The sequence below is a fragment of the Okeania sp. genome, assembly GCF_035285525.1.
Lineage (GTDB): Bacteria > Cyanobacteriota > Cyanobacteriia > Cyanobacteriales > Microcoleaceae > Trichodesmium.
In genome coordinates, this window is record NZ_JAYKGW010000036.1 from 1 (window position 1) to 45,057 (window position 45,057).

The window sequence follows — 45,057 nt, forward strand, 5'->3', positions numbered from 1 at the left end:
TTAGGTATGAAAAAAGTACCTGTTTTTAAGTCTTGGAGGCACAGTTTCTGCAAAATAAAAAGTCGATAATTTTCAAATAATTATGACAGAAAAATTAGGGAGATAATTCTGACTATGACTTTCTGACTTATTAGCTGTTTCTCCTGACTCATCTCTCTTAATAAAAGACTTTTGAGCGCCAACTCTAATTAAGTATAGACTCAAATTCACCAGGAAAAATTTCTGTTTGTTCTTGCTGTTGAAAGATGTAATCAAAATCAAATCGTAAAGCTTTAATATGGCGAATAATAATGAAACCACATTTATTAACATTATCAGGAGTAAAAGTTGCTATGACTAATTCTACTAATTTTTTAGGAGATATTTCAGGTATTTGTACATAATAATCTCTTTTAGCAAAAAATATACCTTTATCTTTGGGCAGAATAATACCATTAATTTGATGGGCGTGCTGAATTGGCTTAATATATGTATTAATAAAATCTTCTTGATTTGTTTGCAACCGAGCTAGTCTTTCATGTTGTAACCAACTCATTGTGAACATAATTTTAATTAATTCAAATCCTAAGATATAGTTGAATACTTGATTTCTTTCTTCTGTATTAAGGACTAATTTGATAGCAGACTCTAAGTAATGTTGAGTGTGACGACTTGCATTTTGAGCAGTATGTATATAGTACAGTTTAATGTAGTTTCGGAGTACAGATTCATTAATTTTTGTCTTGGTACGAAAACGTCTTAGATATTCATTAATACGGTTAATTGTATTTATATATTGCAACATTTTTACAGCTAAACCATCAGCAATATAATCATCTAAAAATTCTGCTTGTTTCTCAGGAGAAGAAGCACACAAAATATAGGAAAATGATAAAACATAACGACGTTGATTCCAGGGTAAACTAGCTGCCCATTGTTTAACTTCTTGAGGCAGTTTTTCCAAGATACTATATTCCTTCTTGGATTCACAAAGTGTTTCTTGAAATTTATCTTTTTGATTCTTCATTTTTATCCTTTTTGATTAATTATAAATACTGGATACGACAGTCCTTTTTCAGTTGTAATAGATAGTTTCTAAGGGGTAAGCATTCAGCTCTTTGGTCTGTAATACTGGGTAAACAGCTTTTTAATAAATAATGTAAATGTAGCTTGATAGACTATTAAGATTAGCTGATGGACTTTTACCCGCGCTTTATAATTGTTAGAAGTCTCTAAATTGCTTTTTCCTCCTTTAAAGGTAATGAAGTTGTTAGGGTAGCTCCTATGTTTGCGAAACATTCTAAAGGAAAAGAGGTTGTCTGAGTGCTAAATACTTGCGTTAAGGGAACTATCTTATTGAAGATGTATAGGTAGGGAAATTCTCAGATTGATGATATACAGAATATCAAATATTTTGAATTAAAACTAACTGTTATAAAAAAATTTTCACAGCTAATTTATAATTGCTATATAATGTGTATTGTTCTGTCAGAGAAATTACATAGAAATAATTTTAATTTTACAAAAAAAATATAGTTGACTGTATATAATTACAGATAAGTTGATAGAAAATCATAGAAAACAGTTTTATGATTCCTATATTAATAATTATAACTCATTGAAAAAAGATTACAGAAAATAACTATAGCAACCCTAAATGGGTTGTAACAAATTAAAAAATCAATAAAAAAAACTGAAACTTCTGCCTATTCTTTGTTCCTTAAAAACAATGAAATTTGGGTGTATCTTGTAGAGGGAAAAAATACTTTTTTCTCCCATACCTATTTTTTCTATATCTGTTCCTTGCTACCTAACAGCAGTAAGTTTTTAGCTTTATTGTAAAATTGAGATGTACTCTGAAATTTTGTACGCGACTCAAATAAGATTGCTATATATTTATGTAATAATTCATCATCCTTGACGATAATTTTTTACTGTATGTACGTTCAAAGCTAGATATTTTTCAAATAAAATGCTATAATTAACAAGTCAAAATTATTCTATCTTTATTTTTATTTCAATTAGGTAAAAATTGTCAGGTTTTTGGGAATATATTAACTGCTAATTAACCAAGAATTAATATATTTTACTTATGTACAAAAAACTGATGTCTGTATGTAATTAAAATACAATTATCTACCTTAATATTTAGGACTTACTTATGGAACTATTTGAGTAAGAACGAGGACTCAGAAGTAATGAAAAATAGGAGTTGTAGAGTAGGTTTACATAAATAATAGCCTCTTAATTTTTCTAGTTCGTGTTACCCCAAAATAATCAATTTTATAGTTCTATTAACCGAAAAGCTGGTATTTTTTCACGATCTAAATAAAGACCAATACCTTTATCTGTAAAGACTTTTATATTTAATCAGCAAGCCCTATTTAAAGTAGGAACTTTTGGTCATTTACTTCCCCTTCTTTGATTAGGACTTGAGATGCAATTAATCAATGACTATAAATCTGGCAAAATAGAAATAGTAAAACTTCAAAAAAATTGATTACCTATTAATCAGAATAATTAAGTAATATATAAATATAACTTGATCGGGGTTAAGAGATGAATTTAGATAATTTGTCTATGATAGTGAATAAAAATACAGATAAGTATTAATTCAATAAAAAAGTAAATTAAGATTAGGAGACTGTAGATGTTTAACTCCACTGAACTTCTGATTGATGCTTTCATAAAACGGCTGACTGATGGCTATCGTCATACTTATGGTGGATATAAATCAGATTATGCTGATATTATCGCTTGGGCAGCTGGAATGGCATTAGAAAATATTGCCAATAGTGATGCTCTATATCACAATGTAGAACATACTATTTTGGTAACTTTAGTCGGACAAGAAATTATACGAGGAAAGCATATTCGTAAGGGTGGAGTATCATGTGAAGATTGGTTACACTACCATATTTCCCTACTTTGTCACGATATTGGGTATGTCAAAGGTGTATGTCGCCAAGATCGAGAAGATTTAAGATTGTATGCTACGGGGTTAGATAATACAAAAGTATCTATACCAAAAGGTGCTACAGATGCTAGTCTTACTCCTTATCATGTTGATCGAGGTAAGTTATTTATTGACGAACGCTTTGGAGGTCATAAGTTAATTGATGCAGAGATTATTAAGCGTAACATAGAATTGACTCGTTTCCCGGTTCCAGCAGATAAGGACCATCAGGATAAGGAATATTATCCTGGTTTAGTTAGGGCAGCAGATTTAATTGGCCAACTGAGTGACCCCCGCTATTTACAAAAAATTAGTGCCCTGTTCTATGAATTTGAGGAAACAGGCCAGAATAAAGTATTAGGATATAATAATCCGGGGGATTTACGTCAAGGTTATCCTAAGTTTTACTGGAATGTGGTTTATAGCTATATCCAGAATGCTGTTGCTTATTTGAATCTGACTCAACAGGGAAAACAAATTGTAGCTAATTTAAGTGCTAATGTGTTTAGGGTTGAACATGATGATGCTATACCGGAAGTAGCATTTGTTAGCTAGTTTATTAATGGATAATTGATAATGGATAATTAATGATTGATAATTACTGAATAATTAATGATTAATAGTTAATAGTCAATAATTATTCATTCAACAATTTACCCCTGGAAGCCTCTCCTTTTAAGGGAATAAATCAAAAATTTTTCTTGGAGTCAATCCCCTTCTTTGAAGAAGGGGTAATTATTGATTATTAATTATTAATTGTTCATTATTAATTGCTGAACTATTCCGAAAAGGGAGAGGATTGACTAACAAGAAAAAATTTATTTTTCTTGGTTGATTAGATATGGTTAGGTAATTTATCCATCTGGTTTTATGGTAAGTTCCGCTTTTGATGTTGTGTAGTAAAAAGACCGCTTTTTTTTTCTGAAAAATAAGAGGTTAATAAAACTGAATTATTTAATTATTAATTTTTCGGTAACATATCAAAAAAAATGAATTTTCGGCATATAAATCGGGTTTATATATTAGCTAAGGATAGAAAACCCGGTATTTTTTTCAAATTGTACAAGGGTTAGTTGAGCTGAAAAAACTTGTTTATTTATGTATTAATGGTTTGTTAGTGAAAAAGAATTTTAATAAAGAGGGAAGAAGGAAAAAGAAGTAATATTATGTCCGGTCAGTAGTTATATTTTGGTGGAAGCAAGGCAGCAGCTTTTCTGCCATTTTTACCTTGATTTTATACACAAAGGATGCTACTGGATATGATATAAATTTTGATAAAATGGCAGGTATAAAGCTGAGATTTTTCTCTTTCTACTTAGGGCTTGCATATGGAAATATGAAAAGATTAATATATAAATATTTTAGCCTTTTTATGCCTGAAAAAAGTACCTGTTTTTCATCTTTTCATAGTCAAAAAGTTGGTATTTTAGGCGAGATCAGCAAAGAAAATCAAGGGACGATTACATACTACTATCTCCTCTATAATTCCTACTTATTCTGGATGGCTGGATGGCTGGATTCTGACTTCTATCCTTAACAAAAAGACTTTTTCAGCAAACCCTACTTAGTTGATAAATCCCAAGCATTCAGCCATCAGCTATCAGCTATCAGAAGAGTGCTTTTAATCTTTAGATAAAAGCTTTATTAATTGATCAAAAAAAATATTACTAAAAAAGTCAGTCCACTTGATATTAGAGTCTATATTCGTTGAAATAATCTCCTTAAACACAGGATTTCTTTCCTGTTAACGAAGTTCCGACCCAGGAGGCTGGCTGAGGTGCTAATAGCTGAATGCTTACCTAATAGAAATGAGTAATTAGGACTATTTTAGGTATAATGAATATCGGTTTCTGATGAATAGCAATAGTATATAAAAACTAATAATCAATGTAATATGAGTGAATTATTTAATTTTAATGGTATTACCATTCAAGCTATATTTGGTATTACGATAGGAATCTTAGTATTAGCCAGTACACCAGGGCCTGGTATTTTAGCAGCTACTTCTTGTGCCTTAGCTTCAGGTTTTCGTTCATCTCTTTTAGTAATAGCAGGAATTGTTATCGGAGATATTATATTTCTTTTGATAGCAATTTTCGGACTAACATTAATGACTGAATTTATTGACGATGCTTTGATTATTATTAGAGTTTTAGGTAGTCTTTATTTAGTTTGGTTAGGTTGTAAACTTTGGACATCAGGAACTATGAATTTAGAAAATGATGATGAAGCATCAAAGAAAACTTATTTAAAAAATTTTACGGCAGGTTTAGCGATTACACTTAGTAATCCTAAAGTTATTATTTTTTATGGTGCTTTTCTTCCTCTTTTTGTCAACCTTAACGATTTACAAATAAATAGTATAGTTTTAATTGGTACTCTTATTACTGTTATTGTTTCTTTAGTAACTGGATTTTATGCTTATTTAGCATCTCGTGCTAGATTCTTGTTTAAAAGTGAAAAAGCTATGACTTATATTAATCGTATAGCTGGAGTTGTGATGTTTATTGTTGCTATTTTAGTAATTTCAATTGGTTAATAATTAAAAGTAAGGATTCAGCTCTTAGTAGTCAGATATCGGCTTTTTAGTGAATGGAGCAAGCATTCCCTTAACTTCTACTTTTTTAACTAGAGATAACTAGAGATAAGAGGATGGATGATGAAATGGGAAGATGGTACAATGCTTAAACAGGATTTTTAATAAAGTGCCTTTTAATAACTGGATTTTAGGTTAGTGAGTGAAATTAATTTACCTAAATATTTAAAGGAGTGAAAAAATAATGTCTAAGAATTCTATTACTGCCTTTTTTATACCAGCATCATTGGTTTTTAGTAGCTGTATTCCTGTATAAATAAAAACAAGCACTTTAGTCTTAAGTTTAATTTCAAGTAGTTCGTTTTTGCAGCAGTTCAAAAGCTTCAAGCTGCTACTTTAAATGTAGAAGCAAAAAGGTTGGTACTTCAAACTATTCAGGAAAATGGTGAGTCAGTTAAGGTAACTAAATACCTTAGTGAAAAACAGTTAGAAGAAATAATTAGAACAGGAGGAAAGTTAGAGATAAAATTGAGTAATGGAAAAGAAGTAGTAGTACAAGTTGCATATAAAATGTCTTCAAGTTTAAGTTCAAAGTTTGAAAATATAATTAAACACATAAACGAAGGAAAATATGTTACTTCTGCTGGTGAAAATGGGAAGCATTCTGAGAGAATTACTGAATCCTGAGTTCAACAGGAACAAAATAATTATAATAGTCGAGTAGCTGCTGGTATTTATTGGGATGATGGAGTTGTCTCCTCAATTTTATTTAAAGAAAATTCAAGAGTTAGAGTTTGGTTAGAAGGAATTGAGTATGATGGAAAATGGTCTGGGAATGAGACTGGTTATTTAAGTGTAAAAATGGATGGTAGTTCTAGATATCTTTTTTAATTTATGATTCAGATTCTGACTCTATCTCTTGAACATTAGTTTGTGCTAACTCCTGATACAAAAAGTTTTTGAACAGTTTTTTTATTGTTGTTTCTGCATCTAGAATACAAGCAAATTTTTTAGATTTTAATGTTCTGAGTTGTTGGTTTACTTCAGCTCTTTTTTTATGTTTTTTCTCTATAATTTTCAAATCCAATACAGATGCAGAATTGATTTTCAACTATTCACCATCTCTGTTAAATTCCACCGTTAGTTTTTTTCAGTTCTTGATAGCTATATTCTTTAATTTGACTGGTAGTAAAATTAATAAATTTTTAGCTTTATTCAAAACAAATATTCACCCGATATGACAATAATTTTGAGCTGCTTTTCAACCCGTTATATCAAAACTCCTAATAAGTAGGAACACAAAATTAATTACGCATTCTATTATAAATCTATAATTTTCAGGACTTACACACTGACCCTAGATATAGTTCTTAAAACCCCATAAGCAATAGTTTTTTAACTCTATATATAGTACCTTTGCGTAAGTCCTGATCTTAATCCATAAATTATTTATAGTCATTCTGGTTTAGACTGAGACAATAATTTCTTACTATCAAAGAGTTTCAACTAAAAAATGTTTCATTCTTATTCTGAATAACTATATCAATTAGAGTGCATCTCATATTTATTTGCCAAAATACTTTTTTCCTCTTCCCTATTCCTTGTTTCCTAAAAGCGGTAAATTTTTGGCTTTATTCAAAATTTAGATGCACCCATCAATTATTTCTCCTTAAGTGTGATAATGAATTAATAATTTATAGCTGAATGCTAATTTAACTAAAACATGACTAATACAAACTTTCTTATTTCTCCTCAGTGGTTGGCAAACCATCTTAATGACCCAAACCTAATTATTATTGACTGCCGTTTTTCCTTAGCAGAGCCAGAATTAGGCAAAAAACAATATCAAGAAAATCATATTCCTGGTGCATTCTATTTAGACCTCAACCAAGATCTTTCTAAACCTGTAGAAAAACATGGTGGTCGTCATCCATTACCAGACCTTAATGAACTTGCTAAAAAATTAGCAACTATAGGTGTTAAATATCAAGAAACTTTAGTAGTAGCTTATGATAATTCTCGGTTTGCTTTTGCTTCTCGTTTATGGTGGTTATTAACATATATGGGTCACGAAAAAGTTGCTCTTTTAGATGGCGGTTTTTCTCAGTGGCAAAAAGAATATCCAGTTACAACTTCAAATGAAACTTCTACTCCAAAATTAGGTTTTTTTGAACCTCAAATTCAATCAAAAATGGTAGTAGATATAGAAACAGTTAAAGCCAAAAAAGATTTGCCAGAAGTAGTATTAGTTGATTCACGAGATAGCGATCGCTACTTAGGAAAATATGAACCTATTGACCCTATTGCTGGTCATATTCCAGGGGCAGTTAATTATCCTTGGAAACAAGTTACTGATGAAAATAGTAATGCTAAAGTTGCCGAACAAAATTCTCGTTGGGAAGAGGTAAAAAATGCTGAGGAAGTTATTGTTTATTGTGGTTCTGGTGTGACTGCTTGTGTGAATTTATGGTCGTTAAAAATGGCGGGTATTAATACAGGAAAACTTTATGCAGGTAGTTGGAGTGATTGGTGTTCTTATCTTAATATAGGGAGTAGTGAGTAGGGACTAGGAAGTAGGAAAAATTGAAGTAGATGTAGGTTGGGTTGAAGAACGAAACCCAACAAAAATCCCTCTTCCCTGTTCCCTAGTTTCCTTTTAAAAATCAAAATAAATATAAGGTAAACCTTCTGGCGCTAATAACCAAACAGTAAACAAAAATACTGGCACTAACAAAACTTTTAAATGCCAATTTAACTGTAATTTCAAACCTCGATGAAACCAAAAATTAACAACCATTGCCACTACAACCACACAAATTAACCATACTAACTGTAACCTTTCTAAACCCATTACTTCCAGATAAACTTTATCCGCAAATTGAACATCCGCATCATAACCCCACCAATGCTCAATCACCCAAATAGAATCTCTTAAATTCGGCAATCTAAAAAATATCCAACCCCCAAAAACCATTCCTTGAGTTAACAACCAACTCAGCAAAATTCCTAACCAACTTTCCCAAACTTTTTTTAAATTAAATTGCTTAGAAAAACTATCGACTAGCCGATGAATTACTAAACCTAAACCATGCCAAATACCCCAAACAATAAACCCCCAAGCAGCACCATGCCAAATACCAGCAATTAACATCACAATTAATAAGTTCAAACAAGTACCAAATAAACCAACCCTTGAACCCCCTAAAGGAAAATATAAATAATTTCTCAACCAATCTCCCAAAGTCGTATGCCACCTCCGCCAAAATTCAGCAATACTCTTACTAAAATAAGGAAAATCAAAATTTTGTGGCAAATTTAAACCCATCAAAAAAGCACTACCACGAGCAATATCAACATAAGCACTAAAATCAAGATAAAGTTGTAATCCGTAAGCAACCGTTGCTAACCATAAATCACCACTTCCTGCTCTTTGTAAATTACTAAAACTTAGGTCTACAAAAATTCCTAAATTATCAGCTATTAAAGCTTTTTTTGCCGCCCCAGTGGCAATTAACCAAATTCCTTCTGTCACTTTCTCTAGATTAGGAAATTTTAAAGCTGGTATTTTAACTAAAACTTCACTATTTTTTTTGCCAGTCATTCCTAACTGATTTTGCAAATAATGATAACGAGTAATCGGACCAGAAATAAGTTTAGGAAAAAATAATTTGTAAGATGTAAATTCTAACCAAGAAGCAGCAGCAGGAGCGCCTCGATAAATATCTATTAAATAGGCAAGACATTCAAAACAAAAAAAACTTAATCCCAAAGGAGCAGTCACATTATCATCAACCCAATTAGCAGTTTCTAAAATCTTAGGTAAATTGTAAATAATGCCAATAATATTTAATAAAAAAGGAATATATTTGAAGCTTAATAAAAGTAAGACATTACAGATTATACCTAACCATAATAATAGTAAACGACGTCGGTTCCATTGTGTATTAGCAATGCGCCAATCTTCAGGTTCCCCAATAGCTTGAGCTAGGTAAAAATTAAATAGGGTAATTATTAATATTAGTGGAATATATTGGAGTTGAAAAGTACCGTAGAAAATTAAACTAGCAACTAGCAAAATAAAGACTCGCCCAGACTGGCGAGGTGTTAACCAATAGATTCCTAAAACTATTAATAAAAATAGAGTATAATTAAAAGATATAAAAGTCATTTCAGTTATTAGTTATCAGTTATTAGTACCTATGGTTTCATTCATAGGCTTAAAATACTGAAGTATATTCTTTTCTCCATTACAAGGGGAAGGTTGAAAACTTTTGTTTAGTCAAAATACGCAGTGTGCAACTTTTTAGGAAAATCAACAGTTTATCCCCACAAAGCATAAAAGGTTATTTTCAGAACTCCCATTATTTCCTAACTTAGGAAAAATTCCACATAGCGTCAAAGTTAATCTATCTTGACTAACTGAAATATTTATAGTATGTTTATCTATTGATGGTTTATTTTTTTGAGGGATTACGATTTGCCAAAGCAAGTTAAAAATTATATTTAGCAAGGATTACAGCTAATAATAAAAAAAAATTTGCTTAGGGGGTTGTCAAAATTATATTTAGTCTGCTACGATAGTAAGAGTGAAAAAAAAGCCGGGATAGCTCAGTCGGTAGAGCAGAGGACTGAAAATCCTCGTGTCGGCGGTTCAAGTCCGCCTCCTGGCATTTTAATTTTTATTATTCCATTATTTGTGGCCTGGAAAAAGTAGAAGATGAGATTTACTTTTTCTCACGCGGTGTGTAACTTTCTAGGAAAATACAATGGTTTATAGCCATAAGTCTGAAAAGGTGATTTTCAGAACTTCCTAAATTTCTTAAGTTAGGAAAAGTTGGACATGGCGTTTTTCTACAAAAGTTGCTCCCTTGCTTTGGTAATATTACGGCGCTTTTCACTCTTGATGAACTACATCATCATAATCAAAATCTTATAGGGACATTGTATGCAACGTCCCTACTGTGGTCTACTGAAATGAAAACCGCTGTAAACTCAATTAGAGGGCGTTCTGTTATTATGAGGTACACATATCGCTGGCTTTCCGGTCTGCATAAAAAATTTTTACCATTGACCCTTTACCTCATTTACCTGAAATCTGCTGTGAGATTTCAGTTGATAAAAGCTTTATTATTCTGAATTCAATACTATATCAAATCTGGTATTATTGGTATAATTCGCTATCTTTAGCGGTTTGGAGACAGAACTTTCTATACTAGACTTTTTGCTCTTTTCTGATGGTATAATTTTATTCTCCAAAGCCAGCAGATTTGATATGACTACAAAAGCCAGTTTTCAATTCTATATTCATTTAAACCTCAACCTTAATAAGGAGATTTTATTACTGAAGAAATGCTTACTTAATTAGACAGTTTGCTTGATTTATTCTGTAAATTTTTCAGTGGAGTCAAAGATGCTGTGGTTAGTGATTGAAGTAAATATAATTATATCAATTTTGGGATTTTACCTAGCTTGGAAAATCTGGAGATTTAGACAAATATTGTTAACTGTAGAACATAATCTTAACTTAATAAACAATTACACTATTATACTCACTCAAACACCTGAATTTTTAGAAAATAAACAGCAAAAAGTAAATCAACTAAGACAACAATATCAACAACTAAATTTACAAGTTCAACAATTACAGCAACTTGTTTCCATGTTTTGGTTACTCAGAAACGTTTGGTATCGTTTCCGCAGAATTTGGCATTAATAGACCTCTGTTCAGTAATTAATAATTAATAATTAATTATTACCTATTTTTATCAAAGAAGTAGTGTAAGCATTTCCTGGGTCATGCTGCGCAAACAGCTATTAGCTGTTTGCTAACAATAATACCTTATCTTTAATAAATACAAAGCCGACTTTTAGACTTTTGTAATAAGATTGAGTTCTAGCTTAATAATATAGTTTTTATCACCAATCAAAATCATAGCTGATAGCTGATGGGTAACAGCTAAATGATTACGAAGTAATTAATAGTTGTGGGATTTATAGGAAACTACTGTATAATATGTAGACTAAAATAAGTCTTTAATAAATTCAAAAATAATGCCAACTCAAAAATCTGGATTATTCATCAGTGGTCTATTGCTAGGTTCAGCCATAGGTACAGTAACCGGTTTATTAATAGCTCCTAGAACAGGCAAAAAAACTAGAAAATTGGTGCAAAAATCTGCATCAGCTATTCCCCAAGTTGTAACAGACTTGTCCACAAGTGTCAAATATCAAACAGAGCGCTTTTCAGACTCTGCTACTCATTCTTGGGAAAAAATCTTAGAAAGACTAAAAGAAGCGATCGCTGCTGGATTAGAAGCTAGTCAAAAAGAGAGAGAAACATTATCTCAAACAGAGACCAAAAACTCTGAAGTTTCACAGAAAATAGAGAGTAAGAATTCAATAATCAATAATTAATAGTTAACAATTAATAATTAACTTCTGCTTCTAAAGTATACAATTAGCTAAAAGGAACTTTTTTTCTTTTTTATCCATGAATCAATAGACTTTATACCTTAATTTTTTGGTAATTAGAAATAATTGATAATTTCTCTAGAGTAATTGATTGAATTTTTTTTATTCTTTGAAGATATCTAGTAGTTATAGATAAGGAAAGTTGAGGCTATTAGCTTTTTCTTACTTAGTTTAAAGATATCAAAAATAGTTTCCCGCTTTTAAATGTAAAATAATTTTCTTAAATTACTGTATAATTAAAACTTTGATATTCTAAAATCTTATTTTTCAATGGCGAAGTACTTGTGAATGACCCTCTGTTTTGGCTATTATTATCCCTATTATTAGTTGTATTTAGCCTGACTACTGTACTAATTGTCACCTTACCTGCAATGTTGGCATTAGCAAGAGCTGCTCGTAGTATAGAAAAATTAGCTGATACTCTCTCTCGTGAACTACCTCCAACTTTAGAAGCGATTCGTCTCACTGGTATAGAAATTAGTGAATTAACCGATGATGTAAATGATGGAGTTCAAAGTGCAGGAGAAATTGTTAAGCAAGTGGATCAAAGTCTCAGTAATGTTCGCCAGCAAACTAGACAAGTTAAAACTACTACTAAAAGTATTTTTACTGGTATTAAAGTAGCATGGAATACCTTTAACTATAAACAAAAAACTAAAGAAAACAAAAGAAAACCATCAAAATCTAGTTCTCTATCTAAACCAAAAGAATAAACATTTCCATAAAAGAGGGAACAGGGGAAAATAATTGATGATTTATAGATAATAATTGATGATCTTTTTAAGTTTTGGAGATGGTATAATACAGTAATATAGCACTTTCCCTTCTTATGATATACACTTGCGCGGGTTTTCCGGCCTGCACTACAATACTTTCACTATTTAGCCTGTATATCATTTGCCCAAACAAAATCATCTCTAAGACTCATTTACCGAATAATTAATAATTAATAATTAAGAGTTTATAGTCAATAATTATTCATTCAACAATTCACGCCTGGAAGCCTCCCCCTTTTGAGGGGATAAATCAAAAATTTTCATAATTAGTAAATCCCCTTCTTTAAAGAAGGAGTAATTATTAATTATTAATTTTTCATTATTAATTACTGAAGCTACAGAAATTTTCCTTCTAATATTACTGAAAATCTCATCTAAATTAAAATTCCTATCAAAAATTAAAAATCCATCCTCAATAAATTAACTCTGAAACTTGACTATGAAATCAATCCTAAATTACTTACTATCATAGAACCAACTCCAGTATCTGTAAAAATTTCCTGCAAAAGTACATGAGGAACTCGGCCATCAAGAATATGAGCAGCTCGAACTCCCTGAGCTAAACTCCGCACACAACAATTTACTTTAGGAATCATCCCACCAGATACAACTCCTTTTTCAATTAATTTTCTAGCTTCTTGAATATCCAATTTAACAATTAAACTATCTGGATTATGATAATCTTCTAAAATCCCTGCTGTATCTGTTAAAAGAATTAACTTTTCTGCATCCATAGCTGCAGCAATTTCACCAGCCACTGTATCAGCATTAATATTATAAGCCTGTCCTTGCTCATCTGTCGCTACAGTAGAAACAACTGGAATATAGCCATTATCAACTAGAGATTCTAAAATGTCCGTCCTGACATTACTAACTTCCCCAACAAAACCAATTCCTTCACTGCCTTCGGGACGTGCTGTAATTAAATTAGCATCCTTACCACATAAACCTATGGCACATCCACCCGCTTGATTAATTAGAGAAACAATTTCTTTATTTACCTTTCCCACTAATACCATTTCTACTACTTCCATTGTCGGCGCATCAGTAACCCGCAGACCGTCCTTAAACTGAGGTTCAATTCCTAGTTTACTCAACCAAGAGTTAATTTCTGGACCGCCACCATGAACAACAATGGGACGTATACCTACACAAGATAGTAATACAATGTCCCTAACTACTTTATCTTTAAGGTTACTATCTTTCATGGCCGCACCGCCATACTTCACAACTATCTTACGACCAGCAAATTTTTGAATGTAAGGTAGTGCTTCACTTAGCACTTCAACTCGGCTAATTTCTGGCTGATTTTTAAAGTCTGTACTTTTGAGCATAGGCAGGTATTTTTTTTAGTTAGTAGTTTTAATAATAATACACTAATCCTGCGCTATTTCTTGTCCAAAATTTTATGGCTTTAATTTCGGTTGGGTTGTAGCTTACTGACCCATAGCAGTACGGAGTGAAACCCAACACAACCTTACTACAGCGGTTTTTATTTTAGTTAACCAAAGTAGGTATATAGCTTAAGGGCGTCCCTACAAGATTTTGGTTATGGCTCCGGTGGTTGATCAAGAGTGAAAAGCTCTGTAATGTTGGGTTTCGTTCCTCAACCCAACCTACCGGACTGTTTCATCTGAAATGGTTGATTAGTAGAGGCGGGTTTGAGCTAGAATTTTAATACTTCTCTAAGATTTATATAAACCCCCCCTCATCCACAAAATTATTTGTATCAGTCCAATAGGTTATCACAAATCAAAAAGTAAATACAGCAGACTTCAAGTATATGAAATACAGATATTAATCATGACTTACGCAGCAACCATAGATATAGTGCTTAAAACCCCATATGCAATAGTTTTTTGACTCTATATTATTATAGTACAGTACCTTTGGGTAAGTCCTGTTAATAATTGAATATTCCCAGTGCGAGCAGAAAAGCTCGCTTAGGTGTACCTCACGCTAGAATCCGCTGTCAAAAAATTGAAACTCTTACCTGTCCCCTGTTCCCTAAAAAATTAGTTATTCCTGAATCTCAAAAACTGACTAAGTGGGAAATAGACAACAGGTGCCCAAAGACTACTAATAACAGCAGAACCCAAAGCAACTTGCCTATGGTGAATCCAAATTTCTGCAAAGCTTTGATTACCAAATAACCCAAACTGTATTGCCATGAAAGTTTCTGCAAAAATAGCCATAATAAATGTTACTAAAGCTACAGAGATAAAGTCTTCCTGGATGTAACGTTTTTTCTGTAAAAAAGCTGTAACAAATCCTACAAAAGCTAAAGAAATAATATGGGTAGGATAAGGAGCTGTCATGGCATCTTGAATTAATCCTAAAACCAAGCCAGCCATCAAACTTCCGGCAATAGAACTATGGCTACTCCAAGTAACTAACCAAATTAATAACCAGTTAGGTCTGATTCCCAAAATCTCCATTCCCGGAATACGAGTTAGTAATAGTAATGTACAAAACACTACGGAGATAATTATAATGAATATTTTGAAAATTATTTGCTGAGATAGATTAGACATCTAATGAAAAATTACCTTTAATAATTAAATAATTTCAAATAGCTTTTCAATAAGCTTGATAAAAGATTACTGATGAAATCTAAAAGTCTTGAGAATATGATGTATTCTACGAGCAAAACATAAGGTCTCAACCCTCTCCTTTTAAGCTATCCCTTACCCATAACTCCTGAAAAGCTTGAAATCCCTAGATCCTCCCAGGAGGGGAAGGGGGAGAAGGGAGCAGGGGAGAAAGGAGCAAAAATCATAGTAGCTAAGTAAAACAATTTTAAGCGATCGCCCAAAAATGTGTTTTTTTCATATATTTTTCTCCCGATTTATCGGGAACCGTAAAAGCCGAACACAGACTTACCAAACAATTAATAATTAATAGTTAATAATTAATAATCAAGAGTTTATAGTCAATAATTATTCATTCAAAAATTCAGGTTTAAAGGCTTTCATTGCCAGGGGATAAATAAAAATTTTTCTTTTAGTCAATCCTCTTCTTTTAAGAAGAAGTAATTATTAATTCTTAATTTTTGATTGTTAATTGCTGAAACATAAATTGTCAATAATGCGCAAGTTTTATGTTAATTAAAGATGTTGATCAAGCATAGCCTTTTTAAGGGGATGAAAAAAAATTCGATTCAGTATTTCAAGCCTCTGGGTTTCCTCCGGAATGCTACGCAAAGAGCCATAGATACTCATAACTAATAACTGAAATTACTGACTTTTAAATTGCTAATTGCTATATCATTAACTTTCTATTTGATTCGGTGTATTTGGATAAACATTTACCCATTCCAAAATATTAAGTGGTGCTGATAACTTAATAATAGCTTCCGGAGCAGGACTATTAGACAAATTAATTGATTCGACTGTTCCTACAGGTAAACCCGCAGGAAATAATTGACTATAAGCAGAAGTAGATACAACATCACCCACTTTAATATTAGGTTCATCATCAAAAAATTCCATAACAGCCTGATCATCACCTCGACCTTTCATAAAACCCATTTGACGACTACGAACAACTCCGACTCCAGCTTTACTGGTTGGATCGCTAACTAATAATACCTGGCTAGTATTGGCTGTAACGCTAGTTATTCTGCCAACTAAACCACCAGTTGCCATGACAATAAAACCTTCTTGAATACCATCATTACTACCTCTTCCTAAAGTTATTTTGTTCCACCAATAATCTGCACTTCTACCTATTACAGGAGCTATTACTCCTTTCAAATTTTTAGTTTTTGTATAATTTAAAAGTTCATTCAGACTATTATTTTTTTGCTCTAATTCTTGTAGTTGAATTTCTAGTTCTTTAATCCGAGCATTCACAAATATTTCTTGTTTAACAACGCTAGGTTGAAATGGTAAAGTGAGCCAATTATAAATTTCAAAAAATAAAGAACCTTGAGTGTGTCTCACCCAAAAAGCTGCACTCACTGCTAAAATTAACAATGCAGCTTTTCGCATCATTTTTAAGCTTCGACGACGCAATGTTTGCATTAGTAAAACCTTTGAAAATTACTCTTTAAATTTGTAATAATTAAGCAATCAGCTATTAGCTATAAATTTCATTTTAGGGAACAGGGAATATCTGACAGCTAATAATTGAATGCTTACTTAATTTTTTTACTTCTAGTTGAAGTTAAAAGCAGGAACTTTTGTAATAGAATATTTTTTATTAATAAAAAATATTTGCTAATATAGCAATATGGAATAATTTGTGAAAATAAACTGTAGAAATTTAGTTTCCAAATTCCTGAATGTTTCGCTTTGGAGACCAAAAAACTATGATAAAATCTTGCAACCTATTTAAGATTGCTTATAGCAAACCATATCAATAATTATCAAAAATATAATTACATAAGGTTTGCTGAAAAAGTTTTTTACTGGGGTAGATAATTGCACTTTTTCAGGATATAAATAAAGATCAAATTTTTGTCGATCCATACTTTTATATTTAATCAACAAGCCCTAAGTATTAGCTATTAGTAATTCCCATACTGGTAGTAATATTTTCCTGTAAAATTCAGCTATCAGCTATTGCTTTTAGTCCCAGATCAAAGCTTTATTAATTGACCAAAAAAAATCTAACCATAAAAGCCAGTTCACTTGACATTAGAGTTAATTTCATATTCATTAAAATTATATCCTTAAGTACAGGTTCTCTTTGCTAATAGCTAACCGCTAATAACTGAATGCTTATTATGGGTACTCAAATAATATAACCAGACTTTAGCGAACTGTCCTAGTGAAAAACGGTTCAAACTGTTTAAAATTCTCCAAAGCACGGCCAGTTCCCAACGCTACACAACAAAGGGGGTCTGCTGCAATATGAGTAATAATACCAGTTTCGTGACTAATTAAAGTATCTACCCCCTTTAATAAAGCACCACCACCAGCCAACATAATACCCCGATCTATAATATCTGCTGCTAGTTCAGGAGGAGTACGTTCCAAAGTTCGTTTAATTGCTTCTATAATGATAGATAAAGGTTCAGTCATACTTTCTCGAATCTCTGCTGCTTTAACTGTGACAGTTCTGGGCAAACCAGACAATAGATGCATACCTCTAACTTCCATAGTTCCGTCATTATCATTCTGAGCAGGATAAGCTGAACCTAATTGAATCTTTATATCTTCAGCGCTTCGTTCACCTATAACCAAATTATGGACTTTTTTCATATACTGAATCACAGCATCATTCAGTTCATCCCCAGCTACACGGACAGACTCACTAAGAACCGTACCTTGTAAACTAAGAACAGCAACTTCTGTAGTTCCGCCACCAATATCCACAATCATATTACCAGTAGGTTCAGCTACAGGCAACCCTGCACCAATAGCTGCGGCCACAGGTTCATCAATTAATCGGACATCCCTAGCACCAGCTTGGAATGCAGTGTCCATTAAAGCTCGTCTTTCGACAACAGTTACTCCACTAGGAATACCAATAACAATTCTAGGAGATACTAATGTTCTTCCTTCGTGAACTCGCCTAATAAAATGTTTCAGCATTAATTCTGCTGTATCAATATCAGCGATTACCCCATCTCGTAGGGGTCTCATGGCAATTACATTAGCAGGAGTACGTCCTAGCATTTTTTTGGCTTCTTCTCCTACTGCGATGGAAGTTTTTTGCTCCTGGTCAATAGCTACCACAGATGGTTCTTGAAGAACAATACCTTTGCCAGATAGATATACAAGTGTATTGGCAGTACCTAAGTCTATTCCCATGTCCCTAGACAAGGAAAACCAATTAGACGAATTTAGAAAACCCACTGGATTTTAACCCCCAAAATAAATTCTTAACTTTGTGTAATAATTTATAAATAAATATAGCTGAGGTGAATTCTATAATCTTTTTTATTCCTCAGTCTAGTAGGACTGTATCAGTAATGATACGAGCAAGTTTAACTGTCCTTGGTTTCTTTGTGCGACACAATAAGGACAAAATCCGGAGGAAGTGTTTGATTTGGAGCTACTTGAGTAATTAGTCCTCTTAGTATATCTTTTTTTTAGTAAAATGCTAAACTAAAAATTTAGTCTTGCTAAATACATTTATGGTATTACAGAAGGTAGGGAGTTAAAAAAGAAGCTCTTTTTTTTAATTAAACTATAAGATGGGAAATTATGTATGGTTTAGTTTTATCTTTTTTTTGGCTCTTAACTGATTAATATTTAGGGTCTTGCATGAAATAGAGGACTATTTTAAAAGTTTGGTATGATGTGATGGACATCTTCCTGATGACTGATATTTTTCCGTGGGTGTAATTTTGCATCTATATTATATTTATTCCTATAATCTGCAATGCCCAAATTAGCAAGTCTTAAAATTTAATTCACAGATAACTATAGATATTTGAAAATATATGAGTTTAAATGTGGTAACTTTGGTCGGTAGGGCAGGTAGAGACCCTGAGATTAAATATTTTGAATCAGGTAGTGTAGTTTGTAATGTTACTTTGGCTGTAAATCGTCCTTCTAAAAAAACTGACCAACCAGACTGGTTCGATTTAGAAATGTGGGGCAAAACTGCAGAAGTTGCTGCTGATTATGTTCGTAAAGGTAGTTTGATCGGAGTAAAAGGTTATTTGAAGTTTGATTATTGGCAAGACCGCAATACAGGAGTAAGTCGTTCTAAACCTGTAATTAGAGTAGATAGATTGGAATTATTAGGTTCTAAACGTGATGATGAACAAGCTGCTCAACAAAGTTATGATGAATTTTAATTTTAAAATTATCTAAAAATTAGACTTCTGGCACAAATGTAAGCATTCAGCTATTAGCTTTCAGACGTCAGCAATAATACTCTACTTTTGGAGTAATATTTAACTTAGGCTTCTCTAAGAGGCTACCTAAATTGAGAATAGTTTAAATAAGGCTTTTAGGGCAGCTAAAAACAATAGCTAAATGCTTACGCATAAATTGAGAATAAGGAGTAGGAAATAGAGTATTAACAAAGAGATTGTTGAGAAAAATGTACGAAAAAATTTTTGACTTTTACATTGCCAAAAGGTCTCAGCAATCCTTAGTAGAATGTAATAATTAAAAAACTAGAAATATACTCTGAAATTATTGCCTATTACCTATTTTTAATTGAGTTAATATTGGTGTTTTTTTTAGAGTTAGTTAGTCGAGGTTAATATGTACTATTTATCTTATTTGGAAAAATTAGGTTTAGCAACAAGGCAGGCTTAAAATATGAAAGTGCTGAAAGTTATTATTATTAGTTTTTTAGCAGTTTTTATACTTAATGGATGTGTTCAATATGAAGTAGGAATAAATTTTCAGAGTCAAACTCATGGTGAAATTGTACAACATATTAAATTAGCCAAGAAGTTACGCAATTTTAGTCGGGAGATTGTTTCTGATTGGATCAAAAGTATAGAATCTAGAACTTATCAGTTGGAAGGGAAAACCAAAAGGATATCTAGACAGGAAATTCTAGTTACAATTCCTTTTAACAATGGTTCTGATTTAGCAGAAAAATTCAATAGTTTTTTTGCATATAATAATTCTGGAGAATCTCAAAATTATACTCCAGAAACAGGAGTAGATTTACCACAATTAGCATCTCATATTGATGTTAACCAGAAGAATTTTTTGGTGGCATTGCGGAATAAGTTAAGTATGGATTTAGATTTACGATTATCTACAGATAATAGTAAGGTTGTTGTGAATCCTGCTGATTTATTAGATGTGGAATTTCAGTTAATTACACCTTGGGGTTTTAAGAGTATCCAATCAAGTGAAAATAGTACAATATACTATCAAAATGACCAGGAAATTACTTGGAAACTTAAGCCTGGAGAAATCAATTCATTAGATGTAGTATTTTGGGTTCCAAGTCCCATAGGAATAGGTGCAATTTTAATCAGTTTATTTGTTTACTTAGGTATAGCTTTAAAATATCAAATATTACCTACTCTAGAAACTAAGTAAAAACTAAATTTTTAAGCATTCAGCCGTCAGCTAAAAGAGGAATTAGTATTCAAACAGAATTAAAATCCGATATGAAAAAGATGATCAGCTAAATTTAAATATTACTTTCATCTATTTTGGGATGCAGGATAATCCAGGAAAAGCTGTTGGCGCAGCATTCCGCAGGAAATGCTTACCTAAATTTTTAGTCCGGAAATAATAAAATAACAATGATATAATAATATTATTTGAAATGTAAACTGGAGTTAAGTGTTTGATCAGGTTAAGCTTAAGGTATAAACTAAAAAAATTTTATAAATCATTTCATATTGGTATATTTAAGATATCTTAACTATTTTTAATGTCACAATATTCTTTGAATTTTGTATAATTGTAAGATATTAAGTTGATCAGCAAAATTAATTACACATCCTATTGACTATTTATTCTCTTTTCCCTATCTGAAAAATAGGAAAAATAGGAAATTTATTTTCCATGACTACTTAACAGTTTAGACATAAGTTCAAACAAAAACAATGAAACCAATAAACTTTTTGCTAATTTTCTTAGTTTGTCTAGCTTTAGTTATATTTGCTTTAGAAAATACTCAAACAACTACTATTAAGCTGATTGAAGGTATTGAGTTAGAAGCTCCATTATCTGTAGAACTTGTGGTTGCTACAGGATTAGGAGCAGTTCTAGCATGGCTATTTAGTTTATGGTCAAGAATGCAACATACCATAGGAAATTTTAGACAAATGCGAGAAATTCATAGCAGAAATAAACGTATTCAAGAATTACAAGAAGATGTAGAACGCTATGAAGAGGAACTTAAACAAAGAGATAGTTTGCCAGTAGCAAAACCAGTAGAATCTACTGAAGCCAATGCTTCTTAATATAAAGTATAATTAGTTCGTTACAACTTTTAAAACTTGCCTCTACTTTTGCAACTTTTAAGGTGTATAAGGTAAACATTTCCAGCGGAATGCTAAGTAAATAGCTATTAGATGTATGAATGTAATAACTTAACTAAGGTTAGGTTATTGCCAATTTCATTTCCTATAAAATAGTATGCCAAAATACAGCAGATTCCAAGTATATGAAGTACAGATATTAATAATAAAATATTTTTAGTGCAGGCCGGAAAGTCCGCGTAGGTGTACCTCATGAAGGTGGAATCTGCTGTAACTATCAGCGGATCATACTCCTCTATTGTAATAATGAGTGAATAACAAATAACTGATCAAAGACATCTTGTAGATATTTGTTCAGAATAGTCTATATTTTTAAGCTTGATCAAGTCACAGTAAAATAGAGAAAAAAACTACTACTATGACAATAGGAGTTCCCCAAGTTTCAGAAACCCTTTCGGAAGGAATAGCCTTATTAACAAATTTGGCAGAAAAGGGAGAAATTAATCCTTGGGATGTCCAAGTAATTGAAGTAATTGATCGCTATTTAAGTAAACTTACTCCTAAATCAAATATTTCTGCAAGGGACGATTTTACCAATTTATATCAGTCAGGTCAAGCTTTTTTGTACGCATCTATATTAGTCTGGCTAAAAGCAGATCATCTGGCTAATTCAGAATCATCTGAAAATAATTCGGAAATATCTGAAATAGTACAAGTTCCAGAAGCAGAAAATTTTGATACACCAAAGATACCACTGAAACTAGAACAACAATTACGTCGTCGTGCTGTAGCTCCTTCACCTCGAAAACGTAGAGTTACTCTTCAAGAATTAATTGAGCAGTTACAACTAATTGGAACTGCTATAGAAAATAGAAAAGCTCGGACTCGTATTCGCAAAACTAGCTCCAAAGCAAGAGCGCAAGCGGCAAAAGTTATTGCCGAATTAGCTCACCAGGAAAATTTAGTAGAAACAGCTATTGATCTAGAAAAGTTTCTTCTAGAAAAATTGCCAGATACTAATGAAGGTTGGTTAGAATTTGAGAATCTTTTAGAATTATGGTCTTCAGCGTTACAGTCTAAAACTGACATAGAAAAGGAAAATCAAAATCCTAATGTGCCAATAACTTCTGATCGAGTAGGTGCATTTTGGGCATTACTTCTACTTTCTGCTCAGTCTAAAGTTGAGTTGTCCCAAGAACAATTTTACCAAGAAATTAAAATTCGTACTATTTCATCTAATTCCGAAGAGGAGAAAATTTAACCCTTTAACTAAGCTAGACTTCATCGCACAAGGCATTGCATAAAATAAGGAGTCAACAGTTAGGGGAAAACTATACTGGTGAGTAGGAGAAAAAATTAAGTAAATATCTATGCTTAATTTTTTTCTGATAATTTGACTCTAGAGATAAAGTTAATCAAAATAATTTATCTATCCATAATATATGGTATATATACTTACCAGGTAAAATTTTCAGGTTACTTGTAATGTTACAGGTTGACCTGTGGAATGTGGGTTCTAGTTCATTAAACTTAAGACCGCCAAACTTAGAATTTGGAAACTATTCCCTTTCCGATAGAAGTTTACCTAGCCAAGTTTGGCTGTAAATTATATGCTGCAATGATCTACTGATTATAATCTTTTCTCAGGAAAGGAATATTTGAGAAAAATTATATTACCTAAATGTATATCGAAGATAAACTAGAAACATATGTCCGGCAATAATCCTATTTATATAGAGTATCAACAAACATTGGTAGATAAAAATAGGATTTACACAAAAAAACCAAGTTTTTAGGATAAATTCTTGTTTTTGAGAATAAACATTTAGGGAAGAACTGGGTTTCTGGGTTTTCCTGTGTAATGTGAAAATTCAGGGACTTACCTTTCTATCAGGGAAATGAAAATTACCACGCAGTTTTTCCGCCTGTTGAAATGAGGTTTTGACAGAGTTGGTAATGTAACTTGAGCATATAGATAATGAACATTTTAGTATTTTTGGCATTTTTAAGGTAGAGGAGACTAAAAATGAAAGCCATGATTCTGGCCGCTGGAAAAGGAACTCGTGTTCGTCCAATCACTTATAGCATTCCTAAACCAATGATTCCTATTCTCCAAAAACCGGTAATGGAATTTTTGGTGGAGTTGCTTCGTCAACACGGTTTTGACCAAATTATGGTCAATGTTAGTCATTTAGCAAAAGAAATAGAGGACTATTTTCGTGATGGTCAAAAGTTTGGGGTAGATATTGCTTATTCTTTTGAAGGACGAATTGAGGATGGAAATTTGATTGGGGAAGCATTGGGTTCTGCTGGTGGTATGAGGCGAATTCAAGATTTTTATCCTTATTTTGACGATACATTTGTGGTTCTTTGTGGTGATGCTTTGATAGATTTAGACTTGACCGCAGCAATCAAATGGCATAAAGAAAAAGGCTCGATGGCGACTATAATTATGAAGTCTATTCCTCGTGAGGAAGTTTCTAGTTATGGTGTGGTAGTGACAGATGAAACAGGGCGAATTCAATCTTTTCAGGAGAAGCCAAAAGTTGACGAGGCTTTGAGTACCGATATTAATACTGGTATTTATATTTTTGAGCCAGAAGTGCTTGATTATATTCCTTCTGGAGTGGAATTTGATATTGGTGGTCAGTTGTTTCCTAAACTGGTAGAAATAGATGCTCCGTTCTATGGTGTGGCAATGGATTTTGAATGGGTGGATATTGGTAAGGTACCAGATTATTGGCGAGCAATTAGGGATGTATTAATGGGGGAAGTGAAAAATGTTTCTATTCCTGGTAGGGAGGTATCTCCAGGAATTTATACTGGTTTAAATGTGGCAGTTAATTGGGATAAGGTGGATATTGAGGGGCCTGTTTATATTGGTGGTATGACCAAGATTGAGGATGGGGCGAAAATTATTGGGCCGACTATGATTGGTCCTAATTGCTGGATTTGTCGTGGGACTACTGTTGATAGTAGTGTTATTTTTGAGTATTCTCGTTTGGGTCCAGGGGTGCGTTTGGTTGATAAGTTGGTATTTGGTCGTTATTGTGTCGATAAGACTGGAGCTTCTATTGATGTTCAAGCTGCTTCTCTTGATTGGTTGATTACTGATACTCGTCATCCTTTTCCTTCTTCTCCTCCTGTGGAGCATGAAACAATTAAGGAAATTAAGGATATTCTGGAGCAAAATGGAGGTTGATTCAGTTATCAGTTATAAGTTTTAGAATTATCTAGGAGTCAGGGTAGGTATTTTTGGGGGTCTGATTTTTCGGGAACCGTAACCCTTGCTCTGTCGTGGTTCAAAAACGTAGCTCCCCACCGCTGATTTTAATAGGGATTAGTTGGGAACTAGAAACCCGGTTGCTTGAATAAATCGGGTTTCTTTGCGCTCCACCCCAAAGAGCGATCGATTATTGTAATGCTAATAACTGATAACTGAAAAGTTAGAAACTCCGTTAAACTTCAGGTGCTTAATAAAATGAAATTACTGTTGTGAAAGGGAAATACTGAGAAAATTTCTCGCCACATTTTCATTTTTAGTGCTTAAGGAAATGAAAAAAAGCGATCGCCTGAGTGGAAATAGTTAGGAACTTTTTTCCCACACTCAGAGTCGCGGGTGCTTTAACAAATGATAATAATTTGGCGGAATTAATTAATACTTGCCAGAATTAGGAAAATTGTTATCACATTCTGTGAAGCACTCGAAAATGGAAATAGTTAGGAACTTTTTCCCCACACTCAGAATCGCGGGTGCTTTAACAAATGATAATAATTTGGCGGAATTAATTAATACTTGCCAGAATCAGGAAAATTTTTATCACATTCTGTGAAGCACCCGAAAATGGAAATAGTTAGGAACTTTTTCCCCACACTCAGAGCCGAGAGTGCTTTCGGAAATAAAATTACTATTGCTATACAGAAATAGTCCAGTAGGGTGTGTGAGGCGCTAGCCGTAACGCACCATTATTAATTCAAAATCATAAAGGAATTAATCATCTGCTCGTTAAACTTTCCTCAAAGATGGTGCGTTAGCAAAGCGTAACACACCCTACTGGCTTTAATTAATTATTCAAATAAGTGTAACTACTCAAACTACTTTCATAATTTTGTAACAGCATTCGCGACTCTTTAATAGTAATTTTTTCCTCTTGTAAAGCCTGCTCAGTTTGACAACGAATACTTTCAACTAAACCATCAGAATTATACTTAACATAATTCAAAACTTCTGTCATAGTGTCACCCTTAACGACGTGTTCAATTTTGTATCCTGAAGGAGTTAATTTAATATGCACAACATTAACATCACCAAACAAATTATGGAGATTACCCATAATTTCTTGGTAAGCACCTCCCAGAAACATTGCCAGATAATAAGGTTCAAAAATAGAAGAATTTTCTGATGTTTTGCTATCAAAATCTTCAGCATATTTATCACTAATTTTCAGAGTATGTAATTCTAATAATAATTTGACATCTCGTAAATCAATAAACTTCTCAATTTTCCCATCACTATCACAAGTAAGGTCAGCTAATATAGCTCTTTCTTTAGGCTCTTCATCTAAGCGATGAATAGGCATAATTGGAAATAATTGATTAATCGCCCAACTATCAGGAGCAGATTGAAAAACAGAAAGGTTAATGTAATAGATAGATGCCATAATTTTTTCCATTTCCGCTAAATCATCTGGCACATATTCAGAGTCTTTTAATATGGCTTGAATTTTCCGAAAACATCCCCAGTATAGTTGTTCTACTTTTGCTCTTTCACTAATACTAAGATATCCAAAATTAAATAGACTAATAGATTCTTCTTTAAATTGAATAGCGTCGTGATATGCTTCCTGATAATTGTTTTGGTTAATAGATTGATAGGTTTCGTAGAGGTTTTGCAAAATTAAATGTTCGTCTTTATTAATAATTACTGATTCTTCTTTCGGAGCTTGACTAACTCCTAATACATCAAAAACTAAAACTGATTGATGAGATGCTATTGCTCTCCCACTTTCGCTAATTAATATTGGAGGTAATATTTTTTTCTCTTCACAAGCTTCCTTAACTTCTGCCACAATATCATTAGCATAATTCTGCATATCATAATTTCTAGAAGCATAAAAGTTGGTTTTAGAACCATCATAATCAACTGCTAAACCACCTCCTACATCTAAGTATTTCATATTTGCCCCTAGTTCAGCTAATTCTACATAAATTTGACTGGCTTCTCTAATAGCATCCTTAATCACACTAATTGAAGAAATTTGTGAACCAACATGAAAATGTAAGAGCTGTAAAGAATCTAAAATACCCCCATTTTTTAACTTATTAACAACTTGAATTATTTCCAAAATATTGAGACCAAATTTAGCGCGATCGCCTGTAGTTCCTGCCCAACGACCGATACCTTTAGTGCTGAGTTTTGCCCGAACTCCTACTACTGGTTTAATATTTAATTTTTTACTAGCTTCTATAACTAATTGTACTTCTTCTACCTGTTCAATAACTATTATTAATGTTTTTCCTAACCGTTGAGCTAGCATGGCAGTCTCAATATATTCTCGGTCTTTATAACCATTACAAATTATTAGTGAATCACTGGTATTTAAAGTAGCAATAGCTATTAATAATTCTGGTTTTGAACCAGCCTCTAAACCAAATTTATGAGGCTTCCCAAATTTAACTATTTCTTCTACTAACTGACTATTTTGATTACATTTAACAGGAAATACACCTCGATAAATATTCTTATATTTATAACGAGCGATCGCTTTAGAAAAACAAGCATTTAATCGTTCAATTCTATCTTCAAGAATATCGGAAAATCGCAGAATTAAAGGTAGTCCTATATTTCTTTGTTTAATAGATTCAACAAGTTCGTATAAATCTAAAGAACCTCCTAAATCGCCTTTAGGAGAAACTGTAACATGACCAGCAGAATTAATTGCAAAATAGGGATGACCCCAGCCAAGTATTCTATATAATTTCTCACTATCTTCTATTACCCAAGATTTTTTTTCTTCAGACTTGATAGGATTAATATCTGTTTTATCTGTTTGAGAATTATTAGTTAATGATGTAGAATTTGCAGTCTCAGAAAAGTTTTGATTTGTAGTTGATTGTAAATCCATTTTATTTTTCAATTCCAAAGGGTTAAACTTGAGATTATTTTAACTTTTTAAGATACTAAAATTTTAGATATTTTTGATTCCATCATTATTAGTCAAGGTATCAGCTCAAAACTATTGTGGAATAGTTTTAGTTAAATTTACTCTTGATTGGCAAGTATGATGATTAACTTAAATTTTTAACATAATCAAATGTTAGATATTTTTGATTCCATCATTATTAGTCAAGGTATCAGCTCAAAACTATTGTGCAATAGTGATAAAATCAATTCGGACTTAGAAACAATCAATTATTCCCCCCCATATTTCCTGTTCCTTCTTTTCTTGAGATGTATAGTACAAGTAAAAAGATTAGCTCAAAAACTATTACCCTAGAATTTGAGCAAAAAATCCCCTGTCCTGTAAAGTATTACTGTTAATTGAGCAAATTTTTAAGGAGTATTAGTTTGGAACGTACCTTTATTGCAATTAAACCCGATGGTGTCCAAAGAGGACTTGTAGGCCAGATTATCAGTCGTTTTGAAACCAAAGGTTTTACTCTAGTTGGTCTAAAAAGTATGAGTGTAAGTAAGGAACTGGCTGAAAAACACTACGATGTTCATAAAGAAAGACCATTTTTTCCAAGCTTAATACAATTTATTACATCTGGACCTGTAGTAGCAATGGTTTGGGAAGGAGAAGGAGTTGTGGCATCTGCGAGAAAAATTATTGGGGCAACTAATCCTTTGAGTGCTGAACCTGGTACAATTCGTGGTGATTATGGAATTAGTGTTGGCCGTAATTTAATACATGGTTCTGATGCCATTGAGACTGCTAAAACTGAAATTAGTCTTTGGTTTAAAGAGGAAGAGTTAGTATCATGGCAGCCTACTTTAACTCCCTGGATTGTAGAATAAAACAAATAGAAAAAATTTTTTCCTGTCTGAAATATTTATCAGTTAGCTCCGTAGTTTGGCTAAATACAAAAGAAGAATAATTTTGAAGAAGGAAAAAATTTAATATTTATTTCAATTTGTAACAATAACAGTCTAGCAACTTCCAATTGTAGGTAAAATACGGAAAATTAACTGGAAAGTAAACTACAAAAATAAGGAGTTTTAAACCATGTCTTTATCTGATACCCAAGTATTGGTTGCTTTAGTAATTGCTCTAATCCCTGGAATCTTAGCATTCCGACTCTCAACTGAACTGTACAAATAAAATCTTGGCAATTAATTAAAATTTAATTTCTAAATCTGTCCTCACAGTTACTCCTTAACAGGATAAAATTTTGGCTTGTTATCGAAGTCAGATATTATCATAAAGTTACTAGGAGAAAAGCTGCAAGGGCAGATTTTTTTATGGAATAGTTAAAAGAGCAAACATCTTACTATAAATCTTAAATTTTATCCATAAATTATCAATTCTTTTTCCTTCTATCAACATATAGCAATTCTAAAAACGAAACTTCTACCTGTTCCCTCCATACCTATTCCCTTTAAAAAGTAAATAAAAAAATGAAACTTCTACCTGTTCCCTGTTCCCTCTTCCCTGTTCCCTCTTCCCTAAAAAAAGATTGAGTTGACATCCTGAATGAGAATACTTAAGCATAGATTAATATATTAGAAGTAAGCTCTCGCCCATTCAAACTGCTTATTTTATAAGTTGTAATCTTTGATAAACTTAGAAAAAATATCTGATAGATGTTTAACAGCTTATAGTAATTAATTAACTTATCCAGACAAATATATGCAAGCCACTCAACCTACTCAATTTTCACAAGTTTCTCAGAATTATTCTAGTAAAGTCAAACCTAGCGCACCCTCTAAAAAAAATAAATTTACTCATTTAGGAATTGAAACTACAGCTAAATTATTAACTAATATTCTAATATCCGCTTTTGTAACTTCAGCTCTACTAAAATTGTTACCTCATTATCAATCTATTCAAGAAAAACTACAAGTTATTGAATCTGAAATTGAAGCTACAACAGACAGACTAAATAATCAGAAAGAAGATTTTAGCCGTTATTTTGATCCTAGTCAAGCTAAAACTATTATGCAAGAACAAAGCAATCAAGTAGACTCTAATCAAATACCTATTATTTGGCTAGAAGATGATAGTGAGAAATCTAAATAGGGAGTAGGGAGCAGGGAGTAGTTAATAGTTAGGATTTAGGGAAGTTTTATAAGAGGTGGTTATTTATAATCCTCTTTTAGTTTTTCTATTTTATAGGTAGTAGGGAGTAGTTAAGAGTCAAGATTTAGGGAAGTTCTAATTGTTCAAACCTTGTATTTCTATATGCTTTGATAAATAATTCAGCCAACCCTAATTAAATTAATAACTTAAAGCTGATAGCTAATAACTGATAGCTGAATGCTTACATTTAAGCTGCCTTTTCTAATACAAATTGAGATATTATAAGCTCTACAGCAGCTTGATATTGTTTATCAACTTCTGTGGTAATTTGATTAGGTAAAATTGACTCTTGCTTAACCAAAATATCAGGAACAATTCCCAGTTTATTAATATCTTTATGATTTGGCGTTTCATACTTAGCAACAGTAACTGCTAATCCCGAACCATCAGATAAATCAAATAAAGATTGAATTAACCCTTTACCAAAAGTTTTTTCACCTACTAATAAAGCACGACTATTATCTTGAAGTGCCCCAGCTAAAATTTCACTTGCACTGGCAGTTCCCTGATTAGTTAAAACAACTAATGGGGCATTAGTTATAGCAGAACCTTCAGCAGAGAAACTATCAAGAACTCTTTGTCTATTAACTGTATAAACAATTGTACCTTCCTCTAACCAGAGACTAGCAATTTCTATACCAGCTTGTAAAAGTCCACCTGGATTATTGCGTAAATCAAGTATATATCCAATCGCTCCTTTTTCCTCAAAATTTTCTACTGCTTGACTGATTTCTGTAGTAGCATTAGCATTAAATTGATTCAGACGAATATAACCAATCGGTCCAGCTTCAGAGTTAGACTTTAACCTAGCATAGACTGGATTAATTTCTATTTGTTCCCGAATTATAGTTATATCTTGGGGTTGGTTCCTACTTTTTTTCAAAATGGTTAGTACCACAGAAGAACCAATAGTACCCCGCATTCTATTTGCAGCTTCATCTAATGAAAATTCTGTGGTGGGATGGCCATCAATTTTAATTACGCGATCGCCCGCTTGGATACCAGCAGTTTCAGCAGGAGAACCTTCTAAGGGAGAAATAACTATTACTTCTCCTGTTTTAGAGTCTAAAGCAATTTGTAAACCTACTCCTATTAATTCTCCAGAAGTATCGACTTGCAAATTACGGTATTGTTGTGGTTTAAGAAGTCGGGTGAAAGGATCTTCTAGACTAGCCAACATTTCTTCGATAGTGTTGTAAGTTTCTTCTCTAGTTTTTAGGGGTTTCTTCATTAATTTTTGACGCTTAAACCACCAGTTCTGATGGTTGAAAGAATCATCTATATAAGCCAAATTAACTATACGCCAAGCTTCCCCTAATAATTTTTGTTCTTCTGTTAATGCTGTTGCCGAAGAAGTCCAGAGTCCCCAGTTCAGAATAGTTGGTAATATTAATAGAAATATAATTTGGAAAAATCTTTTTTTCATAAAATGAAAGTATATATTTAGATAGGGCTAGCTGATTAAATCTAAAATTTTTTATAGGTCGTTTCAGTTATCAGTTATCAGTACCTCTAGCTGTTTACGCAGTATTTGGGGGGAAAGCAAGAGGCTTGAAATATGGAATTTTTTCTCTTGCCAAGTTTTTAGATAGCTCAAGTTCCTCAAGTTAGTATTTTCGGATAACGGGAGGTAGAAAAGTCAACTCTACCATTATAAACAACTACTTCCTTTATAATTCCTATTCATCTTGACTTTGTGAAGTTCCATGAAACGTCCCTACCCCCTGGTTCAAAAAAAGACTTTCATAAGCAAACCCTAAACAATACCGTTTTGAAAAAATAATGGGACAAAAAGGTAGATATGAATCGGAAATAGTTAAAAATAGCTGCTCCAATTAAGTTTTAGATAGAGATAAATATCGTTTATTCCTTTTTTTTCATAACTTACGACAATGTACTATATATAGATTCAAAAAACGATTTTGCTCTAGTTTTAACCACTATATCTAGATGCACTGCCTAATTCCTGTTTTTATTAAAGGTTTTTTCCTTCTTCCTTCTTACTTCTTCCTTCTTCCTTCTTACTTCTTACTTCTTCCTTCTTCCTTCTTCCTTCTTCCTTCTTCCTTCTTCCTTCTTCCTTCTTCCTTCTTCCTTCTTACATATCGAACTCTAGAAAAATTACGACCTTATCTGAAATATATCTATGAATTATGTTAAATTTTATTACTAGAGGGTAGGCAAGGAAAATTTTTTTTTGAAAAAATATACTTGCTGCTTCATTTATGTATCAGTTGGTATGATATTCGTATTGCTGATTCAAGGGTTACGGTTAAGTATCTCTTCCTAACTACCCAGAAACTTAATTCATTAAAAAAGCAGTCAGCAGTCAGAAAGCAGGGAATTAAACCAAGCAAAAAACTGTTAACGCAGTTCCTCTGCCAAAGACTAGCTAAATGCTAAAAGCTGATAGCTAATTAACAAACAGCAATATTCATCTAGGATTTTTGACTTAATGTTCACAAAACAGGTAACTGATTCACCCGCTTATAAGTGGTTTGACGAACGCTTAGAAATTCAAGCGATTTCAGACGACATTACTAGCAAATATGTTCCACCCCATGTAAATATTTTCTACTGCTTAGGTGGAATTACTCTAATGTGCTTCCTAATCCAGTTTGCTACTGGATTTGCCATGACTTTCTACTACAAACCAACAGTAGCAGAAGCATTATCATCAGTCCAATACATTATGACTGAAGTAAACTTCGGTTGGCTAATTCGCTCCGTCCACCGTTGGTCTGCCAGTATGATGGTATTGATGATGATTCTTCATGTTTTCCGAGTATACCTCACAGGTGGTTTCAAAAAGCCCCGCGAGCTAACCTGGGTAACAGGAGTAGTTATGGCAGTAATTACAGTGAGCTTTGGTGTAACTGGTTATTCCTTACCTTGGGACCAAATTGGTTACTGGGCGGTAAAAATTGTATCTGGTGTACCTGATGCTATTCCATTTGTTGGTCCATTCATCGTAGAACTAATGCGTGGTAGTACAAGTGTTGGTCAAGCAACTCTAACTCGTTTCTACAGTCTTCATACTTTTGTATTACCTTGGTTTATTGCAGTATTTATGCTACTGCACTTCTTAATGATTCGTAAGCAAGGTATCTCTGGTCCTTTGTAAATTAGGCTGCTATTAACAAGAAACTAAATTATCGAGTCAAACTCAGTTTGAGGCATCGTAACTTCCACTGATAATTTTGCTACGGTAAATTTATTGAGTTACTGAAAAGCTTTAGAAGACTGAAAACTTGTGTTGAGCAAAATCTCAGACTACTAAATTTCAGTAGAAGTTCCCCAGAAAATTTTAACCCGTCGAGGAACCAAGTTTTGTGAGAAGCGTGTTGTCCTTCCTGCGGGATGAAAACTTCAACTATCACGGAGAAGAAAACTTTTATGTCCACATTAAAAAAACCGGATCTGAGCGATCCTAAATTAAGAGCTAAATTAGCTCAAGGTATGGGTCACAACTACTATGGTGAACCTGCTTGGCCTAATGATTTGCTCTATGTATTCCCAGTAGTAATGATGGGTACACTTGCTTTATGTATAGGTTTGGCTGTATTAGACCCTGCTATGGTTGGTGAACCAGCAAATCCATTTGCTACTCCTTTGGAAATTTTGCCTGAGTGGTATTTCTGGCCAGTTTTCCAAATTTTGCGTGTTGTACCTAATAAGTTATTGGGTATTGTAGCAATGGCTTCTATTCCTTTAGGATTAATGTTGGTTCCTTTCATTGAAAGTGTGAATAAGTTCCAAAATCCTTTCCGCCGTCCTGTAGCTACTGCTGTATTTTTGTTTGGTACTGCGGTTACTTTATGGTTAGGTATTGGTGCTACTTTTCCAATTGATAAGTCCTTCACTCTTGGTTTATTCTAAGATTTTGGATATCTAGATTCTCAGACTTAGATATCTAAAATTTTACGCCCTTTGTAGATTTTCTTCATAAGTACATTATGTATTTGTAGAAATTTTTCAGAGGGCGTAAATTTTTTTTTGAATCTATCATGGGGTTAAGCCAATTTGATAAACTATATTAACTGCTTAATGACAGTTAATGCACGATTCATTAACTTCTCACTCTGTCAGACTTGAAGACGAAATTATATACAAATAATTTAATTTTTCACGACTACTTAAATTTTCATACTTGGCTTCGGATGCTAAACTTTTATGATTGAATTTTAGTTTTGCCTGAAACGTCTTAAACTATCAGTAATAAATTATAAATGATCACTAATATGAGGGTGTTTCAGAAATAAAAATAATCTCAGAGAAGGGAAATAAAATTGACTAACAAAGTTGCTCAAAAGAAAGAAAATATATTTATTTTTCTACAAGTTTTATCTTGTGAAGGTGGTATTCAGTCTTATGTAAGAGATATTTTTCAAGCTTATCAAGAGTTAACAAATTCTGTAAAATCTAACTACTCTTTCAAATCAGATATTTTGTTACTAAGAGATGGGAAAGATTGTGAAAATCCCTATCAGTCGAAAAGTCTAAATTTTTATTATTTGAAAACTCAGTCTGTTTGGTTAGGGAGATTAAAATTAGCTACAACATTACTATGGTTCTTACTAAAAAAACAACCCAAACAAGTTTTTTGTGGTCATATTAATTTAGCTCCATTAGTGCAAACTTTGTGTGTACCTTTAGGCATTCCCTACACAATTTTAACTTATGGTAAAGAAGTATGGGAACCACTACCTAATAAATATCAACAAGCATTAAAACAAGCAACTAAAATATTAACTATTAGTCGTTATAGTCGCGACCAGTGTTGTGAAAGTAACCACCTTAATCCAGAAAAGTTTCAATTATTGCCTTGTATGGTAGATGGGGATAAATTTATTCCTGGACCTAAACCTGTAGATTTAATTGAGCGTTACAATCTTCAAGGGGCAAAGGTATTAATGACCGTAGCTAGACTTTGGTCGGGAGACCCCTATAAAGGTGTGGATGTCACAATTCGAGCTTTGCCTAAGTTACTACAATTTTTCCCAGAAGTCAAGTATTTAGTAATAGGACGAGGAGATGACCAACCTCGTTTAGCTAAGTTAGCTGAAGATTTAGGGGTAAAGGAAAAAGTAGTATTTGCTGGATTTGTGCCTACAGAAGATTTAGTTAAACATTATCAGGTAGCTGATGCTTATGTGATGCCTTCTCAGGAAGGATTTGGTATTGTTTATTTAGAGGCAATGGCCTGTGGAGTGCCTGTTTTGTCGGGAGATGCTGATGGTTCGGCAGAACCTTTACAAGATGGAAAGTTAGGATGGCGCGTACCTCACCGAGACCCAGAAGCAGTAGCTAATGCTTGTATAGAAATGCTGAAGGGAGAGGATAAAAGATGTGATGGTGAATGGTTACGAGAGAAAAGTTTAAAGATTTTTGGTAAGGTAGCTTTTACTGAAAGAGTAAGACAACTTTAAAAATAATTAATAATTAATAATTAGGGTTTACTGATTAAATCTAAAAGGATTAACAGAAAGAAGTTAAAATAATTAGGATAGCAATCCTAAATAGGTTGTGAAAAATCAAAAAGTAAATAAAAAAAATGAAACTCTTCCCTGTTCCCTGCTCTATGTTCCCTATTCCCTAAAAGCAACTAAATTTTTGACACGAATCAAATAGGATTGCTATAGTTAATAACTAATATAGCGCTTTCTATTGTTATGAGGTAAATCTTTTGCGGGCAAAATGCCCACACTAGAAAATTTATAATTAATATTTTTACCTTATAGTTTCGGAATTTGCTGTAATTAATAATTAAGGTTTAAGGAAGCTATTATGAACGACTACCTATTCTATAACTTCCTTTTTATCGTGATTCTTAACTATTTTCTACTTCAACAAAAAGATTTTTTTTCAGCAAGCCTTAATTAATAATTGCCTCTGGTTAAAATTTAGAGAATTGAACTAATTATTCTGTCGGCGTGATCATCATTTAATAACTCATAGCTTATAGCTAAATGTTTACGAATAAAATTTATTATAAGGAGATAATTTAAGTGAATCAAGGAAACTCAAAAATATTTCAATTAACTATGTCTAGTATTGGTAACTGGCTAATTGTTTTAGCTGTTGTTTGGTTACTAGGTTCTGTAGGTTTAGGATGGCTAGTTAATTCTATTTTAATATTATTTGGTTTTATTTTAATTGCACCTGTAGTTGGCTTTATTGGTCTACGTTGGTGGTTAAATCGCAATTTAATTATTGATAAATGTCCGGTTTGTAGTTATGAATTTACTGCTTTAAACCAAACTCAATGTCAATGTCCTAATTGTGGAGAACCTCTTAAAGTTGAAGAAGGTAATTTTATTAGGTTAACTCCTCCTGGTACTATTGATGTTTCTGCGGTAGAAATTAATGCCAAACAAATTGAAGAGTAAGCATTCAGCATTTAGCATTCAGCATTCAGCTATGAACTATTAACTCATTATTTGGCAATAGGAAAGAGCTGACTGCTAATACCTAAATGTTTACCTGAATCCTAAGTTTTAACCTAAATATTTATAGCAAAAATTTATCGTACCTGGTATTATTTACTAATGAATAAATCTGCAATTATAGGTATATGATCTGAACCTAATTTGGAACTTAAATTAGCTTTGGTTTCAACATTTACAACTTTAATTTCTGAACTGATTAAACAATGATCTATAGGAATTTGAAAAAATCTAGATAGAATATAAAATACTATTGATTTACTAAATCCTTTGCCAGGCCAAGTAGGAAGAATACCAAAGCCTAAACGAGTATTTCTTAACCCTGTTTCCTGTTCTAATTTTTGATAGTAAGGAGACCACATGGTAATATTCAAATCTCCTCCTAGAATGACTGGATTATTTAATTGTTGAATATATTTAGCAAGTTCTTCTAATATTTGATTCCGTTTTTGAAAGGTACTTACTTTTATAGGAACGGTGGGATGGGTTGCTATTAAGTTAATAACTTTTTGATTAATTTTAAATTCGGTAATAATAGTAGCTCTTTCTGGAGCAAAAAATTCTATTGAATAATTATTGAGAGGAAATTTGCTGTAAATTACTATAATTTCAGAAGAAGACTGAGCATAAATTGAATAGGGTAAAGTATCTGATAATGTTTGGAGTTTTTGCAGCCATATATTGGTGGCTTCTAAAAAAATTGCTATATCTGGATTTTCTGCTTTTACCATTTCGGTAATTTGTGAATATCGATCATTTCTGCCTCCGTAAATATTGTGAACTAAAATTCGTAAGTTAGGAGTTTCTTGACTAATACTATTTTGATTAATATACCAGGGTAAAATAGGAGTGAGATTGATAACTGTGCAAAATATACCGATAAATAAAAGTCTTTTTTCGCCTATTATGGCTAAACATAATAGCAAGATTAAACTAATTACAAAATATTGAATTTTGAAATGAGAGATTAGCTCGAAAATAATACCTTTTTGCCAATAACCTGCTAGGGAAAATAAAGTGGTAATAATTATTCCTGTTGTTAGTAGGTAACTGATGATTGTTTCTATTAGATCAAGATAATATTTTTGCATATTCTCATCATCCTTTATTAATAATTACAGCAAATTCCAAGTACATTGAAGTACACATATTAATAATCAAATCTTTTCAGTGTCAGCCGGAAATGTCTCGTGGGTGTACCTTACTAAAGTCGAATCTGCTGTGAATGTTGCCAGTATCCGCATCTTGTCTGGGTGAGCTTACCTCATGAAGGTAGAATGGGTTTTCTAATTACTGTAAATTTGAGAAGATACTATTTTTGTTGAATAAAAAATCATACACATAGGCGAACGAACCATTATAGAATAACTATATCAGAATTTTTCAATATTTACAACCTCCGATTATTGTTTGAAAATTTTTGGGGGAAGCTCTTGAAAATGAAATGAAATTTGGTAGTTATATTAAATTCGCCATGTAAACCCAGAAACCCGGTTTCTTCAAGAAACCAGGTTTCTTTGCTTAGTTTCGATGTCAAATATTCAGGACTTACGCAATACTATCTATAGAGTTCAAAAACTATTGTGCAATAGTTTTAAGCGCTATATGTAGCGTCACTGGGTAAGTCCTAATATTAATCAAAAGATACTATTCCTCTCTAAACTCTATCTAATAGGAATTACTTTCCATTGTGCATTAGCTCTACCTGCTGGATTACCACCATGAACTGTGACAGTATCCTGTGTAACACCCTTCTCCAGAGCAGTAGGAGAACAACCGTTACACCGAGCTACATATTCCCCTGAATTAGCCTTGAAGGCATAGTTGCCATTGGGCAGTAATTCTGGTGTAAATTGAGCGTTAAGATTATTTGGGTTGTCGTGAAAAATAACTAGAAAGTCAGAAACTGCGCCATCTTTGATACAACCATTACACCGACCTATATATTTGCCAATGTCAGCTTTCAAAGCAATTTTTCCACCACTAACAGGAACAACTGTGAACTGAGCATGACCAACGTTGTATCCGTCTCGAAGTGTCACAGTATCTGGAATAGGAGTAGGACCCAAAGTTTCTTGACAGTCTCTACACCGAGCCATAAATGTTCCAGTGTCAGCTACTTGCAAAGCCACTTTTCCTCTGGGAAATGAGCTGTCTTGACTATTTGCTAAGGGAGCAGTTAAGGTCAGAGGCTTAATAGCTGCCAGAGTTAATGCTAATGTAAACCACTTTTTCATTTTATGTATAATTAGTTACAAACTTAGCGTTGAAAAAAAATCAATACTATTAACAAATAAAAAAAATTATATATTATATCATAATTTTTGGCATTATCCAAAATTTTATTTTGGTGGAGGAAATTTTAGAGGGGGGGTTTAGGGAGGCAAAACCAGAAACCCGGTTTCTCCAAGAAACCGGGTTTCTTTGCGGTAAGTTCTGACAATATCAACATAAAAATTAAGGGGCGAGTTTAGGAAAATTATGACTGGAAATTTCAGATTTTCTAGAGAAACCCGCCCCTACAGAATATGAACATTAATATTGAAGGGCGAGTTTAGGAAAATTATGACTGGAAATTTCAGATTTTCTAGAGAAACCCGCCCCTACAGAATATGAATATTAAAATAATCCGCAGAGTTTCAAATTCTTAATTTTAATTATTAAAATTATAGACTGTTATTTCTCTAATTTAGAATTTAAAATTAATGACACGTTTAGCATTACTCAGTACATCTGATAAAACAGGTTTAATTGATTTAGCAAAAAGTTTAGTTACAGAATTTGACTATCACATAATTAGTAGTGGCGGTACTGCTAAAACTCTCAAAGATGCCGGAATTTCTGTTACTAAAGTTTCTGACTATACAGGTTTTCCAGAAATTTTAGGAGGCAGAGTTAAAACCTTACATCCTAAGATTCATGGAGGTATTTTAGCCAGAAAAGATTTACCTGAAGATATTGAAGAATTAAATGCTAATAATATTCGACCTATCGATTTAGTTGTAGTTAATTTATATCCTTTTCAACAAACAATTTCTCAACCAGGAGTTACCCTAGCAGAAGCAATTGAAAAAATTGATATTGGCGGTCCGGCAATGTTAAGAGCATCAGCTAAAAATTTTGCTCATCTAACAGTTTTATGTAATCCCAATCAATATAATTCTTATTTAGAAGAACTACGGAAAAATGAAGGAGAAGCATCCTTAGAATTTAGGCAAAAATGTGCATTAGCAGGATTCCAACATACCGCAACTTACGACCAGGCGATCGCTACTTATTTACAAGAACAAGAAACAGTTTCTGAGGGAGAAAATTCAGAATCAGAAATGTTTTTCTTATCAGGTAAGAAAGTTAAAACTTTGCGTTATGGAGAAAATCCTCATCAGTCTGCTACTTGGTATCAAACAGGAATTAATGCTAGTGGTTGGGCGAAAAGTAAAATTATTCAAGGTAAGGAATTAAGCTATAATAATTTAGTAGATTTAGAGGCAGCAAGACGAATTATTAGAGAATTTTCTGATGCTCCAACTGTGGCAATTCTTAAACATACAAATCCTTGTGGAGTAGCAGTTGATGAGAATCTTTTAAGTGCTTATGAAAAGGCTTTTGCTGGAGATTCGATTTCTGCTTTTGGGGGAATTGTGGCTTTAAATCAATCTATTGATGCAGCAACTGCTAAAGCAATGACTAAGACTTTTTTAGAATGTGTAGTTGCTCCTGGATGTGAACCAGAAGCAGAAGAAATTTTTCGGAAAAAATCTAAATTAAGAGTATTAATTTCACCAGATTTAAACGAGGGTGAAAAGGAAACTATTAAGGTAATTGCTGGTGGTTTTTTAGTACAAGATGCTGATGATCAAATAGATAATTCTGATGATTGGAAAGTTGTTACCGAAAAACAACCTACTGCTGAAGAAATGGATGAATTAATGTTTGCTTGGAAAGTGGTAAAACACGTTAAATCTAATGCTATTGTGGTGACAAAAAATAAAGCTACTATTGGTATTGGTGCTGGTCAAATGAATCGAGTTGGGGCAGTAAAAATAGCTTTAGAACAAGCAGGAGAAAAAGCTGTTGGTGGAGTATTAGCTAGTGATGCTTTTTTCCCTTTTGATGATTCGGTAAGAACAGCAGCAGCAGCAGGAATAACTGCAATTATTCAACCAGGTGGTAGTTTAAAAGATAAAGATTCTATTGCTGCAGCAAATGAGTTAGGTTTGGTGATGATACTAACTGGAATGCGTCATTTTTTACATTAGCAATTTTGTTAGCATTAAGCATTCAACAGTCAGCTATCAGCTATTTTTTATTCACAGGACTTACGCAAAGGCACTATATATAGAGTCTAGGTGCATTACGCTACCGCTTTTCATGTCGCGCAGCGTTTCGGCCCTTGAGCCGACATATAAAGCAGAGCTTTGCGGAACGCAAAACACACCCTAAATATAGCGTTCATGCGTAAGTCCTGATTCACTCATTCAGGACTTATGCAAAGGTACTATAGTCATTCTGATGTAGATTGAGACAAGATTTTCTTGCTGTCAAAGGGTTTTCGCTGAAAAAGTGTTCCATTCTTATTCGGAATGACTATATATATATAGTCAAAAAACTATTGCGTATGGGGTAGCACCATATCTAGGGTTGCTCCGTAAGTCCTGTCATTATTACATTATAAAAATCCTATTTGAGGTCGTAATTCTGTCAGGTATAAACGGGCCAAATGCCTGCACTACAAGTGAAATATATCGCGACTTACCCTGACAAACCCAGAAACCCGGTTTCTTCAAGAAACCGGGTTTATTTATGTAAGTGCAATGTCGGTTCAGTTGTTCCCCTTAGGGTTGCGCAGCATGGCGCATAGCTTACTTCTCCGCAGGAATAACCCAACAATAATAAAGCTTTGTTGGGTAGAACGACAGTGAAACCCAACCTAATCGAAAAAAGCTTTTATTGCTTCTTCAAAACTAATATTATCAGGACTTACGCAAAGACACTAGATATAGAGTATCGGTGGGTTACGAGATACGCTTTCCATGCCGCGTAGCGTTTCGGCGCTTGAGCCGACATATAAAGCGGAGCTTTGTGGAACGCAAAACGCACCCTACGGATAGCGTTAATGCGTAAGTCCTAACCATATTTTTCTAGATTAATTTAAGCTTTATTGCTATCCCAGTCAAACTCAACCCCTTGTAGTTGATAGAAAATATTCATAGATTCATTCTATTGTTTTTTTCGGCGAGATACTTTTGGCATTTATGGAAGAAAGCAATCTCAGGGGTGGTGGTAAATTTCTTGCTATCATCGCCACAACGATTTTTCAGTCAGGTACATTAATCCCAGGCAAGATGCCTGCACTACAAATGAAATATATCGCGATTTAGGCTAACAAACCCAGAAACCGGGTTTCTTCAAGAAACCCGGTTTCTTTATGTAAGTTCTGTCAATAATGATTACCTACTTTTCTATGGTGTACCGCAGGCAAAGCATCTAGATCGCTAACTCGCCCATTATCAACAGTTGCATAAATAATCCAATGGTCGCTTGCTTCCATGCGACTGGCAACTTCACATTCTAAATAAGCTAAGGCATCACTCAAAATCGGACTACCATTGTTAGCAGTTTGAGTATTCACTCCGGCAAAACGGTCTGCACCAGGTGCAAAACGTTTCAGAAAATGTCGCATCAATTTTTGATAATTATCTTCCCGCAATACATTTAAGACAAAGCGATCGCCTACTTGCATTAGTGCTTCAATAGCGCGGTCTTTTGCTACTGCGATCGAAACTCCAAAAGGTTGGAAACTAGCTTGCACTACCCAAGATGCTAACATCGCACTACTAACCTCACCTTTAGTAGCAGTAATAATATACAAACCCCCGCTCAAACGACCTAAAGCTTTATCTAAGTCACTATCAAGAGATTTCATTTGTTTGATCGTTTCTTTGAGACTCAAAAGTTGTCCTGCATCTGTTCCCGCTTCTTCACATAATTTGTAAGTTAATTCTGAGGGCGTTTCTTTGATTAAAATATTAGGAAATGCTTGCTTCAGACCTAATTCTTTAAACCGGTTTGCCAAAGGATAAACAGATAAGTCATCCCCACCACCTGATTCAAATAAACCAAATGCTTGCTTTTTATCCGCTGCTGCCAAAATAGTGCTGATAGCTATTTCCGCATTGGTAGCTACCGAACCTGTGCTGGGTGGCGCTCCAATGATAATTGCTTTAGCCATTTCTACCAGTTCTCTTGCTTCTTGAGGGTCAGCAGATTTTAAATCCATCATTTCTACAGCGACTCCGGTTTTGATGATACCGTGAGAGATTGCTTGGGAGAGGCGATCGCTATAACCATAATCAGAGGTATAAAATACAGCAACTGTTGTCTCTGCTTTACTTTTAGCTTTACTCCACTCTTCATAACGATTGGTTAATTCTACTAAGTTATGGCGCAAAAGCGGACCATGACCTGTGGCAATAGTATTGATCTCTCCCAGTGCTTTCATTTTTTTCATAGCATTTAAGACTGAACGAGCATTGGGACCCATTAAACATTCATAATAAAATTTATAATCTGCTTCTATCTCACTCAGATTTTCATCATAAGTCTTGTCTGAGCAATAGTGCATTCCAAAAGCATCACAAGTAAATAGAATTTGGGTTTGGCGATCATAGCTAAATATTGTATCAGGCCAGTGCAAATTGGGAGCAGAAACAAATTCAAAAACGTGACCATTACCTAAATCTAATTGGTCTCCATTTTTGACAATTTGCTTATTAAATGGTATATGAGTTAAATTTTCTAAAAATTGAATTGCTACTTTTGACCCAACTACGGTGGCCTGGGGAGCAAGTTCAATTATATCTTTAACTAAACCACTATGATCGGGTTCAGTATGACTAATAATCAGGTAATCAATTTCTGCTGGTTTGATTATACCCCATAAGGTATCTAGGTATAACTGGCGAAACTTGGCATGGGATGTATCGACCAGAGCGGTCTTCTCTCCTAGCACAATATACGAGTTATATGTGGTACCATTCTGAAGACCAAATTCGATATCAAAGCGATCGCGGTCCCAATCAAGGGAACGAATGGCCATTGTATCAGGGGCAATTTTATTTTTCTCTATTGTGAGTCTATTTTTGACTTTATCTATTATTGCTACCATGAGAGACCTCTTTCTAAAATGATTACTTTGATCAGGACTTAGGCAAAGGCACTATATAAGGAGTATGGGTGCGTTGTGCGTTGTACACTTTTCATGTCGCGTAGCGAAACACACCCTACCAATAGCGTTTATAGCTTTAGTCCTATTTATTTGGTTTTTAATCAACTGTCAGCTTTTATAGCGCTACGGACTAAGGAATAGGGAACAAAAGAATTGGTAAATCTACCTTTAATTTTAAATTCTCAATTTCAAGTCCTACTGATGGCTAAATGCTGACTGCTTCTTTAACATTTTTACACAATTTAACTATAAGTTTTTTATAGAAAAGTTTATTAAAAAGTTTAGAATATCAAATTAGACTAAATTTTTTTGATTTTATCAAAGATATATTTCTCAAATTGTGATACGATCATTCAAGTTTGCTACTATCCAAATGGCAGAAAGGGGGGAAACAATGAAACACCGATTAGCCACCGTTGGAGGTTTAACAACGGCCTTAATGTTGGGGACTGTAATTCTGCCATCTCAGGCACAAACTTGTTATGGATATGGTTCTGAGAAAGCAAATTATGAAACTAGAAATTTTAAGATTGATATTTGCGAAACCCAGAAAGGTGAGTATTTACTGATTACTCAACCCAAAAATGGAACTGAGCGAGATTGGTTGATAGTTGGTAATGCGACACAAAGAGGTAGTTCATGGGAAGCTTACGATCCAGTACAAGGGACTGAATATATTATTGGTCCCAAACAATATCGTGTAGATTCAATAACACGAAATGACCTGACTGAGCGTGTAATTTATTACCAATCGAAAGGAAAAATTAAGTCAAGAAATTGTTATGTACTTAGACCAAATGGACTCTATATTTTTGAGAGAGGTAATTCGGGAAGTCCTAAAGTTGGAATAGTACAAAATGGTCAAAGGATAAAAGTTACGGGAAATGAACAAATTGGCAATGGGACTCAAAGATTTATAGAAGTGGTTAGTCCATATCCAGGATATGTAGTTTCTAGGGATAGTAATGGGAGGTATATTTCAAGTTGTTCACCAATTTAGGTATGGAGGGAACACAGAAGGTGGGAACAGGGAACAGAAAAGAGAGGTTTATATAATTTATGGAGATATCTAATATATAGTTAGTATTTAGGTTTAGTTAAAACTTTACCTGCTAATAGACTTTTCCAAACATCAAAAACAAAATCTCTGATCCATAAATTATCAATTTTAGGGAATAGGGAACAGAAAAGAGAGGTTTATATAATTTATGGAGATATCTAATATATAGTTAGTATTTAGGTTTAGTTAAAACTTTACAAACAAAATCTCTTATAATATAAATTATCAATTATTATTTCCTATTAGGAAATAGAGAACACTTAACTGGGAACAGGGAGCAGGAAAGAGAGGTTTATATATTTATATATAGGACTTAGGCACGAACGCTATTGGTAGGGTGCGTTTTGCGTTCCGCAAAGCTCCGCTTTATATGTCGGCTCAAGCGCCGAAACGCTGCGCGACATGAAAAGCGCACAACGCACAACGCACCAATACTCTATATATA

General features: G+C 33.2%; 34 protein-coding genes and 1 tRNA gene. 22 read left to right on the forward strand and 13 right to left on the reverse strand.

Annotated elements, in window-relative coordinates:
- Window positions 1-72 precede the first annotated feature (72 nt).
- Window positions 73-204: a hypothetical protein gene (locus VKJ25_RS03660; protein ID WP_324235269.1), complete on the reverse strand. Its 132-nt coding sequence runs from the start codon at window positions 202-204 to the stop codon at window positions 73-75.
- A complete protein-coding gene (locus tag VKJ25_RS03665) occupies window positions 185-1,006 on the reverse strand; it encodes a cobyrinic acid a,c-diamide synthase (protein WP_324235270.1) in 822 nt (273 codons plus the stop codon). The genes VKJ25_RS03660 and VKJ25_RS03665 overlap by 20 nt, the downstream gene beginning before the upstream one ends.
- Window positions 1,007-2,629: 1,623 nt before the next feature.
- Here VKJ25_RS03665 and VKJ25_RS03670 point away from each other — a divergent pair.
- From VKJ25_RS03670 to VKJ25_RS03680, 3 genes are all read left to right on the forward strand, one after another.
- Window positions 2,630-3,490 carry an Npun_R2479 family HD domain-containing metalloprotein gene (locus VKJ25_RS03670; protein ID WP_324235271.1) on the forward strand — a complete coding sequence of 287 codons (861 nt, stop codon included), beginning with the start codon at window positions 2,630-2,632 and terminating at the stop codon, window positions 3,488-3,490.
- Window positions 3,491-4,829: 1,339 nt separating this feature from the next.
- Window positions 4,830-5,474 (forward strand): LysE family translocator, encoded by a 645-nt coding sequence (locus VKJ25_RS03675; protein ID WP_324235272.1) that lies wholly within the window; start codon window positions 4,830-4,832, stop codon window positions 5,472-5,474.
- A gap of 414 nt (window positions 5,475-5,888) precedes the next feature.
- Window positions 5,889-6,158: a hypothetical protein gene (locus tag VKJ25_RS03680; protein ID WP_324235273.1), complete on the forward strand. Its 270-nt coding sequence runs from the start codon at window positions 5,889-5,891 to the stop codon at window positions 6,156-6,158.
- Between the two features lie 205 nt (window positions 6,159-6,363).
- Here the strand turns inward: VKJ25_RS03680 and VKJ25_RS03685 are convergent, their stop codons facing one another.
- Entirely contained in the window at window positions 6,364-6,582 is a 219-nt protein-coding gene (locus VKJ25_RS03685) for a hypothetical protein (RefSeq protein WP_324235274.1), read from the reverse strand.
- Window positions 6,583-7,194: 612 nt separating this feature from the next.
- On the opposite strand from VKJ25_RS03685, the gene VKJ25_RS03690 reads away from it, so the two are divergent.
- Window positions 7,195-8,034, forward strand: coding sequence for a sulfurtransferase (locus VKJ25_RS03690; protein WP_324235275.1), 840 nt, complete (start codon window positions 7,195-7,197; stop codon window positions 8,032-8,034).
- 93 nt (window positions 8,035-8,127) lie between these two features.
- On the opposite strand, the gene VKJ25_RS03695 is transcribed toward VKJ25_RS03690, so the two are convergent.
- Window positions 8,128-9,639, reverse strand: coding sequence for an MBOAT family O-acyltransferase (locus VKJ25_RS03695; protein ID WP_324235276.1), 1,512 nt, complete (start codon window positions 9,637-9,639; stop codon window positions 8,128-8,130).
- A gap of 429 nt (window positions 9,640-10,068) precedes the next feature.
- Between VKJ25_RS03695 and VKJ25_RS03700 the strand changes: the two genes are divergently transcribed.
- From VKJ25_RS03700 to VKJ25_RS03715, 4 genes are all read left to right on the forward strand, one after another.
- Window positions 10,069-10,141 (forward strand) — tRNA-Phe (locus tag VKJ25_RS03700).
- 740 nt (window positions 10,142-10,881) lie between these two features.
- Window positions 10,882-11,184: a hypothetical protein gene (locus VKJ25_RS03705; protein ID WP_324235277.1), complete on the forward strand. Its 303-nt coding sequence runs from the start codon at window positions 10,882-10,884 to the stop codon at window positions 11,182-11,184.
- 338 nt (window positions 11,185-11,522) lie between these two features.
- Complete coding sequence (locus VKJ25_RS03710; RefSeq protein ID WP_324235278.1) at window positions 11,523-11,885, forward strand: YtxH domain-containing protein; 363 nt, start codon at window positions 11,523-11,525, stop codon at window positions 11,883-11,885.
- 341 nt (window positions 11,886-12,226) lie between these two features.
- Window positions 12,227-12,655 (forward strand): DUF948 domain-containing protein, encoded by a 429-nt coding sequence (locus VKJ25_RS03715; RefSeq protein WP_324235279.1) that lies wholly within the window; start codon window positions 12,227-12,229, stop codon window positions 12,653-12,655.
- Window positions 12,656-13,155: 500 nt separating this feature from the next.
- On the opposite strand, the gene argB is transcribed toward VKJ25_RS03715, so the two are convergent.
- From argB to VKJ25_RS03735, 4 genes are all read right to left on the reverse strand, one after another.
- Complete coding sequence (gene argB, locus VKJ25_RS03720) at window positions 13,156-14,052, reverse strand: acetylglutamate kinase (protein ID WP_324235280.1); 897 nt, start codon at window positions 14,050-14,052, stop codon at window positions 13,156-13,158.
- A 681-nt stretch (window positions 14,053-14,733) separates the two neighbouring features.
- Complete coding sequence (gene mreD / locus VKJ25_RS03725; RefSeq protein ID WP_324235281.1) at window positions 14,734-15,252, reverse strand: rod shape-determining protein MreD; 519 nt, start codon at window positions 15,250-15,252, stop codon at window positions 14,734-14,736.
- A 735-nt stretch (window positions 15,253-15,987) separates the two neighbouring features.
- Entirely contained in the window at window positions 15,988-16,743 is a 756-nt protein-coding gene (gene mreC / locus VKJ25_RS03730) for a rod shape-determining protein MreC (RefSeq protein ID WP_324235282.1), read from the reverse strand.
- 732 nt (window positions 16,744-17,475) lie between these two features.
- Window positions 17,476-18,477, reverse strand: a complete 1,002-nt coding sequence (locus VKJ25_RS03735) for a rod shape-determining protein (RefSeq protein WP_324235283.1) — start codon at window positions 18,475-18,477, stop codon at window positions 17,476-17,478.
- 635 nt (window positions 18,478-19,112) lie between these two features.
- Here VKJ25_RS03735 and VKJ25_RS03740 point away from each other — a divergent pair.
- From VKJ25_RS03740 to VKJ25_RS03760, 5 genes are all read left to right on the forward strand, one after another.
- The gene (locus tag VKJ25_RS03740) at window positions 19,113-19,472 is read left to right on the forward strand and encodes a single-stranded DNA-binding protein (protein ID WP_324235284.1); all 360 of its coding nucleotides are present in this window, start codon (window positions 19,113-19,115) and stop codon (window positions 19,470-19,472) included.
- A gap of 472 nt (window positions 19,473-19,944) precedes the next feature.
- Entirely contained in the window at window positions 19,945-20,685 is a 741-nt protein-coding gene (locus tag VKJ25_RS03745) for a DUF3153 domain-containing protein (protein WP_324235285.1), read from the forward strand.
- Window positions 20,686-21,200: 515 nt separating this feature from the next.
- Entirely contained in the window at window positions 21,201-21,560 is a 360-nt protein-coding gene (locus VKJ25_RS03750; protein ID WP_324235286.1) for a LapA family protein, read from the forward strand.
- Between the two features lie 436 nt (window positions 21,561-21,996).
- The gene (locus VKJ25_RS03755; protein ID WP_324235287.1) at window positions 21,997-22,839 is read left to right on the forward strand and encodes a segregation/condensation protein A; all 843 of its coding nucleotides are present in this window, start codon (window positions 21,997-21,999) and stop codon (window positions 22,837-22,839) included.
- A gap of 765 nt (window positions 22,840-23,604) precedes the next feature.
- On the forward strand, window positions 23,605-24,780 hold the full coding sequence (locus VKJ25_RS03760) for a nucleotidyltransferase family protein (protein ID WP_324235288.1): 1,176 nt from the start codon (window positions 23,605-23,607) through the stop codon (window positions 24,778-24,780).
- A gap of 862 nt (window positions 24,781-25,642) precedes the next feature.
- Here VKJ25_RS03760 and speA read toward each other — a convergent pair.
- Window positions 25,643-27,703 carry a biosynthetic arginine decarboxylase gene (speA, locus tag VKJ25_RS03765; RefSeq protein WP_324235289.1) on the reverse strand — a complete coding sequence of 687 codons (2,061 nt, stop codon included), beginning with the start codon at window positions 27,701-27,703 and terminating at the stop codon, window positions 25,643-25,645.
- Between the two features lie 443 nt (window positions 27,704-28,146).
- On the opposite strand from speA, the gene ndk reads away from it, so the two are divergent.
- The 3 genes from ndk (at window position 28,147) to VKJ25_RS03780 (ending at window position 29,818) form a co-directional block, all read left to right on the forward strand.
- Window positions 28,147-28,596 (forward strand): nucleoside-diphosphate kinase, encoded by a 450-nt coding sequence (ndk, locus tag VKJ25_RS03770; protein ID WP_324235290.1) that lies wholly within the window; start codon window positions 28,147-28,149, stop codon window positions 28,594-28,596.
- Between the two features lie 208 nt (window positions 28,597-28,804).
- Window positions 28,805-28,900, forward strand: coding sequence for a photosystem I reaction center subunit XII (gene psaM, locus VKJ25_RS03775; protein ID WP_324235291.1), 96 nt, complete (start codon window positions 28,805-28,807; stop codon window positions 28,898-28,900).
- A gap of 528 nt (window positions 28,901-29,428) precedes the next feature.
- Window positions 29,429-29,818: a slr1601 family putative cell division protein gene (locus VKJ25_RS03780; RefSeq protein WP_324235292.1), complete on the forward strand. Its 390-nt coding sequence runs from the start codon at window positions 29,429-29,431 to the stop codon at window positions 29,816-29,818.
- A 247-nt stretch (window positions 29,819-30,065) separates the two neighbouring features.
- Here the strand turns inward: VKJ25_RS03780 and ctpA are convergent, their stop codons facing one another.
- On the reverse strand, window positions 30,066-31,304 hold the full coding sequence (gene ctpA / locus VKJ25_RS03785; RefSeq protein ID WP_324235293.1) for a carboxyl-terminal processing protease CtpA: 1,239 nt from the start codon (window positions 31,302-31,304) through the stop codon (window positions 30,066-30,068).
- 1,029 nt (window positions 31,305-32,333) lie between these two features.
- Between ctpA and petB the strand changes: the two genes are divergently transcribed.
- From petB to VKJ25_RS03805, 4 genes are all read left to right on the forward strand, one after another.
- The gene (gene petB, locus VKJ25_RS03790; RefSeq protein ID WP_324235294.1) at window positions 32,334-33,002 is read left to right on the forward strand and encodes a cytochrome b6; all 669 of its coding nucleotides are present in this window, start codon (window positions 32,334-32,336) and stop codon (window positions 33,000-33,002) included.
- A gap of 272 nt (window positions 33,003-33,274) precedes the next feature.
- Window positions 33,275-33,757 carry a cytochrome b6-f complex subunit IV gene (gene petD, locus VKJ25_RS03795; protein WP_324235295.1) on the forward strand — a complete coding sequence of 161 codons (483 nt, stop codon included), beginning with the start codon at window positions 33,275-33,277 and terminating at the stop codon, window positions 33,755-33,757.
- 410 nt (window positions 33,758-34,167) lie between these two features.
- The gene (locus VKJ25_RS03800; RefSeq protein WP_324235296.1) at window positions 34,168-35,307 is read left to right on the forward strand and encodes a glycosyltransferase; all 1,140 of its coding nucleotides are present in this window, start codon (window positions 34,168-34,170) and stop codon (window positions 35,305-35,307) included.
- A gap of 579 nt (window positions 35,308-35,886) precedes the next feature.
- Window positions 35,887-36,267, forward strand: a complete 381-nt coding sequence (locus VKJ25_RS03805; RefSeq protein WP_324235297.1) for a hypothetical protein — start codon at window positions 35,887-35,889, stop codon at window positions 36,265-36,267.
- 149 nt (window positions 36,268-36,416) lie between these two features.
- Here VKJ25_RS03805 and VKJ25_RS03810 read toward each other — a convergent pair whose 3' ends face one another.
- The gene (locus VKJ25_RS03810; protein ID WP_324235298.1) at window positions 36,417-37,415 is read right to left on the reverse strand and encodes an endonuclease/exonuclease/phosphatase family protein; all 999 of its coding nucleotides are present in this window, start codon (window positions 37,413-37,415) and stop codon (window positions 36,417-36,419) included.
- 573 nt (window positions 37,416-37,988) lie between these two features.
- On the reverse strand, window positions 37,989-38,561 hold the full coding sequence (locus tag VKJ25_RS03815) for a fascin domain-containing protein (RefSeq protein WP_324235299.1): 573 nt from the start codon (window positions 38,559-38,561) through the stop codon (window positions 37,989-37,991).
- A gap of 468 nt (window positions 38,562-39,029) precedes the next feature.
- Between VKJ25_RS03815 and purH the strand changes: the two genes are divergently transcribed.
- A complete protein-coding gene (gene purH / locus VKJ25_RS03820) occupies window positions 39,030-40,583 on the forward strand; it encodes a bifunctional phosphoribosylaminoimidazolecarboxamide formyltransferase/IMP cyclohydrolase (RefSeq protein WP_324235300.1) in 1,554 nt (517 codons plus the stop codon).
- 1,181 nt (window positions 40,584-41,764) lie between these two features.
- Here purH and VKJ25_RS03825 read toward each other — a convergent pair.
- Window positions 41,765-43,492, reverse strand: coding sequence for a diflavin flavoprotein (locus tag VKJ25_RS03825; protein WP_324235301.1), 1,728 nt, complete (start codon window positions 43,490-43,492; stop codon window positions 41,765-41,767).
- A gap of 400 nt (window positions 43,493-43,892) precedes the next feature.
- On the opposite strand from VKJ25_RS03825, the gene VKJ25_RS03830 reads away from it, so the two are divergent.
- Entirely contained in the window at window positions 43,893-44,552 is a 660-nt protein-coding gene (locus VKJ25_RS03830; protein ID WP_324235302.1) for a hypothetical protein, read from the forward strand.
- Window positions 44,553-45,057: the final 505 nt, after the last annotated feature.

What these genes read in the sequence shown, in the direction of transcription:
- VKJ25_RS03780 (WP_324235292.1), top strand. Translation starts at nt 29,429, where the DNA reads ATGCAAGCCACTCAACCTACTCAATTTTCACAAGTTTCTCAGAATTAT.
- VKJ25_RS03740 (WP_324235284.1), top strand. Translation starts at nt 19,113, where the DNA reads ATGAGTTTAAATGTGGTAACTTTGGTCGGTAGGGCAGGTAGAGACCCT.
- VKJ25_RS03810 (WP_324235298.1), bottom strand. Translation starts at nt 37,415, where the DNA reads ATGCAAAAATATTATCTTGATCTAATAGAAACAATCATCAGTTACCTA.
- VKJ25_RS03665 (WP_324235270.1), bottom strand. Translation starts at nt 1,006, where the DNA reads ATGAAGAATCAAAAAGATAAATTTCAAGAAACACTTTGTGAATCCAAG.
- ctpA (WP_324235293.1), bottom strand. Translation starts at nt 31,304, where the DNA reads ATGAAAAAAAGATTTTTCCAAATTATATTTCTATTAATATTACCAACT.
- mreD (WP_324235281.1), bottom strand. Translation starts at nt 15,252, where the DNA reads ATGTCTAATCTATCTCAGCAAATAATTTTCAAAATATTCATTATAATT.
- mreC (WP_324235282.1), bottom strand. Translation starts at nt 16,743, where the DNA reads ATGCAAACATTGCGTCGTCGAAGCTTAAAAATGATGCGAAAAGCTGCA.
- VKJ25_RS03815 (WP_324235299.1), bottom strand. Translation starts at nt 38,561, where the DNA reads ATGAAAAAGTGGTTTACATTAGCATTAACTCTGGCAGCTATTAAGCCT.
- speA (WP_324235289.1), bottom strand. Translation starts at nt 27,703, where the DNA reads ATGGATTTACAATCAACTACAAATCAAAACTTTTCTGAGACTGCAAAT.
- VKJ25_RS03710 (WP_324235278.1), top strand. Translation starts at nt 11,523, where the DNA reads ATGCCAACTCAAAAATCTGGATTATTCATCAGTGGTCTATTGCTAGGT.
- argB (WP_324235280.1), bottom strand. Translation starts at nt 14,052, where the DNA reads ATGCTCAAAAGTACAGACTTTAAAAATCAGCCAGAAATTAGCCGAGTT.
- purH (WP_324235300.1), top strand. Translation starts at nt 39,030, where the DNA reads ATGACACGTTTAGCATTACTCAGTACATCTGATAAAACAGGTTTAATT.
- VKJ25_RS03735 (WP_324235283.1), bottom strand. Translation starts at nt 18,477, where the DNA reads ATGGGAATAGACTTAGGTACTGCCAATACACTTGTATATCTATCTGGC.
- VKJ25_RS03745 (WP_324235285.1), top strand. Translation starts at nt 19,945, where the DNA reads ATGAAAGTGCTGAAAGTTATTATTATTAGTTTTTTAGCAGTTTTTATA.
- VKJ25_RS03750 (WP_324235286.1), top strand. Translation starts at nt 21,201, where the DNA reads ATGAAACCAATAAACTTTTTGCTAATTTTCTTAGTTTGTCTAGCTTTA.
- VKJ25_RS03755 (WP_324235287.1), top strand. Translation starts at nt 21,997, where the DNA reads ATGACAATAGGAGTTCCCCAAGTTTCAGAAACCCTTTCGGAAGGAATA.
- VKJ25_RS03695 (WP_324235276.1), bottom strand. Translation starts at nt 9,639, where the DNA reads ATGACTTTTATATCTTTTAATTATACTCTATTTTTATTAATAGTTTTA.
- VKJ25_RS03825 (WP_324235301.1), bottom strand. Translation starts at nt 43,492, where the DNA reads ATGGTAGCAATAATAGATAAAGTCAAAAATAGACTCACAATAGAGAAA.
- petD (WP_324235295.1), top strand. Translation starts at nt 33,275, where the DNA reads ATGTCCACATTAAAAAAACCGGATCTGAGCGATCCTAAATTAAGAGCT.
- VKJ25_RS03690 (WP_324235275.1), top strand. Translation starts at nt 7,195, where the DNA reads ATGACTAATACAAACTTTCTTATTTCTCCTCAGTGGTTGGCAAACCAT.
- VKJ25_RS03760 (WP_324235288.1), top strand. Translation starts at nt 23,605, where the DNA reads ATGAAAGCCATGATTCTGGCCGCTGGAAAAGGAACTCGTGTTCGTCCA.
- VKJ25_RS03705 (WP_324235277.1), top strand. Translation starts at nt 10,882, where the DNA reads ATGCTGTGGTTAGTGATTGAAGTAAATATAATTATATCAATTTTGGGA.
- psaM (WP_324235291.1), top strand. Translation starts at nt 28,805, where the DNA reads ATGTCTTTATCTGATACCCAAGTATTGGTTGCTTTAGTAATTGCTCTA.
- petB (WP_324235294.1), top strand. Translation starts at nt 32,334, where the DNA reads ATGTTCACAAAACAGGTAACTGATTCACCCGCTTATAAGTGGTTTGAC.
- VKJ25_RS03670 (WP_324235271.1), top strand. Translation starts at nt 2,630, where the DNA reads ATGTTTAACTCCACTGAACTTCTGATTGATGCTTTCATAAAACGGCTG.
- VKJ25_RS03675 (WP_324235272.1), top strand. Translation starts at nt 4,830, where the DNA reads ATGAGTGAATTATTTAATTTTAATGGTATTACCATTCAAGCTATATTT.